This window comes from Streptomyces sp. NPDC045968, from assembly GCF_056430475.1.
The window spans coordinates 82,379-139,687 of the sequence record NZ_JBWKLF010000010.1; the positions used below are offsets into that span (position 1 = coordinate 82,379).

The window sequence follows — 57,309 nt, forward strand, 5'->3', positions numbered from 1 at the left end:
GTGAACAGCCCGTAGCGCTCGGCGATGTGGTGCGGGTGCCAGCTGGTGCGCTGGTGGCGCTCGGCGAAGGCGGGGACCGACAGTTCGGCGGCGGCCATCACGACGAAGCCCCACGTCCAGGCCCCGGCGGGCAGGAACAGCAGCACCACCCAGCCTGCCTGGACGACCACCAGCCCCGCCGCGTAACGGAGTGCGGTGGCCCGGGCCGCGCCCGTCTCCCCCCGGGCCGCCCGCAGCCACTGGAAGGTGAGCGCCACCCGCATGATCAGGTAGCCGACGATGGCGACGCTGAAATCGGCGTGCTCGAAGGCCCGGGGCACTCCGGCGGCCAGGACGAGTACACCGGAGATCTGTACGAGGGTGGCGAGCCGGTACGGCACGTCGTCGCAGTCGTACGCGGAGGCGAACCAGGTGAAGTTGACCCAGGCCCACCAGATGGCGAAGAAGACGAAGGTGTAGTTGATGACGCCGTGGCCGGGATCGCCCTCGGCGACGGCATGCACCAGCCGTACACCCGCCTGGGCGACAGCGACGACGAAGCAGAGGTCGAAGAAGAGCTCCAGCGGTGTCGCCGCACGATGGGCCTCGTCGGGGTCCCGCGACCTCATCCGGAGCAGGGGGGCGGTGTGACGGCCATGCCCGGGACCGTGGGGCGTGTGGTCGCTCATCAAAGCATTGATCCTCAAGGTCGGTCGGAGACTGGGGAAGCGGGTGCGCGGCGGCCGGTCGCTTCGGCCGGTTCGCCGGGAGACGTCCGTGGCGGGGCAAGGGGGGCGGAGCGCTGGAAGCGAGCCGCCCTCAGTGACGTACCAGGCAGAAAGGATGCCCCGCAGGGTCGGCGAAGACGCGCCAGCCACGCCCGTCGGCGGCCTCGTCGAGGACCCTCGCGCCCAGGGCCAGCACCTCTTCCTGCGCCCGGTCCAGGTCCGGGACGGCGAAGTCCAGGTGGAACTGCTGGGGTGCTGCGGGGTCCGGCCACTGCGGGGCGCGGTAGTCCGCCACTCGCTGGAACGCGAACACCGCGCCGTTCGGGGTGTGCACGGTCGCCCAGTTCTCGTCGACCGACCACCTGGAATCGGGCCGGTTGACGGTCCCTCCGAGCAGGGCTCCGTAGAACCCCGCGAGACGCAGGGGGTCCGGGCAGTCCAGCACCACGCATTGCAGGTCAGCGATCATGACAACATCCTAGGAAGGCGCGGGACGGGCCGGAAACGCAGGTGTGGACCACGGTGCCGGCCCCTGGAATTCCCGGAGCGCAGACACCTGCTCGGCGAGCCGCTCGGCGTGGGCGGCGGGCAGTGCGGCGGCCTTGTGGGGGAGATGCACCGCACAGGCCGTCGTGGTGTCGATGAGGCGTTCCAGCGCACCCGCGATGTCCTCGGACCCCGCCGTGTGCCGGGCGACCGCCGGGAGTTCGGCCGCCGACAGGTCGATGGCCGTTCGCGCCGCCGCCAGCGAACGGTAGGCGTCGCGCCGCAGCGCGCCACGCGCGTCGTGGTCCTCGGGGGACGCGAGGACGTGCCCGAGGTAGCGGTGCGCCGCGCTCACCGCCGTGTCCAGGGCGGTGCGGACGGTGTGGCCGCGCTGCCCCGGCAGCGGAAGGTGGCCGACCAGCAGAACCGTCGCGCACGCGAGCAGCGACTCCACCACCCGGTCCCAGGCCGCCTGCGGTTCCCCCGCCAGCAGCACCAGCGAGAGTACGAGGACGGTGACCACCGCCGTCTGTGCGGCGAAGTGCCGGGTGGCGACGGGGATCAGGGCGCCGCAGAGGGCCACCACCCCGACCAGCGCGAGCTGACCGGAGGCCGCCAGCATGAGCGCGGCGAACACGGCGGCGCCCGCCACGGTGCCCACGGCCCGGCACAGCACCCGGGAGGCGAGCGGCCCGAGATCGGGTTTGACGAGGAACACGGTGGTGGCGGGCAGCCAGTACCAGTGGTCGTGGTGCAGGCTCTGTGCCACCGCCGTACTCGTCGCGCAGCACAGAGCGACCCGGATGCCGTACTCGCGGCCCGCCGCGCCGAAAGCCCTGCGCAGCACGGAGACGTACGAGCGCCGGCTCCTGGTGCGCAGCCGCTGGCCGGTGCGGCTGTCGAAGGCCGCGGCGGCCCGCAGGAGAGCGTCGTCCAGGGCGCGCAGTCCGGCGTCACCCCGTGCCGGAGCAGGGAGAGGGCCGGAAGGCCCACCCGTACGGACCGCGGCGGCCAGTCGGCGGGGGCCTTCCGCGATACGAGCGGGCAGCGGGTCGGCAGCCCAGGCCAGCGCGGTCGCCGCCTCGGCCAAGGGCAGCGCCGCAGCGTACTGCGCGTGCAGGCGCCGCTCGGCCGCGGAACTCGCGTACCGCCGCAGCCGGGGACCCGACAGGGAGTCCTGGGCGTGGTCGAGGGCGGCGGTCAGCGCGGCACGGCGGGCGAGGGCCCCCGGCCCACCGGCCGCGACGAGGAGATCCGCCACGGCGGCGTACACGGCTGCCACCGCGTCCCGTTCGCCGTCGAAGCGGTACGGGCCGCCACCGGACGCCCGGGGAGAGGGCAGCGCCAGCCGGAGTGCGGCGAGCCACCCCGCACCGGCCAGGAACAGCACGGCGCGCAGCCACCCCGGCTCCGGCAACGGCATGCCGGCGCCGATCACGGCCGCCACCATCAACTGCGTACCGCAGGCGGAAGCGACCGGCCCGACCGAACTGATCGCTCCCGCGACCAGCCCGAGCAGCCCGAAGACGAGCGGCAACACCAACAGAGATCGTTCCGCACCGGCGGTGACCGCCATCGCGGTGCCCGTCAGCAGGCCGGCGGCGCCCGCCAGCGCAGGGACCCCCAGCCGCATGACCGAGGCCCGCCGGCTTCCCGGCCTGTCGTTGATCCCGGCGAACATCGCGCCCAGCGCCACGGGAACCCCGGCCGTCGGATGCCCGGCGAGCACGACCGTCAGCAGCGGAACCGTGGCGAGCGCACCACGCAGGACGGCGCTCCACCGGACGGGCCCGCGCTGGGCCCGCAGCACATGGCCGAGCCACGGCGGAAGGGGAGACGACGGGGTGGGAAAGGCGGGGGGAGTGAACACCGGACTCCTGTGGTGCGCGGGGAATCGGAATTCGCGCGGACGCCTTCGGCCTAAGCGCTCACGTCAGCCTAGAGTCGCGACATGGAGGGAATGCTTCCGCACGATTTCCGGCAGGTGTCGGCCCCTGAACGGTGTGTACGTCACATCGCGGTGCCGAAGTTCTGCGTCCACACGGGGCCCGCGGAGGTGTCCTGCACCCCCACGCCGATCTCCTTGAACGAGCAGTTCAGGATGTTCGCACGGTGTCCCGGGCTCTTCATCCAGGAATCCATCACATCGGCCGCGGTGCGCTGGCCCTTCGCGATGTTCTCTCCGTACGTGCTCCAGCGGTACCCGGCCGCCGTGATGCGGTCGCCGGGGTCCGAACCGTCGGGAGCGGTGTGCGAGAAGTAGTCGCGGGCAGCCATATCGGCGGAGTGCCGCGAGGCGGCCGTCGTGAGCTGGTCGTTGCTCCGGACGGACCCACATCCCTCCTTCGCGCGCTCGGTGTTGACGAGCGCGGTGACCTGCTCGGACACACCGGCCGGCGCCGGCTTCACGGTCGCGGGCGGTGCCGGACGCGCCGACGGCGGGGAAGGCCTCCGCGTGCTCGGCGTGGCCTTGGGAGTGGGGGAGGCGCTCCGTGTCCGCGACGCCCTCGGCGAGGACGGGGGAGAGGGCGAGGGTGAGGGGGAGGCGGAAGTCGGCGAGGGAGCGGGGATCGAGGCCGTGGGGAGTGCGGCCGGCGCGGCGGCCGACGAAGCCGCCCCGTCCTGGGCCTCCTCGTCCCGGCCCTCCTTGTCCGCGTACAGGTGCACCGCTCCGCCGCCGGTGCCCAGGACCGCGACGGCGACCAGTGCCGCCAGCACCGTGCTGCGCCGGCGCCGCCGCGTCTGCCGGCGTCTGCGCTCCGCGCGTCCCGGCCGCCCGGGGTGCGACGTGGCCGCGGTGAGCAGCAGGTCAGGTGCGCCGCCGCCGGACACCACCAGGGGCACCAGCGCCAGCCCTACGAGCAGCCCCTCCGCCGGGACGAGCCCCACCCTGTGACCCGAACACACCGTGCAGTCGCGGGCGTGCCGGGCCAGGCGCTTGCGCCAGAGGGCGGAGGGAACCCCGTCCCACCCGGCCGCCAGGGATTCCAGAAGGGCACAGCGAGGCACCGCGGCCAGGGCCCGGACCACCAGCCTGGCCGCCTCCAACTGCGCCTTCATCCGCTGGACCCGCACCGCCGTGTGCTCCGGAGACAGTTCGAGCGCGAGCGCCACCTCGGACCGGGACAGCTGCCCGGCGGTCTCCAGCCACCACAGCGACAACAGGGCGCGGTCGTCCTCGTCCAGCCATCGCGTGGCCTCGGCCACCTCCCGGCGCTGGCCGGACAGACCGAGCCGGATGATGGTCAGACCGACGAAGTCCGCACCGGGATCGACCACGTCGTGCGCGTCCTCGAGACCGCCGGCCGGCAGGTGCTCCGACCGGCGCTCGCGCCAGTGGCCCCGTATCTCGTTCATGGTGATCGCCACGAGCCAGGAGCGGAAACTGTCGGGCGTACGCAGCGAGGGCAGAGCGCGCAGCATCCGCAGCACGCTCTCCTGCACCACGTCGTCGACGTCGGCGTGCCCGTTGAGCGCGCGGCCCACGATGTTGTACATCAGCGGCAGATACGCGGTGACGAGCTGGTCCTGTGCCTGCTCGTCGCCGCTCTGCGCGGCTCTGATCAACGCCGTCTCGTGTGCCTCGCCCATGCTGTGCTCACTCTTTCGGAGTCCGGTTTCGTCACGTCCCACACTCGGGAGATGCGGTGAGGCCGGGAAGATAACAAGAAATCCGCTGAGGACCCACAGCGCGCCGGATCCCGGCGGGCACGGAGCCCGCCGGGATCCGGCGCGGGAACAGACGGAGTATGCCCCGTGCGGCCCGTCGGCCGCCCCGGGACAGCGGCATCAGGCCCTGTGCGGCGGCCCGTCCTCGTCGCGGTCGGTGCCGAGCTGCTCCTTGAACCTGTCCTGGGCGGTGTCGACCTTGCCGCGGTACTTGCCCTGCGTACGGTCGTCGATCATGTCGCCGGCTTTGTCGACGCCCTTCGAGGCCTGGTCCTCGTGGCCCTTGAGCATCTTCTTGATCTTGTCCATCGCGGACATGGATGATCCTCCTGTAGTCGGCACCCCCCACCCGTCCAGGGTCACCGCAGCCGGTGATGTTCGCATCCGGACGTGTGAAGCACCCCACGGTGGGCACATACCGGATAACCAGGAGGGGGTGGTGGCCATGGGCCGCATCCAGATCGTTCGTCGTCCCGCGCCGCCCACGGGGCCGCCGCCGCTCGACCTTCGTACGCCGTCGGGCCGCCCGCTCCCGTACTGACCGAGGGCCACGGCCGGTCCGGTCCGCTCAGGGGGCCTCGTCCCCCGGGCCGGTTCCGGTGCCCGGCCGGGGAATCGGGGGGAGGGGCGCGAGCTGCTCCACCAGAGCGGCCAGCTCCTCGCACGCCAGCTCCGTCTCCCGCCGTATGTTCTGGTGCTCGGTGACGATCGCGGCCAGCAGCAGCGCGGTGAGCGCCACGCAGCCGTTGAGGAAGGCGAGGTTCACCATGACCTGGAGCACGGTGTGGTCCTCGAACGGCCCCACGCCCTCCCTCCCGGCGACGACCGCGAGCACCGAGACGAGGAGGGCGCACGGGGCGCTGCCGGGCAGCTCGAAGCGGAGTGCCGCCCAGATGATCACCGGGAACACCAGGTAGATCATGGAGAGCGACCCCCTGGTCGCCACCACCGACGCCGTCACTGCCGTGACCAGCAGCAACGTCGCTTCCGCCCACCGGTCCGTCTGCCGGGGCAGCCGCGCCCTGCGCAGCACCAGCAGGAACGGTGTGACGACGAGGACGCCCATCGCGTCCCCCACCCACCAGGCCGACCACACCAGCCAGAAGCGGCCCAGTGGCAGCTTGTCGCTGAGCATCAGCACCCCGGCGCCCACCGTCGCGCTGATGAGCATCCCCAGCAGCGCGCCCAGGAAGACCAGCGCGACTCCGTCCCTCAGACGGTCCAGTTCGACACGGAAGCCGATCCTGCGCAGCGTGAGAAAGGCGCACAGGGGCGCGAGGGTGTTTCCCGCGGCGATCCCGGCACCGTAGAGGGTTAAGGAGCCGCTGATGTCGATGATGGTGAGCAGCGCACCGAGTGCGACGCCGGGCCAGACACGGGTGCCGAGATACAGCAGCGCCCCGAGGGCGATGCCCGTCGGTGGCCAGAGCGGCGTGACGACGGAGCCGTCCACCACCACCTGCTGGAGGAGGCCGAGCTGCGCGGACACGTAGTAGGCGGCAGCGACGCCGAGCATCTGGAGGACGGCTACGGCCCGGCGTCTCGATTCCTTGCTACGGATCACGGCTCTCATGAGACACCGGCCGTGTCTCCTGATGGCCGTGACACGCTTTGCGCACCCCTACGTCACCTTGGCCGACGGAGCGCGGCCTCGTGGCGCAGGACGAGAACGGCCGCGTCGTCCTCGTGGCCGGTCAGCTCCGCAGCCCGCAGGATCTCGTCGGCCAGTTGCTCGGCCGGGGCCTCCACATGGGCGCTCACGATCCTGCGTACGCGGTCCAGGCCTTCCTCGATCTGCAACGACGGGCCCTCGACCACCCCATCGGTGAGCAGGACGAAGGCTCCGGCCGCGTCGAGCTTGTGGCGGGTCACCGGATACCGCTCGTGCGCCGCGATTCCCAGGGGCATCCCGCCCGCGTCGGCGGTGATGCCCGTACGCCCGTCGACAGTGGCCCATACGCACGCCACATGACCGGCGCGTGCGCTGTGGAGTTCCCAGGTCAACGGGTCGAGGCGGAAGAACGTGCAGGTCGCGAAGAGAGTCGACCCGACGGACACGAGCAGGTCGTTCGTACGGCCCATGACCTCACCCGGGTCGGGTTCGGTGCCGGCGATGGCGCGCATGCCGATGCGGATCTGGCCCATGAAAGCGGCGGCCTCGACATCGTGACCCTGGACGTCCCCGATCGCGAAGCCCAGCGATCCGTCGGGCAGGGCGAATCCGTCGTACCAGTCGCCGCCGATGTCCAGCCCGTGGTGTGCCGGGGTGTAGCGCGCGGCCGTCTGGAGCCCGGGGAGGGTGGGCAACGAGGCAGGCAGCATCCCTCGCTGCAGTGCCTGGGCCAGCTCCACCCGGGCTCGATGCAGTTCCACCTCCTGCCGGGCACGCGCCGTCAGGTGGTGAAGCGTAGTGAGCAGCTCCTCGGCGCTTGCTGAGCGGGGGGTCCGACGCCGGTTCATGGCCGCTCCGCTGTGCGTAAGTGCCTGAATCCTATTTCGGCGGAGGCACTCCTGCGACCTCAACGGCTCTCGGGGCCGCCACGGCCGGGCTCGGCGGTCGGCTCGTGGCAGGTGTGGTGTACGGCCGTCCGCGTGACCCGGCCCCTGAGGTACGCAGGAGCGTGTGCGAGGTGCCGGGTGTCTGGGACGGCCTCACACCCGAGACCACCCGGGCCCCGCTGACCCTGGCCCGGGACGCGGACATCCGGGTGCGGACCACGGCCGCCGTAGTTCTGGCCGCGTCCCGGGACCGCCCCCCCCCGCTGGCCGGGGGGGCCGGACCGCACTGGACCGGCCCGAGCCAGGTCCCCCACGTTCCAGCCCCCGCCTCCCGATCAGCCGGTGGCAGCGCCGAACCACTTCGGCAGTCGGCTGAGCAGATCCTGCTGATCCTCACCGACCCACGCCACGTGACCGTCCGGCCGCAACAGCACCGCGGGCACGTCCAGTTCCTCGGTGACGTCGACGACGTGATCGACCCGGTCCGCCCAGCCCGCCACCGAAAGCCGGCCGGTGCGGTCGAGCAGCAGTCCGCGCCCGCCGTGCATCAGCTCGTACAGGCGACCCTGCTTCAGCTCCATGTCGCGCATCCGCCGGCCGAGCAGTTCATGTCCCTCACCGAAGTCGTAGCGGACCCCGACCGCGGTGATCATCCCGGTGACGTACCGGTTGACCTCCTCGAAGTCCATCAGCTTCGCGAACAGCTCCCGCAGCGCGGTCGCACCGGGATCGGTCCCCAACAGCGTGATCTGCGCACGGGTGTTGTCCAGCACGGCGGCGCCCACCGGGTGCCGTTCGGCGTGGTAGGTGTCGAGGAGACCCTCCGGCGCCCAGCCGTTGACCGCGGCGGCCAGCTTCCAGCCCAGGTTGAACGCGTCCTGCACGCCGAGGTTGAGCCCCTGCCCGCCGGTCGGCGGGTGGATGTGCGCCGCGTCGCCGGCCAGCAGCACCCGGCCGACCCGGTAGCGCTCGGCCTGGCGGGTGGCGTCGCCGAACCGGGACAGCCAGCGCGGCGAGTGCACGCCGAAGTCGGTGCCGGCGAGCGCCCGCAACTGCTGCTTGAACTCGTCGAACGTCGGCGCGGTCGCACGGTCCTCGGCCACCCCGTCGGCGGGCACGACGATGCGGCACAGACCGTTCTCGCCGGGGGCGACGCCGAACCGCAGCTGGGTCCTGCGGACTTCCTCGACCACGGCGGCGATCGTCGCCGGGTCCTCGGTCACCTCCATTTCACCCAGCATCGTCTCGACCTTGGCGGGCTCACCGGGGAAACCGACGCCGAGCAGCTTGCGCACCGCACTGCGGCCGCCGTCGCACCCGACGAGGTAACGCGAGCGCAGGTCCGTGCCGTCCGCCAGCTCGACGGTCACACCGTCCTCGTCCTGGCTCAGTCCGACCACCTCGCAGCCGCGCCGGATTTCGGTACCGAGTTCGAGGGCACGCTCGTTGAGCAGCCGCTCGGTGACCGGCTGCGGAGTGGCGAGGCCGTACGGGTGGGCCGTGTCCAGCTGGTCCGGCCACGGCTTGGCGATGCCGCCGAAGAGTCCGCCGACCTGGAACTTCTCACTGACCGCGAGGAACCTGTCCAGCAGGCCGCGCTGGTCCATCATCTCGACGCTGCGTGCGTGCAGGCCCTGCCCGCGGGACTGCGCGGTCGGCTCGGCCAGCTTCTCCAGCACGACCACGTGCACCCCGGCCAGCCGCAACTCGCCGGCCAGCATCAAGCCGGTCGGCCCGCCCCCGGCAATGATCACGTCAATCATGAGAACCCCCTCGTTCAACGACACGCATGTACTGCGCGAACCGCGTACCCGGTATTTCCGCAGGTCGCGGCTTCGGTCGAGCTTCGATCGGAGATTCTGCATCACGACCGGGGCCTTGCCGCAAGGCCCCCCGTGCGCTATATCTTGAGCATGGCAAGGAGGGCGTAACCTCCTTGCCTTTTTCTTTTGGCGCCCGCGACGCACCTGGCAGCGTCCTCTGATCCTGAACCTGAACCTGACATCGCCCTGTCGTTCACACATGTCCGCGTGCATTCGAACATCAGCGTGGTAGAACTGCCTCATGAGTGTCGCTGATCGCCTCGATCTGACCTTGCGGCTGGTACAGGGCTCCGACCGGGCCTCCGTCGCGGAACTCTCCCAGCGCCTGGGCGTTTCGGAGATGACCGTGCGCCGAGACCTGGACGCGCTGGAACGCAAGGGCCTGGTCCGCAGAGTGCACGGCGGAGCCGTCGCCACCCGTACCCGCGCCGAGGACGCCGGATTCTCGGCACGCGAACCCTGGCAGGCGGCGACGAAGGACCGTCTGGGCGCAGGCGTGGCCGCGATGGTGGAACCGGGCTCCCGTGTGCTGCTCGACGCGGGCACCACCACCGTGCACGTCGCGGAACACCTGGCCGCCCGGGCTCCCCTGACGGTGGCGGTGCTCAGTATTCAGGCGGCGGTACGCCTGGCCGACCGCCCGGGGATCGACCTGATCGTCGTCGGAGGACGCTCCCGTGCGGGGGAGCGGTCCCTGGTCGGTCCACTCGCCCTGCGCACACTGGAATCACTGGCCTTCGACTGCTTCGTCATGTCCATCGGCGGCGTCCATGCCGAACACGGCTGGTCGGAGTTCTCCTTGGACGACGCGGCCGTCAAGCAGGCAGGTCTCGCCCAGGCGGCCCGGACCATCGCGGTGGCCGACGCCACCAAGCTCGGTGTCCGGGCGTTCAGCCAGGTCGCACCCCTCGGCGTGGTGGACGGCTTCGTCACCGACACCGCCGCCGAGGACCCCGTAACCCATCCGAACGGTCCGCACACGCTGAAGGCCCTGCGTGACGCGGGCGTTCCCGTCGTCCTTTCCTGACTCGCCCGAACCGCACCCATCGCCATTGAGGTAACACCATGAACGCTGTTCCCAGCTCGGCCTCCGGCCCGCAGATGATCCGCGTCGCGGGCCCCTGCCTGTCGGGCGCCGCAGACGACCGCGCGGACGGCAAGCACGTCCACCACGGCCTCGACGACGTGCCGGCCGTCCGGTGACCGCCGGCATCGACACCCCCGACCGCCGTGGACGCACCGGCCTGGACCGCCACGGCCGCGACCTGACCGGCAATCCGCGCGTGCGGGTCCGCGAGGTGGAGGTCCTTTCCAGCGACTGGTACGTGCTGCGCCGCACGACCTTCGACTACCAGCACGGCGACGGCCACTGGAGCCGGGAGCAGCGCGAGACGTACGACCGGGGCGACGGCGCCACGATCCTCCTCTACGACCCCGAGCGCCGCACCGTGCTCCTGACACGGCAGTTCCGCCTCCCCGCCTACGTCAACGGCCACCCGGACGGGATGCTCATCGAAACGGCCGCCGGACTGCTGGACGGCGACAGCCCGGAGGAAGCCATCCGCAGGGAGGCCGCTGAGGAGACCGGCTACGCCGTGGGCGCGGCCGAGCGCGTCTTCGACGTCTACATGAGTCCGGGCTCGGTCACCGAACGCGTGCACTTCTTCGCCGCCCCCTACTCCTCGGCGACCAGCACCGGCGGCGGTGGAGGTGTGGCGGCCGAGGGCGAGGACATCACCACCGTGGAACTGCCCTTCCCTCGGGCCCTGGCGATGATCCGGCAAGGGGAGATCGCTGATGCCAAAACCATCATGCTGCTCCAATGGGCTGCCCTGGACGGCCCGTTCGGGCACGTCAACCCCGCTGGGAACGCCCACGCGTGAGTGGAGCCGCACGGCCGGTGGCCGCCGCCCGCAGGGCGACGGCCACCGGAATGTCGTTCCGCTCACTCCTGGCCGGGTAGGTTCCACCGCTGCGCGTCACCTGCCGTGCACGCGCGGACCAACAGCTGCGCACCGCTGTCCTCCGCGTGCAGGCACAGGCCCGACTTGACGTTCTGCACCGTGTGGTCGGACCGGTACGTCCACGACTGGGCCGGGGTCCCGTTGCACTGGTAGAGCTGGACGACCGTGCCCTCGGCCGTGGAGCCGTTGCGGACGTCCATGCACTTTCCGTACGCCGTCACCGTGCCGTCGCCGGGCACGGTCCAGGTCTGCGCGGGCGTGCCGTCGCACGTGGACAGCCCGAGCGCCGTCCCGTCGGCCGAGCCGCCACCGGGGACGCTCACGCACTGGCCCCCGGAACCCGTGAGCGGTCCCGGCACGGCCGGGGCGGGAAGTGAGGCGCGTACGGTACCGGCGAGCGCGACCGGGTCACCGGTGGGCTTCACCGGATAGACCGTGCGCTCCAGGTTCCAGGCGTCGTCCCTCGCGAACCAGTCGATCGCGGCCGGAGCCCGCCCCGTCACCAGCGCCGTGTCGAGGGAGTCCAGATACGCGGTCCAGCGCTTGGCGTAGAAGCCGGAGACCAGACCCGACCATTCACGGTTCGCGTAGTCGCGCAGCCCGCCGGACTCGCTGCCGGAACGATGCCCCCAGGTGGTGAGGATGGAGCGTGCGTCGAACTCCGCCGCCGCCCGTTCGGCCTCGGTGCCGCCCCAGGACGTGGCGTCCCTGAGCCAGGGACCCAGCATGAACCGGCTGTCGGTGGCGAGCAGCCGGTCGAGGAGGGCGAGATCCTGCTTCCACTCCGTGGCGCGCTGCCGGTACAGGGCGAGGTTCTTCGCCTCGTACGCGGCCTTGATCTGCGGAAGCAGGGTGCGGCTGCGGTTGGCGAGCGCCTGACGGGCCACGTCGACCAGGTCGAAGCGGTAGGCGTCGGAGTCCCGCAGGTCCGGAGCGACCTGGAGCAGTTCGTCCAGTGCCATCTGCACGGTCCACGCGTCGTACCGCATGGAGGCGGGACTCCAGCTGGCCGCCGTCGTGGCGGTGAGCCGGGGGCGGGCGGTGAAGAGGCTGTCCTGGGACTCGCTCCAACTGCCCGACCTGGTGCTGTAGGGGCCGGTTCGCAGTAGCTCCCAGGCTCTGGCGGCATGGGGATCGGCGCCCCCGTACCGTCGCCCGGCATAGTCGGCGAACCAGGCCTTGTGGTCCAAGGTGCCCGTACGCCAGGCGAGTTCGGTGAACAGTTCGTACGCCACCGGGTTGCCTCCCGTGCCCTCCGGCAGGTACGCGATGCCCCGGAGGGCACTGCCCGGCTTGGTGCGCCACTCCTCGAACCGCGTTGCCCAGACAGCGGTGTTGGCGCCCATCGTGGTGTGACCGCCGAAGTTGGGAATGGTCCCGAAGGCGTAGGCAGCGCCGTGCCAGGCCGTTTCGCGGTCCAGTCCGTCGTAGCGGTCGGCCAGGCCGTCGACGATGAACAGTCTGCTCTTGTCGACCGCGTCGATGATCTGCGTGGAGGGGTTGTTCTGCCAGCCGAGCAGGACCCAGGTGGCGCCCGGATGGGCGGTCTGCAGTGCGGTCATCACCTTCTTGGCGGCGTCACCGATGGGTACGTCTCCCGGCCTGCCGCCCTCGTGGAGCAGATCCATCTTGTACATGGAGGAGTCGCCGAACCGCTTCGACTGGTGCCGGTAGAACGACGCGGCCACCTTCGGATACATCGCACTGCGCGGGTCCAGCCAGTCCGGCCGTTCGAAGCCGACCCAGCCGCCCTGGGGAACGACCGGGCCCGTGGGGTTCCTGTCGGTGAATCCGGGCGGGACCGTTCCGTAGTAGCCGGGCAGGACCGGTGTCATGCCGAGCCGGCGCAGACGGTCGGTGATCTTGCGGCCCAGTGCCGCGCGCTGTTCGAGCAGCTGGTCCGTGACCGGCCCGCCGAAACCGGACATGTTCTGCATCAGCCACCACGGTTGGTGCGCGGGGCCGGGAATCCAGGACCTGAGCTCCGCTTTCGTGTAGCCGAACTCCTGGAAGGTGTCGTAGTAGACGGCGTCCGCGCCCATCTGTACGAAGACCTCGTTGACGCCGTGCAGGGCGAGGATGTCGATCTGCTTCTCGAACGAGGCCCAGTTCCGGTACGCGCCGGAGTAGCCGTCGTCGGTGTCGTTGAGGGCGAACCGGTGCGGCACCGAGGCGTCCTTGCGGACCGTGCCCGTGGGCGCCGGGAGCCGGGACGGCAGCTTCGACGTGCTGTCGCCCGGCCAGCCGATGTCCACCTTGGCCGTGTGCTTGAGGTACCAGTTGACGCCGCTGAGCAGCACGGCCGGGCTGGTTCCCTGCACGCGTACGCGCCCGGTCGCCCCGGAGACGGTGAAGTAGTCACCGCCTTCCGGCCGGCTCACGGGCACGAGGTCGAACTGCGAGACGTGCCGTGGAAGCAGCCGGCCCAGCGCCGCTTCGGCGGGTCCGACGGCGAATACGGGCCTGTCGGGGGTCGGCGCCGCCGCGGGGGCGGACGGAGCGCTGAGGACCGTGGCGAGCACGGCGAGAGAGGTGGCCGTGCAGGCGGCGGCCCAGGATCTGAGGCTTCTCAAGGGGGACCTCGTCCGGTGAAGTGTGGTGAGACGTACGGGGATCGGGGGAGGCGTACGGGAAGGCCGAGGTGCAGCCGGAGTTACTAACGGAGCATTCGTTAATATGGGTACGGTCCCCTCCGGCCGTCAAGAGGACGTGCAGCCTTCGACCCGGATGCGCTGGGTACAGTGCCGACAGCACGTAGGGGCAAAGGAGTTGACGCGCATGCCAGTCGGGAGAGCAGCGGCCACGGGGCCGCATGTCCTTCGCCGGATGAACGTCGCCGCGGTCCTGGCCGCACTCCGTGAAGGGGACGCCCCCACCGCCCGGGTCACCGACCTCGCCTCGCGCACCGGACTGTCGCGGCCCGCGGTCACGAGGGCGCTGACGGAACTGAGGGACTGCGGACTGGTCGAGTTCACCGCGTCCGCCGGAACCCCACAGCTCGGCAGGCCCGCCCAGTACGCGAGATTCCGCGCGGAGGCGGGACATGTGGCCGGCGTCGACATCGGGCCCCACAAGGTGCTGGTGATGATCGCGGACCTGGCGGGGACCGTACTGGCCTGTCACCGCGCCGCCGTCCACGAAGGCTCGGCGGGGCCCCAGCTCTTCGCCACGGTCCGGACCGCGCTGACGGCCGCGGCGGCCGAGGCCGGGGTGCCGCTGTCCGGCCTGTGGGCCGTCAGCACCGGAACGCCCGGCATCGTCGACCGGGAGCGCGGCGAGGTCCTGCTCGCACCCAGCATCCCCGACTGGGCCGGCCTCCCCGCCGTGTCGATGCTGCGCGCGTGGCTGCACTGTCCGGTATCCATCGACAACGACGTCAATCTCGCGGTGCTCGCCGAGCGCTGGCGCGGCGCGGCGGCCGACACCGGCTCCGGCCCCGGCTCCGTGGACGGCGCGGGCGCTGACAGTGACTGCCTGGTCTTCGTCCAGTGGGGCACGCGTATCGGCACCGGCATCGTCATCAACGGCAGGCCCTACCGGGGGAATGCGGCCGCCGCCGGTGAGCTGGGCTTCATCGACCTCGTACGTGACCCGGACGCCCCGCCCGGTCCCCGCGCCGCCGACGGCATGGGGCCGTTCGAGCAGCTCGTCGGCGCCGAGGCCATCCACCGCCTGGCCGTCGAGGCCGGGGCGCCGGTCGGGGACGACCATGACATCGCCCCGCTCTTCGCGGCGGCCGAGGCCGGCGACCGGGCCGCCGTCGAGGTGGTCGACTGGGTGGCCGCCCGGTTCGCCCGGGGACTGGCGGCCCTCCTGCTCGTACTGGACCCCGGCCGGGTCGTCATCGGCGGCGGGGTCTCACGAGCCGGGGACACGCTGCTGGAGCCCGTACGGAAGCACCTGCGGGCGCACGCCCTGGTGCCGGTCGCGCTGAGCGCCTCGATGCTCGGCGAACGGGCCGTCGCGTTGGGCGCGGTGCGCCATGCGCTGGACGTAGCCGAGGAACGAGTGACGGCCACGCAGGTGTGCCGCTGACCGAGGGGTGGTCATCCGGAGAGCCGCTGGACCGCCGTATCCGAGTCGGCCGCACCCGCCGAGGGCTGGGTGCGGCCGCGCCGGAACGCCTCCCTCAGATCTGAGCGTCCTCGGGAATGCTGACCAGCCATCGGGTTGCCCTGCGGGGGCGCAGGTACAGGGCCCAGTAGAGCGTGGCGACCGCCGTGATCCCACCGGTCCACAGCAGGTACTCGGTCTCCTGCTGGACGAGGATGTAGGCGAGTACCGCGATGAGCAGGGCGGGAATCGCGGGCCACAGCGGCATCCGCCAGGCCGGCGTCTCCCGGTGCGAACCGCGTCGGCAGAGGAGCGCGGCGACGGCGACGAGCAGGTACATGCCGGTGACCGAGACACCGGTGACGCCGTACAGCGTGTCGAGGTTGACGAAGCACAGCGCGGCGCCGGGGACCCCGACGACGAGCGTCGCCACCCACGGCGAACCGTAGCCGCCGAGGCGGGACAGGGCCTTGTTGACCGGCTCCGGCCAAGCCTTGTCCCGGGCCGACGCGAACAGGACCCGCGAGTTCTGGATGACCATGACGATGCCCGCGTTGACGATCGCGAGGGCGACGCAGAGGCTCACGAACGTACCGACGGCCGAATTGGACCAGGCGGCGACCATGCTGTTGAGATCGCCCGAGGTCAGGGCGGCGAGGTCGGGGGCTCCCATCGTGATGGCGATGACCGGGACGAGGATGACGGCCGTCGAGATGGCGAGCGTGGCGAGCACGGTGCGGGCCACATTGCGGCGAGGGTTCTCCAACTCCTCGGAGAGATAGACCGCCGTCGAGAAGCCCTGGGTGATGAAGAGCGCGATCGCGAGTCCGGAGATCACCATCATGGCGGTGACCGTCGAGGTCGTGCCGGCTTCCGGGACGACCGAGCCGTGGACGAGTGCGGCGGGGCCGCGCTCCGCATGGGCGAACCCGAGGACGGCGACCACGCCCGCCGCGATCACTTCGAGCACGAGGAAGATCCCGGTGATCCACGCGTTGGCGCGCAGATCGAGCAGGCCCGCGAGGGTGGCGAGGAGCATGACTCCGGCGCCCGCGAGGGGGGCGGGCACGTCCACGAGAGGGGCGAGGTAGTCGGCCGTTCCCATGGCGATGACCGGAGGCACGATCATGACGACGAGCAACGACAGGACGAAGACGAGCCACCCGGCCAGCCGTCCGGCCATCGTCGACACCATGGCGTACTCACCGCCCGCGCTCGGTATGAGCGTGCCCAACTCCGAGTAGCAGAAGGCGACTCCGATACAGAGGAGGGAGCCGATGGCGATGGTGAGGGCGGTGAAGGTGCCGAGGGTGGAGAACAGGTCCGGCACGACCACGAAGAGAGTCGAGGCGGGCGTGACGCAGGAGAGCGTGAGCAGGGTCCCGCCCACGACGCCGATGGAACGCTTGAGCTTCTGCGGCGTGGGTCCGGTCGCGGGCGCGAGCGCCTGGGGGGCGCTGAGCGTGTCGGTCATTCTGCGGTTCCGATCAACGGGTGCGGAGTCTGAGCGCGGGAGCGGTATCGCCTCCAGACGAGCGGGTGGTGCGTGGTTCCATCGCTCCCGGCGGCGTCATGCAATCCCTATGTCCTGCGCAGGTCAAGAGGAGTACATCTTCGGAATTCGTTGTTCGGTGTCTTCGTTCCTTCGGTTTTCGGTGCGATCGGCCCCACAGTCAACGGAATCGCCGGGTACGGGAACCGCAGCAGCGGTTGAGGAAAGTTTCGGCCAAGTCCGGTATCCGGATGGTGGGGTCGCTCGTCGCGCATGACCGATCCAGCCGGACGCGTGCTCGGCGCGCGTCGGTGCCCCGGCCCTCCCGGCCTTCGGGGCCGCCGCGATCGTGCGGGACGCCTTCGTCCGGGTTCCGCCTCAGGGGGACCGGGAGGCCGCCACCAGCTGAGATGCCCCTGAGCGGCCCGATTCCGATGGATCTCGGGCACTGGTGCGCGTCCCTCGCCGTGGTGGCCTGGCTGTCCCGCCGATCCGGGGGTTACAGTCTCCAGGCGCGACAAGATTCCGATGAGTGGAACTGCCGTCGCACCGGCGCCGGAACCTCGTCGCCGGACCAGCCCCGCAATCTGCCGGGGCTGTGTCCTCTCACCGCTACCGCCATGTACTGGAGACTCGATGTCTTATGCCTCGCCCCGTCAGGCGCAGCGCCGTGTGGACGACACTGCTGCCGAGGGGCAGACGCTCACCGGCCCCGGCCTCGACGGGGGGCAGCCGAAGCCGCAGTACGCGGGGCTGTTCGTGGAACCGAACCTCCCGCCGGTCGCCGACGAACCCGAGTGACCGTACCCGGGGGACGGAAGTACTCCGCCGTACGCGGAGGATGAGCGGCGGCTGCGCTTCGCGCGTGGCCCCCGGGGGGAAGTCGCCCGGAGTTAGGCTCTGGGCGGATCATCCATACGTGTGACAAGGGGGCTCCGCATCATGGGCGGGACAGTGACAGCGGTCAGCAGCAACGGCGAGTACTCGTTCACCAAGCCGAACCGGGACAGTGTCACCCTCCTGGCCGGACTGGGCGTGGAGGGCGACGTCCACGCGGGTGTGACGGTCAAGCACCGCTCACGCGTCGCGCAGGACCCCACCCAGCCGAATCTGCGCCAGGTCCACCTCATCCACGAGGAACTCTTCACCGAGCTCAGCGAGGCCGGCTTCACGGTCGTACCCGGACAGCTGGGCGAGAACGTCACCACCCGCGGCCTCGATCTGCTCGGCCTTCCAGTCGGCACCCGGCTGTGCCTCGGCGACGACGCGGTCCTGGAAGTCACCGGCCTCCGTAACCCGTGCCTGCAGATCGACAACTTCCAGGACGGGCTGCTGAAGCAGGTCGTGGGCCGGGACGCGGCGGGGAGCATCGTCCGGAAGGCCGGGATCATGAGCATCGTGCTGGAGGGCGGCGTGGTGCGCCCCGGCGACACCATCGAGGTGGAGCTTCCCGCCGAGCCGCACCGGCCGCTCGAACGCGTCTGACGGGTCTGACGGGTCTGCTCGACAGGGGTGGCAGGGGTGGCAGGAGTCGAACCTGCGACATCCGGTTTTGGAGACCGGCGCTCTGGCCTCTGAGCTACACCCCTTCGGTGTTGATGATCCTGGCACTCTCGCCCGTAACGGCCAACTGCTTTTCGTGCTTCGACCCCATGAACAAGCACGGGCACCTCGCCGACGTCCTCCAGGCGCGCCGGAGCCAACTGCGCCCCGAGGACGTCGGTTTGCGGGCACCCGGTCCAGCGGGCCCTGACCCGTTCGGGCATCATGCCGTCACATGATCACCATTCACCTGAAGTACGAGATCGACCCCGACCGCATCGAGGACTTCGAGGAGTACGGCCGCCGGTGGGTCACTCTCGTCAACCGGTTCGGCGGGACCCACCACGGATACTTCCTGCCCAGCGAGGGCGACAGCGACATCGCGTACGCGCTCTTCTCGTTCCCGGGTTTCGCGGAGTACGAGCGGTACCGGGCGGACAGCGCCACCGACCCCGAGTGCCAGGCCGCCTTCGAGCTGGCTCGGCGTACGCAGTGCATCCGGCGTTACGAGCGCCGCTTCCTGCGGCCTCTCGATCAGGGGAGCGCGGACACCCCGTCCCAGTGAGCGCCCTGCCTCGTACCGAGGGGGGACGCCAAGCGTCCACCCCCTCGGCGCTGCGGTCAGCGAGTCACGGCGACGGCCTGGGTCGCGCCCGACTCGGTGCCGTCCGCGTAGACGACCGTGACGCGGTAGTACACCGTCGTGGCGGCCGGCAGCGCGCTGTCCACCCAGTGCGTGCTGCTCAGGTTCTCGTTCGGCTCGTTTCCGACCCGCTCGAACGACTTGGCCTGCCGGTTCCAGCGGTAGATGTTGAAGCCGGTGACCGCACTGCCGTTCCCGTGTTCTGCGCTGCTCAGGGCCCAGCTGAGCCAACCGCTCTGATCGACGCCGAGGTAGGCGAGCGGGGCTCCGGTCGCGTCCGGCGCGGCCGGGCGGAGGTCCACCTCGGTGACCGGGGTGACGGTCGAGCCGGTGGTCGGGGTGAGCTGGTTGCCGTACTGGTCGACGGCCACGACGCTGTAGCGCACCTGCCCGCCGTCGGCCGGCACGAAGTCGTGGAACGTCGTTCCGGTGATCTCCCACGGCTGGAAATTCGAGGGGTGCGGCACCGGGGTGTAGGTCCACTGCCCATCGACGAGTGTTCCGCGCAGCAGGCGGTAGTGGTCGAGACCGGGCTCATCGCTCGCGTCCCAGGAGAAGGTGATGCCGTTCTCCTCCGGGACGGCGGTCACACCACTCACCGCCGCCGGTGCCGTGGTGTTGCCGACGACGCCGACGGTGAGTTCCCGGGAGGGAACACCCCCGTTCCCGGCGCGGTCCAGGGCGACCACGGAGTAGTAGTACGTGACGCCCGGCGCCGGCGCCGCGTCGGTGAAGGTGGTGCCCCGCACTCCACGGCCCACCTCTTCGACCGTCCTCCCGGCGGTGCCGCGCGGCTGACGCGACCGGAACACCGAGTACCCCACGAAGTCGTCGCTGCTCCGCTCGGAGGCGTCCCAGGTCAGCGTGACGCCCGCCTCGCTCTCCGCGGCTCGCGCGTTGAGCGAGGAGTTGACCGGACCCGTCAGGTCGCGGCTGTAGTACACCGCCGTACCGGATGCGGGGGACTCGTTGCCGTGCGCGTCCACCGCGGTGACGACGAAGTAGTGGTTGTCCCCGGTCTGCGGCAGGGCCCCGCTGTAGCCCCCGTGCGACAACGTGTCGCCGGTCAGCCGGTTCGCGGCGGTGAGGGCGACCGGTGAGGACGTTGAGCGGTACACCCGGTAGCCGGCGAGGTCGGCCTCCGTGTTGCTGTCCCAGTAGAGGGTGACCGTCGTCGGGTACCCCATGGCCCAGTTGTCCTCTACGCCCTTCGGGGCGGCGGGGGCCATCCGGTCCACGGTGGTGACGCCGAGGTCGGCGGTGCCCGAGGAGACGTTGCCGGCCTTGTCGACGGCACGGACCTCGTAGTAATAGAACCGGCCGTCCTTCGGGACGGTCGTGTCCGTGTACGAGGTCGACGTCGTCGTCGCGATCGGCTTCGCCGGGTAGGAGGTGCCCTTGAGCCGCCGGTACACCTGGTACCCGGCGAGGTCCATCTCCACGTTCTTCGCCCAGCTGGCCTTCGCGGACGTGGTCGCCGAACTGTAGGTGACGGCGGTCCCGGTCGGAACGAGCGGCTTCACCTTGTCGATCGTCGCCGAAGTGCGGGGCGCGTAAGCCAACTTGACGTTGGCGGCGCCGGTCCAGTTGACGAAGTCGATCCGCAGACTGTGCTTGCCCGACGGGATGGTCAGGTTGACCGTCTTGGAGACGGTGGTGGCGACGTTCTTCCACAGGTCGACCTTGCGGACACCGTCGAGGTAGACGCGGATGCCGTCGCGCGAGGACGCGGTGAACGTGAAGGGGCCGCCGGACCCGAAGTCGCGGGTCACCGCCCAGCGCACACCGAAGTGGTTGGTGGGCATGCCCGCGTAACCGGGCGCGCCCGTACCCCAGTTCTGGTCGATCACCGAGTCGCAGTCCGTTGCCCTGGGGGTACCGGAGAACGTGGTGTTCGCGTAGAACGTCCGCTTGAAGACAGGTGACGCGCAGGTCACGGCAGCGGAGGCGGGATGGGCTGCGGTGAGCAGTCCGCCCGCCGTAGCGAGTACGACGGCGCCGGCCGTCGCGGCCGTCGTGCGTCTGGGTCGGTTCATGCGTTCCTTCAGTCCTGATCGTTTACGGCGGGAGTCACCGCCGACGATCAAGACACGCGAGCAGCATCCGTGGTTGTAGGCCTGCCCGAGAAACGTGTGCGACTCCCCGCCGGCCCCCCGAAACGGGCCAAGCAGTGCCACACCTTCTTGACCGCCTGGGGGTCATGGCAGCCGGAACGTGCGGCATCCCCGACGACGCGGGGATCGAGCACGCCGTCGACGGCGATCCGCGAGCCCAGGTCGACGTACTCCTGACCTCGATAGTCCGGGTGCAGGCGCAGTTCCTCGACCGCGAGGCGCAAGCCGGGGTGCCACTCCACGGGGCAGCCGAGCCGCATCGCTGCGGCCTCGACGCCCGTGCCCCGGTAGCAGGGGTCCAGGACCAGCGCCTCCACATGGGTGTCCAGCCGGACCGGCCCGTGCACCTGCGCCTCGATGTAGTCGTCGAGGTCGTCCCGGTCGTCGGCGAGGGCGACGTCGACGAGCCCCATGCGAGACGCGACACCGAAGTCCGAGGGCTGGAGGCAGCTGTCCGGATAGCAGAACGTGGTCCGCGCAAGCGTCTGTGCGGTGAGCCGGAAGTGGGCGGAGCCGAAGCGCGGGGCCGCACCGGTCGGCTTGCGACGGAAGTTCAGGGCTCCGTAGACAGGCCGCTCATGGCCACGGACCCTGTCGTACGCCCCGTTGAACATCCGGCTCTCCCAGAGCCACCGGTCACCGCCGGGGTGGGCGGTCAGCCCGCCGTTGCTGGTGCCTGTGACGAACTGGGAGCGGTAGACACCGTCCTCGGCCAGAGCGTCGAGCAGGGGCCTGCCGTGCAGCAGACGGTCCGGATGGAAGTTGAGTGTCACCCGCATCGCCGGGTCCACGGGAGGCCCCGCGGCCGCCAGCTCGGCGACATGACGCAGCGCACGTATCTGCGGTGCCGGGAAGGCGTCGGAGGTCATCGGCGCAGTCTTCCCCAAGCCAAGCGGCGAGCGCATCCGCATTCTGCTCGAACCTTCGGACGGGCGCGCCGGCTCTCGCCGGCCCGGATCGTCCCAGGGCGGCCCTAGTCCACGGGCAGGGAGAAGCGCCGTTTGTCCTTCGCCTCGGCGCCCAGCCGTTCGTAGAACCTGATCGCGTCCGCGTTCCACGCCGGCGTCTGCCACTGGACCCGGCCAAACCCGAGAAGGCGCGCTTCGGCCCGTACCGCCTCCATGAGCATCGGGCCGACCCCCAGGCCGCGATGGCCCTCCCGCAGGAACAGGCAGTCCATGTGGAGGTACTCCGTTCCGCCCCACGTGGAGATCTCGGGTGCGCAGGAGGCATAGCCGATGATCTCGGTGTCATTCAGTTCCGCCACGAAGCACCGCAGGCGGGGAGTCGCGCTGCCGAAGAGCAGTGACTCCAGGCGCAGCGCCAGGTCGGCGGGCGGCGGCGCGGCCTGCTCGTACCGGGCGTGCTCGGCCGCCATGTGTGCGACGTGGGGGAGGTCGGCGATGCGCGCGTGGCGCACACGTGCCGTAGCGGAACTCATCAGCGGGCCTGGCCTTTCCGTACGTGTCTGGTCAACGCGTCCCTTCCCCGGCCGGGTCAGAGCTGTCGTGCGCGGTACAGGTCGCGTATCAGGGCGATCTCCGCCCCGTGGTGCAGGACTTCCTGGTTGACCCACCACACGAGGTCGACGAACGGCTCCTCCGCGTCGCTGCCGTGGGGATAGGTGCAGTACCCGACGGTGTCGAGCGCGGCGTCGTCGACGCTCAGCAGTGCGGCCCGCCAGGCCGCGGCGCCGGCAGTGAAGGCAGCGACGGCGGATGCCACGTCCCCGCTGATGCGGTAGTCGTTCCGCGTGAGCGTGCGGCCGCCGGCTGTGTGCTCCGCGCGCAGGGTCAGCATCTCGCTCAGATGGCTGAGGCGCCACGCGATGGTGGTGAAGGGCGGCGGCCAGGGGTGCGGGTAGGACGCGGCGTCGCGCCCCCAGTCGCCGGCCCCCGCCAGGAGCGTCGCGCGCGCTCCCGGTCCTTCCGTACGCCTGCGGACGGACCAGCAGTCCCGCACCGGCTCCCAGAGGTACTCCTCGTCGGTCATGGGACCGACCCGCGTCTCCGAACCGTCGCCGCTGTCCATCACGGGTCCGCTCAGGCGGCCTGTCAGGCGCTCGCAGGCAAAGTCGAACTGCTGCAACAACGGGTCCAGGCGAGGGGGTGTCACTGATGCTCCATGGTGAGCCGGTGGGAGTACGTGGAAGAGACGGGCTGCTGACAGTCCGCCAGCCTCGCACAGCGGCCCGCGCCCCTGCCTCCCGTTTTCCGGTGAGGTTCCCTGCCTTCTCTCGCGCCACCGGTCGCGCCGCGGCCACGCCGGCCGTTCAGCGAGAGCGACGGAGAAAAGCGAGGCGCACGGCGTCCTCGGCGCTCAGCCACCCGGTCGTGCATCCTCAGCCGGGCTCACCTCCGAACCGTGGAACCGTTACCGATCGGGGCCGCTGTCGTTCCTTGGATGATCTGATCGCTGACCAACTCGGAGCGTGCGTATGTCTGTTACCGCAGTTACCCGTCTTGCCGCTGTGTCGTCCGCCGCGGTGGCCGCCGTGTCGGTATGCCTCGGCGCGGCCTCTGCGGCTTCGGCGGCCGAGCCCGCGCAGGTACGCGCGGTGGAGCAGAACTCGGTCGTCGCCGAGCCCGGCCCCGGGGCGACGTGGGTCCCGCTCGGCTCGCTGTTGTCCGACCGTGCTGCGAAGACCGACGTGAACCCGGTGCGATGGGATCGCTGACCGGCCGTCTCCGCCGCGCCCGGTCCGCGGCCGTTCGTGCCTACCGGGCCCGCCTCCACCCGGACGTACCCGACCCGGCCGGGATGGCGTCCTCGGCCTCCGGGGAGACGGTGGCCGCGTCGGCGGTGGGTGTGAACGGGTTCGATGTGCTGGCCGCGGTGGTGGAACTGCCCGTGAGCACCTGGCGCTATCGCTGGGAGGCCGACGAAGTACGGCACCTGGGACCGATGGCACAGGACTGGCGGGCGAGCTTCGGCCTGGGCGCCGATGACAGAACGATCTCCTGCACCGATGCCAACGGAGTCGCCCTCGTGGCGATCCAGGCCATGCACCGGCAGCTCGCCGACCTTCAGAGGGAGGTCATGGAACTCCGGACGCAGGCGGCCGAACGGGCGGGACACGTACCCGGTGCGGGTACGGCCTGAGCCGGGGCAGCGGAAGCAGCGGCGGCCATGCCGTGGTGCGGCCCGGGGTACCAGCTCCGGGCCGCACCCGTGTCTCAGCAGCCGGGCTCGATGTCCCGGAAGCAGCCCTTCGGAGGTCGCGACGCATGAGCCCCTCGTCGGGCCGCAGCCGTACCGGATCCCCTGTAAGTCCCGCAGCGATCCCATGCGCCTTCCCCGGAGACAGCACGGAGTGGCGCGGCTCACTGTCGGAGGGAGAGACATTCCGGAACAACCGCGGATGGCGGACCGTTCTTCTCTACGTGGGTACGGAGGGGACAGTGTCCCCGGGCCTCACCTATAGCCCATGGGGAAGATCGTTCGGCTGAAGCCCCATGGAGCCCCTCGCCGCGAGGCGACCGCCCTCCGAACTCACACCCTTTACCGCCCCGGCTGGCCTCCCCCGACCAGTCGGGGCTTTCACGTCCGGCGGCCCACCATCCGTGCCCGGCGCGTCCGAGGGCGACGCGTAGCCCGTAGGCGTACTCCCACGGGCCAATAGTCCGCTGAGGCGTCCGCGTCTACGATCAGGCCATGCCTGTCATGCCACGCCCGACGCTGACGAGGGGTGCACCGCGCGTCGCGGGAATGGCCCTGACCTGGTGCGGTGTCATCGCGTATCCCTGGATTCTGTACGTCACCATGCGGGACAGCCGGGAGGGCTTCTCCGTCTTCCTGCTGCTGTCGGCGGCTGCTCTCACGGCATTGACCGCGAGTCAGCTGCGGCGCAGACCGCTGCCGGCGCTCGCCGTGCTGCTGGCCGGCGGTCTGGCCGGGGCGGCGGGGAGGAGCATGACGGAGCTCGGTCTCCTCCAGTTGCTGATCGGTGACCTCGCCGTCGGCTACATCGCGGCCACACGCCCGCGCAGGACCTCGCTCACCGCCGCCGCCATGGCTCTTGGAGCCCACACGGTGTTCGCGCTCCACCACCGGGCGGGGGCGGGGCCACACGTGGAGACGCTGGCGTTCGTCGTCCTCGCGCTCGCCGCTGCCTGGACGGCCGGTGACTCGGCCCGTGAGCGTCGTGAACACACGGAGGCACTGCACTCCCAGGCCACCGCCCAGGCCGTCACCGCCGAACGGCTCCGGATCGCCCGCGAACTGCACGACATGATCGCGCACAGCGTCGGCGTCATCGCCATCCAGGCGGGAGTCGGCAGGCGCGTCATCGGCACACAGCCGGACGAGGCCCGCAACGCGCTCGCGGCCATCGAGGCCACCAGCAAGGAGACGCTTGCCGGTCTGGGGCGGACGCTGGGCGCACTGCGCCGCGCGGACCCGGGAACCGCGCCGGGCTCCGCACCGCGTGAACCTGCGCCCGGCCTGGACGGACTCGACGGACTGGAACACCTGGTCGCCTCGGCGGGCGGCGCCGGTATCCACGTCGATCTGCGATGGCGCGGGGAACGACGGACGTTGCCGGCCGACATCGAGCTGGCCGCCTACCGCATCATTCAGGAATCGCTCACGAACGTCGTACGCCACGCGGGCACCTCCGACTGCCACGTCACCGTCGACTACCGGGGCGGCGAGCTGGCCGTCGAGGTCGAGGACGGCGGACGTGGCGGCCTCGCCACCGGCACGGGTGGAACCACGGGGTACGGCATTGTCGGCATGCGCGAGCGGGTCGCCCTGCTGCGCGGCCAGTTCACCGCCGGGCCGCGCCCCGAAGGCGGCTTCCGTGTGGCGGTACGGCTGCCCCTGCCCGAACGCCTGTCCCAGCCCGAAGGAGCCTCCCTGTCATGACGATTCGCGTCGTGCTCGCAGACGATCAGCCGCTGGTGCGTTCCGGCCTGCGCGTGCTCATGGCCGACACCGTCGACATCCATGTCGCCGGAGAGGCCGCGACAGGCGCCGAGGCACTCCGGCTGGTCCGGGAACTCACCCCCGACGTGGTGCTGATGGATATCCGTATGCCGGGCATGGACGGCATCGAGGCCACCCGGTTGATCACGGCCGAGGCCACGACGACACGAGTCCTGATCCTCACCACGTTCGACGACGACGACTACGTGTACGCGGCGCTGCGCTCCGGTGCGAGCGGCTTTCTCGTCAAGAACATGGACCTGGACGACATCCTCGCAGCGGTACGCGTGGTCGCCGCCGGAGACGCCCTGATCGCGCCGAGTGTCACCCGCCGTCTGATCGAGGAGTTCGCCGCACGCCCGGAGCCCTCGCCCCGGCCCCGCGGGATCGAGGGCATCACGGAACGCGAGCGTGAGGTGCTGACGCTCGTCGGACGCGGCATGTCCAACCACGAGATCGCCGCACAACTCTGCATCAGCGTGTCCACGGCCAAGGCCCACGTGGCCCGCCTGCTGTCCAAACTGGACGCCCGCGACCGGGTCCATCTCGTCATCCTCGCCTACGAGACGGGAATGGTGGCGCCGTCACGGTGAACGCCGAGTGCTCACGCGCCGGCCACTCCGTCGATCCGTTCCCGGATCAAGTCGGCATGGCCGTTGTGACGTCGTACTCCTCAATCATGTGGATCATGATCCATCGGGGGGACAACCCTTCCTCGCCCAGCGCACCCGCCTCTTGTTCAGGCACGTGACCGGAGTCGTCCAGCGACCCCGAGGCGATGAGCTCACGCGCTCGCGCGTCGAGGAGACCGCCGTACAGCTCGCGTACCTGCCGGAGCGGTCTTTTGCCGTACCGGCAACGGGACTCGGCCCAGCCGGATGATTCCCCGCATGATCGAGGTACGAGTCTCAGGCACACGCCACACGGCACATTGAGAGCATCGGAGAACTCATGTCGCAGCAGCCCACAGACGTCACGCACCGGTTGATCGCCGGTCCCGCCGGCCGCCTCCACGTGGTGGAGCAGGGCGCCGGACCGCTGGTGCTGCTCGTGCACGGCTTCCCCGAATCCTGGTACTCCTGGCGCCGCCAGTTGCCGGTCCTGGCCCAGGCCGGGTACCGCGCGGTGGCCATCGATGTCCGTGGCTACGGCCGTTCCTCCAAGCCCACGGACGCCGCCGCCTACCGCATGCTTGAGCTGGTGGAGGACAACGCGGCAGTCGTGCGTGCCCTGGGTGAACAGTCCGCGGTGATCATCGGCCACGACTGGGGCGCGACCATCGCCGCCAACTCCGCTCTGGTCAGGCCGGACGTCTTCCGGGCGGTCGGCCTGCTCAGCGTTCCCTACGCCCCGCGCGGCGGGCCGCGGCCCAGTGAGGTGTTCGCGGGCATGGGAGGAGAAGAGGAGTTCTACGTCTCCTACTTCCAGGAGCCGGGCCGGGCCGAGGCCGAGATCGAGCCCGACGTACGCGGCTGGCTCGCAGGTTTCTACGCCGCGCTGGACGGCGAGACCATGCCCGCGACCGGTGCACCCGACCCTCACTTCGTCGCCCGCGGCGGCACGTTGCGGGACCGGTTCCCCGCCGGGGCCCGTCCTGCCTGGCTCGACGAGAAGGACCTCGATCTCTACGCCGGCGAGTTCGAACGGACCGGCATGACAGGGGCGTTGAACCGCTACCGGAACATGGACCGGGACTGGGACGACCTCGCCGACCTCGACGGTGTGCCCCTCACTCAGCCGTCCCTGTTCGTCGGCGGCGGCCTGGATGCCTCCACCACGTGGATGGCCCACGCGATCGACGCGTACCCGACGACACTCCCCGGCCTGATGTCCTCTCACATCCTCGACGGATGCGGTCACTGGATTCAGCAGGAGCGCCCCGCCGAGATCAACCGCCTCCTGACGGACTGGCTCGCGTCCTTGCCCGTTGTGCCGGTTCGATGATCTCGGCGTCCGGGCCCGGGCGAAATGAGCGTCAGCGTCTGCCCGTAGCCGGAGATAAGAAACTGGGAAATTCGAATGCATGGTGCGGGGGTGCCAGGGCACACGATGTTCTGGAGGTTGATAACTATGGTTCCCCTGCTTCTAGTTCTTCTGCTCGCTGTGGTTCTCTTCGGTGCCGGGTTCGCGCTGAAGGCCCTGTGGATCGTGGCTTTGATCGTGCTGGCTGTATGGCTGCTCGGCTTCGTCATGCGTTCCGCCGGGACGGGTGGCCGTCGAGGCCGCTGGTACCGCTGGTAGGCAGCGGAAGCTGCACTCGCTGTTCCGGGGTGGCCCCCAGCCTTTGGGCTGGGGGCCACCCGGCGTTGATAATGACGACGAGCCGAGTGGGCCTATCGACGCGTAGGGACCACTTGGTTCGGTAATTGATGACATATTTGTCGACTGGGGGGACGAACAATGCGTATCGGGGTGTACCTCGCGCATCCGCGGCCGGGAAGCTTTAACCACGCGGTATTCGACGCTGTCGTGGAGGAGTTGCGGGGGCGAGGCTGCCACGTACTGGCACACGATCTCTGCGCCGAGGGATTCCCGCCGGTGCTTTCCGGCGATGAGACGGAGACGGTCGAGTCGGCGCCGCGCGCCCAGGACTCGCAGGTGGAGCTGCACCGGACAGAAGTGGCCACGCTGGATGCCATGGTGTTCGTCCACCCGAACTGGTGGGGCATGCCGCCCGCTGTCCTCACCGGCTGGGTCCAGCGCGTACTCGCACCGGGTGTCGCCTACAAGCTCGGGACCGCGGAGGGCGAGCCCGCCGGGCTCCTCAAGGCCGGCAGGGCTCTCGTCCTGAACACGTCCGACACTCCCGCCGACCGGGAGGAGAACGAGTTCGGTGACCCGCTGGACAGGATCTGGTCGGCATGCGTCCTTCCGTACGTGGGAGTCGGCGATGTGCGGCGGACCGTCTTCCGTACGGTCACGGGCTCGACCGGCGAAGCGCGGGCGGCGTGGCTGGAGGAGGCCCGCCGACAGGCGGTCGCACTGCTGGGCTGAGCGCCTGCGCGGAGGGTGGTGAGTTGTGGTGCGGACGGGTGCGCCTTCTGCGGCGGCCGCACCGCAGAACCTCCAGGACTGCTCCGCTCACGCTGTGTACGCCCTGGGTCAGAAATCCGGCCGGGTTTCGGCTCAGTCGGCCCGGCCGTGGCTGCCTGGCCCGCCGCTGGGCTGATCGGCGGGATGGTCGGCGGCCGGTGAGGTGCCTGCCTGGTCGCGATCCCAGAGCAGGCCGGCGATCGTGGCCGGGACGGCGATGAGTGCCGAGATGGCCACTGTCATCACCACTGCCGTCCATGTGTCCCAGAGGTGACCGGCCAGGAACGCCGTGACGAGCGGGGCGACCACCACGCAGACGCACTTGCCCGGGCTGCACGAAACCCGGGGGGTGAAGGGCCGGCCGCTGGCCCTGCGCCGGGCCCGCCGGGCGCTGCCGAAGGCCGCGACGAACGCCAGGATCGCCAGCCAGAGAGTCGCGAAGGCGAGCCCGACAAGCAAGGTGGGCTCCTCGCCCGGCAGTTGGGGAAGTGTCTCGCTGCTTCCGTCATGACTCACGGACACCGGGACGTCTCGCCATGTGGTGACGTACACGTCGTCCCCCGGTTTGATGAGTTCCGACAGGTCGCCGTGGGAGTCGAGGTGCATCGGCCGGTCGGCGGGGGCCGGAACTGGAGCTTGTAGCTCCACGCGGAAGACCACCGTCTTATGGCTCTTGACGCGCTCGGCGGACAGGACCGTTCCCCGGATCGTGCGCAGGCAGTCCGGCGTGATCCCTGACTCCTCCCCGGTCCGACACGGCCGCGCGTCGTGAAACGCCTTCTCGACGGCGACCAGCTCGGCGACCGGAAGGACCGGTGCCGCGGAGACTCCCAGCAACACCAGTCCGAGCAACGCCCAGCCCACCGCACGCAGCCACCCCTTCCTGGACCTGTTCCGCTCCATCTCCATCGTCTGCCCAGACAACTTCAGCCCCCCTCTTCTCTCTGGAGCATTGAGCCACCCTCCGCTGACCTGGCGACAGGTAGGGACGCGGCAGCGTCGTATACGCACCCGGCTGCCGGAATCCGGCAATTTTGGCGGTCGGTGTACCAGCTGGGGCACCCCCGGGAGTACAAGCAACCTGGTTATAAACGTGTCTCGGTTGCTCTATTGTGGGGGCATGCCTCGCTCCGACTCCGTACTCACTGACGCCCTCGACCAGGAACGGTCCTTCCACGACGCCTGCCGCACCGCGCTCCACGCGATGGTCAACGGTGCCCAGGAACAGGTGGTCGTCGGCGCGGACGTCTCCGCGTCCGGCGCCGACGCCGAAGTGCTCGGCTACCAGCTGCGGACGCAGGCCAAAGAGCTCCGGGAACTGCCCGAAGGGCCGTTGTTCTTCGGCCGCCTCGACTTCACGCCGGGCTCGGAGTCGGCGGGCGAGCACGCCGGGCAGCAGTACCACATCGGGCGTCTGCGCATCACCTCGCATCCCTCCTCCCCGCCGCTCGTCGTCGACTGGCGTGCTCCCGTCGCCCGGGCCTTCTACCAGGCCGGTCCCCGCGATCCGCAAGGCGTCGCGGTCCGGCGCCGGTTCGGCTGGTCGTACGCGAGCCGAGGCGACTCCACCGACCTGACCAGCATCGAGGACGAGTACCTCGGCGCGGGCGAGACCCGGGAGAGCGGCATCGTCGCGGGCGAGGTCGAGCGTCCGCGCATCGGACCCATGCGGGACATCGCCGCCACCATCCAGCCCGAGCAGGACCATCTCGTCAGGGAGGAACTCGCCACCACCTTCTGCGTCCAGGGCGCGCCCGGTACCGGCAAGACCGCGGTCGGACTGCACCGGGCCGCGTACCTCCTCTACACCTATCCGCAGCGCATCCAGCGCGGCGGAATGCTGATCCTCGGCCCCAACCGCACCTTCCTCTCCTACATCTCCGAGGTGCTGCCCGCCCTCGGCGAGACCAGCGTGAGGCAGTCCACGCTCGACGACGAGATCGCCCGTCACCCGGTCACGGGGCGGGACAGCGAACACGCGGCAGCCATCAAGCACGACATCCGCATGGCAGAGGTCGTGCGCCGCGCGCTGTACGCACGCGTGCGCCCGGAGCTGGCGCAGTCCCTCACACTGGCGGACGGCTCGTACCGTTGGCGCGTCTCCGCGGAGGAACTGGAGCAGACCGTCCGGGACGTACGCGCCGAGGAACCTCCGTACGCGGTGGGGCGCGACCGGGTCCGTACGCGCGTCGTCCGCCGCATCCAGCGACAGGCCGAGCATCGCGCCGGCCCGTGCACCAACCTCTGGGTCCAGAAGGTGTCCCGGGCCCGGCCGCTCACCGCCCTGCTCAACGCCGTCTGGCCCGCCGTGCACGCCGAGGAGATCCTCGCGGACCTGCTCGCCCGCCCGGACCATCTGGCCGTCGCGGCCGAAGGCGTCCTCGGCGCGGACGAGCAGCGCGCTCTGATGTGGGCCGAGCCACCGCGTTCCCACAGATCGGCCCGCTGGTCAGCGGCCGATCTCGTACTCCTGGACGAACTCGCCGGCTTGATCGAGCGCCCTGCGGGCTACGGACACATCGTGATCGACGAGGCGCAGGATCTGTCCCCCATGCAGTGCCGCGTCATTGCCCGCCGTTCCCCCTTCGGCTCTCTCACGGTCCTCGGTGACCTCGCGCAGGGCACCACCCCCTGGGCCACGCGCGACTGGACCCGGCTCCTCGCCCACATGGGCAAACCCGACGCCGTCATCACCCCTCTGACCACCGGCTTCCGGCTCCCTGGCGCCGTCGCCGAGCTCGCCAACCGTCTGCTCGGCCATCTCGACGTGGACGTACCGCCGTCCCGCTCCCTGCGCCGCGACGGCGAAGCGAGTATCGCGGCGACCGACGACACGGCCGCCGCGACCGTCGCCGCCGTGAACGCCGCGCTGGAGTACGCCGGTTCCATCGGCGTCGTCGCCGCCGATGCCGAGTCCCAGGGGCTGTACGACGCGCTCACCGCCGCCGGGATCCCGGCCTCAGGGCCGGACACCCTGGGCGCGCGCGTGACCGTGGTGCCGGCCTCCGCGGCCAAGGGCCTGGAGTACGACCACGTGGTCGTGGTCGAGCCCGCCGCGATCGTCCAAGCCGAGCCCCGCGGTATGAACCGCTTGTACGTGGCGCTCACGCGGGCCGTCTCCCGGCTGCACATCGTGCATTCCAGGGCCCTGCCGGACGCACTTCGGGCCGACGCTCCGATTCCTTGACCTGACTGACCCGCCAGGGGCTCCGGAGATTCCGGCACTGCCCTGTTAAAGTCCCGGTCCGACGAAGGGAGCCCGCTCATGGCCAAGGTCAACATCAGCCTCGACGCCGAACTGGTGGTGGAAGTCATGGTCCTCGCCGGAGTCGGCTCGCCCCAGGACGCCGTCGAGGCGGTCGTGCGTGACTACATCGCCCGGGGGCACCGCACCGAGGCGCGCACCGAGCTCAAGGACCGGAGTCTGCGCGAGGTCGACGCCAGACCCCAGGAACCTCAAGGCTGACCGCCGGGCAGGGTGAGCGTGGGGCGACGCCGGGACCGGTTCACCCAGGAGTCCCAGGCACCGCCGCCCCCGTGGGCCTTCGGGTCGCCCGCGGGGGCTTTCCCGTGCCCGGTCGCGGGCGCCCGCTGTCGTTCCTACGGTGTGCGATGCCTTTCGGCACCACGCGTCCGACGGGTGAACCACGGACGTCAGCGGGACGTTAGTGGTACGTCAGCAGGACGGCAGGCCAGGGCCGCAAGCTGAGAGCAGACCAGATGTTCGCACCGGACATCGACCACGTACCGACCGCATCAAACGGGGAGCCCCACATGCGTACCTTCATCCGCCGTCCCGCCGTTCTCGCCGCGACCGCCGTAGCCGCCCTGAGCATGGCGCTCACCGCCTGCGGCGGCGACGACAGTGCGAAGGGCGACGCCGGCGCCGCGCCCGTCGCGGCTTCGAATGCCGCCAAGAGCGAGGCGGGCACGGGCACGACCGGCTCGACCACCTCCGGTGCGGGAACGACGGGTTCCAGCACGGCCGGAACGAGTGGTTCTGGCACGACCGGCTCCAGCACCGCCGGCTCGGGCACGTCCGGTTCGGGCACGTCCGGCTCGGGCACGGAGGGCTCCACCGGTGCGGCCACGCAGGCAGGTGCCAAGAAGAGCACCGCCAAGGCCCCCGCCTGCACCGTCAACGATGTGAAGGTCACCGCGGCCAAGCAGGGCGGCGTGCCCACCACGCACATCACGCTGACGGCGAAGAACACCTCGGGCCACGCCTGCACCCTGCTGCAGTACCCGGTGATCGGGTTCGGTGACCTTCCCCAGACCTCGAAGGACGTGCCGGCGGTCGCCAAGAGCAAGCCGGGCACGCCCATCGTGCTGGAGGCAGGGGCCCCGGCGTACGCGGCCGTGCGGATCAACAACGGCGGTGTCGACGAGGCGAACCACGCCGTCTCCTCCTTCTACGTGAACCTCTTCGCCTCCGACGGCCCCGCAGAGGGCAGCAAGGTCGTCACCGCACCCAAGGGCGGCATCGCGGTCGACGACGCGGCCGCCAAGACCGGCTACTGGACGTACGAGCTGCGCAACGGCGCCGACGACTTCTAGAGTCCGGCGCCCACTCCGCGATTCGTAGTCCGCGATTCGTAGTCCGCGGTGCCGCGTCCATCCGCTCCCCCGAGCGGATGGACGCGTTCCGCGGCCTGGACCGCATGCAGTTGGGCACGTGGCCCGGGATCAGTCGATGCGGACGGACGCGTGAGCGACGGCGCCCCTGCCGTCGGCGTTCCGGACGACGTGGCCGCCCTGGAACAGGTTGTTGCGTGCCTCCGGCGGTCCCATCTCGTCGGAGACCGGATAGCGCAGGAAACTGTTCTCCCAGCCCATGTCCGCCCAGGTCTGACGGATCGGGCCGTGGACTTCGTGCGCGCCGGTCTGAGGGGTCCAGTAGATGGACCCACCTTCGAAGTGGTTGAAACGGCCCACGCCGTCCGGGCACCCCAACTCGTCCGTAACGGGGTAGCCGAGGAAGTTGCCCGAGCCTCCGAGCTGCGCGTAATGGAGGCGGATATCTCCGTGGACCTCGTGCGCGCCGACCTCGGGCGACCAGTAGATCGACCCGTGCTGGAAGTCGCGTGACCGGCCGCGCCCGTCGGGGTTCGGGCCCTCCTCGCTGCCCGCCCCCGCGTCGGCCGGGGGTCCGATCCACTGGATCTGTGTCCACTTCTCGTCGATGGCTGACATCGGAACTCCAGTCCCGGGTTACGGACGCGAGAGGTGCCGCGTGATGTCCCGCGTCCTCGCCCGTGTGAGGGCAGGATGATGAAGGGGAATGGGACTTATGGCCTTTCTGGACATGGTGGATTTCATCTCGGGTCGGGTGAGCCGGTGGTCGTGTTGCCCGGCCCCCGGACGGCATCGAGCAGGGCCTGTCCCTGGCTGTCCACATACCTGGTGAACAGCTGCTGCGAGTATCCGAAGACGATGGCCCACGCGATGATCTGCGCCGTGGAATCGAGAGCGCTGAGGCCCGGTACGAATCCGCCGCGCATGAGCAACAGGCCGAGCACCGCCGTCAGAGCGCCCAGGGGCAGCTTCAACAGGGCGAGGACCACGGGGACGTTGTACGGCAGAGCGGTGCCCCGGATCCGGCGCAGTGCCGCCGCCGCCGCGATGGCGGCCGACAGGACGCCGATGATCTCGATGACGAGATAGTCGCCGGCCCGCGCGACCCTGGCGACCTCTCCGCTGGGGACGGGATCGGACGTGGACATCGGGACGACGTGGCTCGTCGTCGGGCACACGATGTTGAAGCCGTCCTTGACCTCGGGCGTGAAGCACAGAGGTACCAGCGCTTCCCAGAAGAGGGTGACCACGGCAACGGCCAGTGCGGCGAGGGTCAGTCCGCCGGTGACGGCGCCGACGATGCGCACGAAACTGCGTACACGCAACCGCTCGTTCCACAACAGCTTGCGGGCGAGACTGACCGTTTCGGCCAGGAAGGCCCGCTCGCTGGGGCGGACTTTGCGCTCCGCGTTGTGCTGGAGTCCGCGGGCGATGTCGGTGACCCGCACCCTCCTCGGATCGCTGGCCGCGAGATGTTCCTCCACCAGTGCCGTGATCTGGGGAAGCATCGCCTTGATGTCCTCGGCGGACGCCATCCAGACGGTGAGGTTCAGCGCCGCGTCCATATGCGCCTGTGCCACACCCAGAAGCGCTGCCCGCCTTCTGCCGGGGTGCCTGACGACGAGGGCCTGTTCCGCTTCGTCGAGCTCCGCGCGGGCTTTGGACGCGTAGCTCCCCACCACTCGGCGCCGGTCGGGATCGGCGTACGCCCGTGTGCTCAAGGCGTCGACGATGGCCTCCAGCTCTCTGATCCTGGCCCTCAGCCCCTCCTTCTGTTCCCATGGGCCCATGTCGTCCGACGGGGCGAGCCACTGCGACCAGCGCTGCGGCTCTTCCTCCCCGTCGGAGGAGCCGGCCGAGGGCACCGGCTGCGCCCAGAGGCCCTGCCCGGCGCTCTCCTCCCGGCCGGGCACTGAGGTGCGCGCCGCTCGTCTCTTCGCCGCACTGAGGGTCCATATGGCCATGAGGATGTCCTCCTCGGGGGCTCACCGGGTCGGCAGTCAGACTCCGTCCACCCGGTGCCCCCGCGCACCGAGCTGGGACGCGAGAGCGGTCAGCGAATCGCTGGTGCACTGCCCGGTCTGCCGGAGCCCCTGATCGCTCTGGAAGGCGCGCACCGCGGCCTGAGTGTTCGGCCCGTCGATGCCGTCGGCTGCCCCGGGGTGGTAGCCGAGCTGAGTCAGACCATGCTGTATTCCCCGCAGGGTCCCGAGGTGAATGACCAGCGCGCCGCCGTCTCCGATGACCGGTGGCGAGCCGTCCTGGAGGAACCGGACGGGGGTGACGGTGTCGGACCCCGCCGTGTCCAGGAAGAAGTCGTACAGGGTGTCCACGCCCTGGTACCGGCCATCGGGCGCACCGCCGATGATCTCGACCAGTGCCATGTGGAGGTGTGGGGCGGTGCCGCCGAACCGGAGCACGGAGCCGAGCACCTCGCCTCTCCTGACCTCGGTCCCTGTCGTCAGGTGGCTCGGCACGTTCTTGAGGTGCGTACAGAAGCCGCCCATCATGTCGTTGGGCGACCGCATGAACAGCTGGGCACCGTAGACCTTGGAGTCGTCCGCCGCGGGGGAGTGCGGGGTGAAGACGGTGATGTGGGAGTCGAAGGGCGCCCGGACTTCCGAGCCGTCCTCCGCGCCCAGGTCCATCCCGTATTCGATGTACCACTTCGCCGGAGGCTGGTGCGTTCCGATGTGAGGTCCGCCGAGGCCCGCTGTAAAGCCTGCGGGGAGAGGGCTGGACACGTCGGTGTCGAACGCTGTCATGTCACGCCTCCATGCATCTGCCCATGTCGCCGTGCAGTGAATGTGCTTCTTCGGGGTGAATGCGCTGCTTCGGTCAGGGCTGTGAACCTGCCTCGCTCATGCGCGAGGGAACGTGAGGGAAGATGTACTGCAATTTTATGTCGCCGAAGGGACCGTCGCGACCGGCGGACGGGGCATACGGAATTGGTCTCGCCATCTGGGGTCGACCCCCATCCAGCCGTGAGCAATTCGAGCCGGTGCCATGGATGTTGGGTATTCACCGATGGTTGATGGAACAGAGTTGTTGTCCGTTCCACAGTAGGGGGAGAGGGGCGGCCGGGTGCGTTCATATCGTGCGCAGACTGTTGTTGATGGCTATAGTGGCCGGTCGCCGTGGGCGGGTTTATAGTCGAAATGAGGCCGACTCCGTTGGCTGCGTTCGCTCGTGAAGTCCTTTCCACAAGTGGACGGCATGAGAGTTGAGGCAACGTCACCGGATTCTCCGCGGCCCCCCTGACGGACCGATACGGCCGACATCCCTGCGGTTACCAGGAGGCCATCATGCCCACGGTTGAGCTGTCCAACATCCGGTTCGGCAAGACCAACGAACAGATTCGGATCGTCCAGCGTGCTCTGATCGCTCGCGGCCACAAGATTCCGGGCGGTGCGACCGGTCATTTCGGTGAACAAACCAAGGCTGCCTACCGCAAGGAGCAGCTCAAGCAGGGCTTCAAGGGAGCCGACGCCGACGGTGTGCCGGGCAGCACGTCGCTCACGGAACTCGGCCGGCAGGAGGGCTTCGCAGTGGCTCGCGAGAAAGTCGGCGCCGCGAAGGCCAAGCAGCCGTCCGCGTCGGGTGGCCGGGTGCCCTCACCCGTACCCGGGCACAGGGTGACGTTCGATTTCCGCAAGCCGGGCCCGTACGCCTGGAAGCCGGACGGTATCGGCCGGCACACGGGCCAGGACTTCGCGGCGGCTTCCGGAACCCCGGTGGTGGCTGTACGCAGTGGGACCATCGAGTGGTCGAACGGCGACGGTGGCGCGTACGGCCAGTGGATCGGGCTGCACGGGGACAACAACCACGTGTACACGTACTGCCACCTCTCGACACGGCAGGTGAAGAAGGGGCAGCCCGTCAAGGCCGGACAGCAGCTGGGCAAGGTCGGGAACACGGGCAACTCCACGGGGCCACACCTGCATTTCGAGATGTCCAACGGCTCCCGCTGGTCCTACGGCAAGGTCGCTAAGCCGAGCTGGTGACGGCGGGAGCCATGAGTCACCGGGGCGGCATGTGCCGCAGGCGGCGGAGGACATGGCATGGACACAGACGTGGGCACGGGCGTGGAGTCGGGCGTGGAGTCCGACGCCTCTGAGCAGTCCGCGGTACGTCTCGGACTGCTCGGAGGTTTCGGCCTGTGGGTGGGGGAGGAGCCCGTCACCGTCCCCCGGGGATCGGAACGGGTACTGGCGTTCGTCGCCCTGCGATGCCGGAGTGCGGCCCCCCGGCCCTTGATCGCCGGCACCCTGTGGCCCGAGGTGTCCCAGCGCCGCGCGCACGCCGATCTGCGCGCGGCCCTGGCACGCCTGCCCGGCCGGGGCCGACAGGCCCTGGAGATACGTCCGGCCGAGGTGCGCCTGGCCTGCGGAACCACCGTTGACGTGCACCATGCACGTCGGACGGCACAGCGCCTGCTCGATCCGGCCGCGGCCGACCCCCTTCCCGATGCCCCGCTGGAAGCGGTACGCATCCTCTCCGCCGACCTGCTCCCCGGCTGGTACGAGGACTGGGCCCTGGCGGAGGCGGAGGACTGGCGGCAGTTGCGGCTGCATGCGCTGGAGACCCTGGCCGGGCGTCTGAGCACGGCGCGGCGGTACGCCGAGGCCGTCACCGCCGCACAGGCGGCGGTGCACGCAGAGCCGCTGCGCGAGAGCGGCCAGACCTGCCTGGTCCGGGCCCACCTGTCGGACGGGAACCCGTCCGAGGCGCTGCACGCACTCGCCCGCTACGCCCAGCGACTGCGCGAGGAGCTGGGCCTGGAGCCGGCCGAGGGGCTGTACCGGCTGGCCGCGGGCCAGGCCTCCTCACCATCCGCCGCGGCGTCACACCGGCGTCACGCGCCGGTCACGCCTGGCCGGGAAGAATGGTGAGGGCGAAGGCCGGCCGACGGACTCGGGACGGGCCGGCTCGACATCTTCCGAGGAGAGCCATGGCCACCCCACTTTCAGCAGACCGCTTCATTGCCGCACTGCGCTCCGGAGGGCTCACCGTGGTCGAGCACCGGTCGTGGCGCACACACAACCGTAACCACAAGGGGCTCTGGGGCCCTGTGCACGGAGTGATGATCCACCACACGGTGACCTCCGGCACGATGAGCAGCGTGGAGTTGTGCTGCAAGGGACACTCCTCGCTGCCCGGCCCGCTGTGCCACGGAGTCATCGCCAAGGACGGCAGGGTCTTCCTGGTCGGTTACGGCCGTACCAACCACGCGGGGAAGGGCGACGGCGACGTCCTGCGTGCGGTGATCGACGAGACCGCCCTCCCGCCGGACAACTCGGCCGACACGGACGGCAACGCACGTTTCTACGGCTTCGAATGCGTCAACCTCGGCGACGGGAGGGACCCTTGGCCGAAGGAGCAGGTGCAGGCCATCGAGAAGGTGGCCGCCGCCGTGTGCCGGGCACACGGCTGGAGCGAGCGCAGCGTGATAGGCCACTTGGAATGGCAGCCCGGCAAGGTCGATCCCCGCGGCCTCGAGATGGCGGCCGTGCGCCGGGGAGTGCGCGACCGGCTGGTCGTCGCGGTGCCCGGTACGCCGGTGAACTAGTCGCGATGCCACGGTCCCTGCGAGCGCGGCGCCCCGGTGAGTGTCTACGGCACCGGGGCGCCGCTGTGCGTGCATCAGCCGCGGTGCGTGTGTCAGGCGGGGACGAAGTCCTTCAGCCTGCTGCTCGCGACCGCCCCGCCCTGGTCGCGCACGATGACGAGCCCGCCCCCCGGCAGCGCCGGCACCACGGGCCGCTGCTCGTGGTGGAAGGCTCCCTGGCTGTCCGTCACGAGGTCGGCCTTCATGGTCACGCCGCCGACGATGAGCGACACCTCGACCGGCGTCTCGCTGCCGAATCCAACTCCGTCGATCACGACGGCGTCGGCGGACTCGGTCACGGTGAGGGACGGCCCGGCCGGGGGCGGCGGCTCGGGCGGAGCCTGCACCGCGACCGTGAACTCCGGGCTGCCCGCGAAGTCGTGCGGCGACGCCCCGCCGGCGCACAGCCCGTCCGGGACGCCACTGCCGTTGAAGGCCAGCTCGTTGCAGACCATGCAGCGTCGCCACCCGGCCTGACCGCCTTCGGGCGGCGACTCGATCTGCACGCCGTAGGACTCGCTCTCGGTGAAGTCGTGAGGGGCGCCGTCGTGACATATTCCGGCGAAGCTGGGACCGCCATGGGCGAGGCACTGGCAGCGATGACACCAGTTCCAGCTGGATTCAGCGCCCTCCATGACCCCGTTGCCGGAGATGCAGTACGCGCTGCTGCCCGTGAAATCGTGGGCGGTTCCGTCGCGGCACACACCGTCCGAGACCGAACCGAGAGCCAGGGCCAGGCACTTGCGGCACTGCCTCCACCCCGGCTGCCCCTGATCGAGCGAATTGGGGAAGACGCTGTACTTGCCGCTGGCACTGTGATCATGGAGGCCGCCCGCAGGACAGGGGCCCACCTCGAATCCCGTATAGCTCAGGGTCCGGCACGTGCCGCAGACCCGCCAGCCCGGTTGCGCGTCGGCCGGTTCGACGTCGAACGGGACGCTGTACGCGGGACTCTCGCTGAACTCGTGCACGCCCCCGGCGAAACACGTGCCCTCCGCGCCGCCGGAGACCAGCGCGAGGCATTTGCCGCACAGCAGCCATCCGGCCTGTGAACCGGTGGCGGTGCCCCCGAACGCGACGCTGTACCACGTGCCACTGCTCGACGTGTGGTGGGCGCCGTTCACGCAGACACCGGCCTGCATGGCGGAGACCAGGCCCTGGCAGGTGTTGCACCACTGCCAGTCCCGCTGCAGCGCCGCTTCCACCAGGGGGACGCTGTAGTCGAGACTGCCGGTCGCGTCGTGGACCCCACCGGCGTAGCACTGTCCGGCCGGGTGGCTGCCGTCCCACAGGCACTGACACTTGTTGCACCAACGCCAGCCCGGCCGGGTCGCGGGGTGCGGCCCGACGAGTACGGAGTAGTGGGCGCCGATCTCCGCGAACTCGTGGGGTGCCAGGTCATTGCACATACCGGGGGAGCCCTTGAACGCGAGGCACGCGCACTTCAGGCACGCCCCCCAGCCTTCCTGGGCGCCCGGTTCGGGGGTTCCCCACGGGGCCTTGTACTCCGCGCTCGTGAAGAAGTCGTGCATCCCGCCACCGATGCAGGCCCCGCCGACGCCGAAAGCGTTGAACAAGCCCTGACACCGGTTGCACTTGCGCCAGCCCTTCTGCGCGTCCATGAGCCTTTCTCCGTTCTGATGGGTGGCCGGAGACTCCGATGCGGGGCCGAGTCGGCCTAAGGCCCCTGGACCGCGTCGAAGCGCAGCCCGCTGTCGCCCTCGCCGTGGCCGGTCTGCTTGTGCCGTGCCCGCCACAGATGGCGGGACCCGTCGTGCCAGCGGGCGTGCTGCCAGGTGCGCACCACCTGAACGCCGGAGCGTGGCACCTCTTCCTCGTGCAGCCACGTGTCACCTGTCGGCAGCAACGTGCCCGCGGGCGTCACATGGGTCACCGCACCGTCCACCAGCCGGGTCAGGGGCACCAGCCGGAGCTGGATCGATTCCTGGTCCTCGAGCTGTTCCGGCATCAGCGGGAACCAGTGGTCGGGAATCTCCGACGCCACCTGGTACGCGGGCACCTCGGTCTCGGGGGGAGCGGGGACCTCGCGCGCCGCCCATTCCTCGAACCTGTCGCGGGGCCGCCCCTGGTCGTCGCAGACGACGGCTTCGACGGCCCACGCCACGTTGGCCATCTCGTCGCGGAGCAGCATCACGACGTCCGTCGGCGCGCTCTCCAGCCAGCCGGGCAGCGACGGGGACAGGAAGAACCATGGGCTGGTAGGCCGCTCCTGACCGGCAGTGAGCGGCTGATCGGCCTGGGTCAGCCCGAAGAGGTTCCAGCCGTCCTGATCGGCGGCCACCGCGGTCAGCTGTGTGGTCCGCCCGAAGACGTCGTGGACCATGAATCGCTCGACCTGGCTCAGTGTCCCCACGGGCAGCCGAACGGGCGCCACGAACCAGTCGTTGCCGTACACGGTCGCGTAACCGGCCAGCATCAGCCGGCCGAGGTCGATCGGCGCCGCGTCGATCGATCCCGGGTCGAAACGGGCGTCCTCCATCTCCCAGAACCGGGCCGCCGGCATTCCCCCGAAACGTGCCGGGGCCGGTACGCACACCTGGTCCACCTGCAAGGGCCCGCCCGGCGCACCCTCCACGGCCCCGGCGTCCACGGCGACCGCGTCCACGGAGGACCAGTCCAGCCGGCCGCCGACGTATTCGCCCGCCCGCAGCTCCAGCTCCGGCAGCCCCGAAGCCCGCAGCGCGAAGCGATGCTCAAGGCGGTGCTCGTCCCAGCAGTCCTCCGTCTCGGGGATGGCCTCCGGCACCCGCGGCTGCCACCAGGCCAGCCAGGCCTGGGCCAGCTCGCCCAGCTCGGCGTCGGTGGAGGCGACGGGCCCCTGGCCCCGCAGCGCCTCCAGCTCGGCGGCCCGGGTGCCGGCGTCCGCCAGCTTTTCGAGGCAGGGAGCCAGCCGCGCACCGTCGGGCAGCGCCGATCGGAGCGTCCCGTCCCCGACGTCGACCATCGGTGCCGCGGGGAAGGGACAGTGCGCGACGAAGGCGGCGAGGTCACCGGCCCTGCCGGCCGCCGCCAGCGTCCTCCGCAGCCGTAGGCCGCCCTCCATCCGGAGCCGGGGAGAAGGACCTCCGCCGTGCTCCTCGACGATCCGTTCCAGAGGCGCCCGCGCCACGTCGAAGGGCTGCCACGACGGAGCGTCGGGCGTGCGGCACTCGTCGACCACGTGCGCCTGTGCCGAGATCTCGGCCCAGGCGGGGGACGCGGCGTTCTCGTGACGGTACTCGCCGAACTGCCACTGCCGGCCGAGCATCCAGAGCGGATCGTGGAGCAGGGCCGAGAGCCCTTCCCCGATCCCGTGTCCGCGTGACGGTGTCTCGTAACGGCCCATCACGACACCCCCTGGGGGATCGGCAGCACCGGCGCCAGTTCGGGCAGGTCGGCCAGGTCGAGGGTACGGACGCGGGCCAGGAGCAGCGTCTCCTCGACGCAGGCGTGGATGTCCTCCAGGCACCAGCCACGGCTCAGGTCCGGCGGTACGGCGATGAGCAGGGCCTGCGGTGCGCGAGCACCAGGACGGTCGAAGTCAAACGCCACTCCGACGACTTCTTCGGGACCCTGCGCGCCGGGCGCCCGTGGGAGGACTTCGGACCACGAATCCGCCACCAGACCGCTGTGGCACTCGCGGGCGCCGTCGTGTTCCAGCACCAGTGCGCACCGCGTCTTGGGGCCCTCCGGCGGTGCGGAGGTCGCCAGCCACTGGCCCGCGCCCCCCGCGGGCAACGGCTGCTGGGCGACGAGCAGCCCGCCGGGAGCGGACGCCGCCAGAACCTCGCCCGCGACCAGCGCCCCGTCGAGCGCGTCGACCTTCGGCCGTACCAGCGCCATGTCCCGTAGCCAGTCACCCACCTCGTCGACCGACGGATCGGGCGACGGCGCGGGCGGAAGGCCCACGGTCAGTCTCGGCACCACCCGGACCGCCGGGTGCAGGAGGTCGGACGTGACCTTCAGCAGGTTCAGCAGCCACAGGTCGGCGGCGGCAGGGTCCGCAGCGGCGTCGGGAGGCGACGGCGCGTCGTCCAGGGGGACGGACTCGAGCAGGACGCGCAGCCCGTCGACGTCACCGGCCGGTCCACCGGTCCCCGCCGGAATTCCGAGCGCGGTGAGTTCGGCGACGACCGGCGCGGTGTCCCCGGCGGCGGCGAGAGCCGCCGCGGCGGCCCGGACTCGGGTCAGCCACGGGCGGACCCTGCGGTCCAGGTCGCCCAGGTCGTATCCGGCCGACGGCGAGACGGCCCCTGGATCGAAGTGACTGGCGGAGAGCGGCACCGCGCCGGCCAGCACCGCCCGCAGGCGCTCGCACAGCAGCATCAGCCGCTCGAAGACCGGCCCGTCCACCGGTCCCCGGGCCGCGAGCAGCGCGCGCAGCGACTCCGCAGGGGCGACGAGGACGTCGAGTGCGCACCAGCCGAGATCACCGAGGGCGGGTCCGACCTGCCACTGTTCGGCCGGACCGAGCCGGCGGCGCACCCACCCTTCGACCCCGGGCTCCAGCACGGCCAGCGGCCGGTCGTTCGCCCAGCCCTCGCCGGGGGAGCCGGGCAGGACCATCCCCACGTGGTGCGTGACCGCGATGCCGCTGCGAGGGGTACGGAGTACGTCGAAGTCCTGCGGCAGATCCTGCCCCCGGCCGGCCGCGTCGGCGGCGAGACCCGCGCGCAGAGCACTGCCGCCGACGAGTTGATGCACGCTCTCGGCCAGCAACAGGTCGCCCACCGCGTCGAACGTCTCGTCCAGTTCCGCCACCATGCGGCGCAGCACCGGAGCGTTCACGCCGGGGTCCTGACCGACAGCGGCCGCGAGGGCGGCGTCGTCGTCGAGCCTCGCACGGTCGCGTCGCAGCGCCTGTCCGTCGACGACGTTACGCGCCCCGATCGAGTCCCGCGCCTGCGTGACGTCCGCCCCCTCCGGCTCCACGAGCGGGGCCAGCGGGTACGCGTGCCGCAGACCCGCGATGAACACGTCCAGCCGGGCGTCGTGCAGCGCCCGTTCGATCTGGTAGCCGAGCAGTGCGGCGACGGTCTGCCCGCCGCGTATCCCTTCGGTCATGGCCTGCGCCCGGCGGACGCGGGCGGACTGGATGTCGACGGCGAACGAGGTCTTGGCGGAGTGCGCCTGCCACCCGGACCGGAGAACAGCGGCGGTGGTGGCGTGGTGCAGGGAAGGAGTGACGACGTAACCCTCGCGCGGCGGATTGGGATCGGTGGGCTCGACGTCGGTGAGCCAGCCGTACGCCCCGGTGCGGATTCCCGTGGGGAGCCGCTCGCGCAGGTGGTGCAGGCGGCGAGTGGAGAGCGAGGACACCCAGGCGTCGACCCGGTGCGACAGCGGTTCCAGGGTCTCGCGGAAGAGCCGTTCGACGCGCGACAGATCCTCCACGGCCTCGTCCTCGAGAGCGACGTATCCGGCGAACAGCGTGCGCAGTGCCTGCGCGTCGGTGATGGCCCGGTTGATCGCGTCGGGCAGAACGGGCCCGGACCTCAGCGTGTTGGAGATCGCGTTGTACGCCCACTCCGCGTGGCTGTAGAAGAGGCTGTGGGTCGGCTCGGTCCGCAGCTGCCACAGGGTCGAGGCGATGGGACCGTACTGCGCCTCGAACTCCTCCGGAACCGGCGCGGCCCGAGTCTGGCGCATCCGGGCAAGGGTCTCGTCGAACAGCACGAGCAGCTGGGCCAGCGGCCGTGCGTCCAGGAAGGCGCGCAGGTCCGCGGGGATCTCGTCCGGGAACGGGGTGACCGTCTCAGGCTCCAGGGGCGGTATCGCCTCGTCCGCCGGGAACCGTGACTGCTGCTGCCAGGCGAGACCCAGGGTGGGCGGCACCGAGCCGGCCGCGGCCGGCGGGGGCGCCTGGTCCATCCCGTCGAGAAAGTGCGGCCAGTCGGCGATCTCCCGTGGTGAGGCCTCCCGGCTGAGGACGTCGAGCAGCGTGGCGTCCTGATCGGTTCCCTCGCCCACCTGGACCGCCCGGTCGACATGCTCGGCGAACGCCGCGGCGAAGGACCCCACGTGCTGGGCGAGGGGGTCGTCCCCGTCCTCGCCCCGCCACAGGTCCAGCGAACTCACCGGCAGAACACCGTAGGGCTGGCGCCCGATCCGCAGCAACGGCAACGGACCCCGTCCGCGGACATGCGCCGTGAAGTGCTTCGAGGCGGCGTCGTACCACGGGGCGTCGGCGGGGCCATGGGCCTTGTTGCTGTCCACGGCGGGCTGCCAGACCCCCGACCAGGCGGTGGTCTCCGCCCGCAGCCGGTGCAGCTTCTCCAACAGGACCTCGTCGCCGCTCTCGGGGTCGCAGATCCGCGCCAGCACCGGTTGCCCGTCGATACCGAGCGCCCGTGCCAGGCGTGCCGCCTCCTGGGGACCGGACGGGTCGTACGCCGCACGCCAGGCAGCCACCACGTCCGGCTCCGTGGGAGCGCCACGGGTCCGCCAACCGCTTCTGCTCTCCGGGGTGTTGTTGGTCGGGGTGCCGACAGGAATCGTCGACAGACCGTCCGTGAACACACGCGCCGCGAGTGCGTCCTGGACGCGCTGGGCCCCGGTGGCGGCGTCCTGACTGCCGACGCCGACCACGGTGAGCAGATCGAACCGGTCGGTCTCGGAGTCCAGCGGAGCGGCGAGTCCCATGCCCACGGCGACCGCCGCGTCGAAGTCCACCAGCCAGCGGCTGTTCGCGTCGAACGGCAGCGCGTCGGCCTCCTCCCCGCCGTCGTCGCCGCCCGGCTGCGGCGCGACTCCCAGGGGAAGGGTGTCGGGTATGTCGGCGCCCGTCGTCCGCCAGACCAGCGCGCCGTCACGGTAGGCCGAGAACTCCAGGCGGTCCGGGAGCAGCAGGGTCCGCGCGGCCCTGTTCCACGCCTCCGGGCGGCTTTCCACCGGGGGAAAGACCGGCTCGCCCGGCGGCTCACCCGTCGGTGTGAGTGCTTCCCGGATCCAGGTCGCCCGCTCACCGCCGACCGCTGTCACCAGCGTGGCCCAGGCGGCTCGGCGTCGCTGCGCGTCATCGCCCGCGGCGAACACCTCACGCCAGTAGGCCGTACCGGCCGTCCGTTCACCGTCGGTCAGGGCGGCCTCGTGGCTGTCCACGTGCACGTCGTCCGGGTAGACCCGGATACGCAGCTCGGCGGTCCCGTCCTCACGCATCGCGTAAATCGCTTCGAGCCGCAGGGGCAGCAGCAGGACGGGACCCAGATTGTCGGTCGGGAACAGCGGCGAGAGGCCCGCGAGCACCTCGTACGCCGCAGTCGCCTCGGCGAGGACCATCTCGGCCTGGTCGAGGGCGGTCGCCGTCACGGCGAGCGACCCCCGGAGCGCCTCCACCCGGTCCGCGAACTCCTGGTTGCCCTCGACGACGGGCAGGCTGCCGTCCGGTTCGCGCAGACGGTTCGCTGCGGCCTCGGTGGTGTGCAGGTCCCGCAGAGCGACCTCGCGTGCGGCACGCGCGGAACCCACGGCGAGCCTCGCCTCGGTGATCTCGGACATCACACACCACTCCCGGGCTGTAGCAGAATGTCGGCCTGCACGGCGACGCGGAACGGTCTCTGCAGGCAGATCCGTGCGATGTCGGCGGCGTCGCGGTTCCACAGGGGCTGATCGGCGGCCGCGGCGCTCGGCGGTCCGAACGGCTGCCCGGCGATCGCGTGGGAGCGCAGCACCGGCACGAACGCGGGGTGCGACCCCTCGGATGCGGGCCATGTGGCGTCGTTCCAGTCGGCGAGGTCAGCGGCAGGCGGGGGCGGCATGTCGAAACCGAAGCGGATGCGGTAGCCGTTCTCGGAGAACACGAAGAACCATCCCGGGGCCAGTGGACTCGCGGGAGTCATGAGCTCCGCCTCCGGGATCACGAAGGCGTACGCGTTGGTCTGGGCGTCGACCGGGATCACGAAGGACGGTGCCAGCGGGGGGCTTCCGGCGTCCGGGCGGTGATGGCCCTGCTCATCCGGCGGCCCGGAGCGGACCGCCGTCACCACCGTGCCCGGGTAGCGGCGCAGCACTTCGCCGCGTACCAGGAGCACGGCCAGCGTCTCGTCCTGCAGCAGCCGGTCTCCCAGGGCCGCCGGGTCGGTCCAGGTATGGATCGGCGCGATGTCCGGAGACCCGTCGGGGCGCGGCCAGAACGTGGCGAAGGGGGTGCCGCGGCGGTCCGTCGGGTATTCACGCCAGAGCAGCTCCCGCATCATCTCGTGGTTGATCCCGACGAGGTAGGACTCGATGAACGCCGAGTTCTGCCGCAGCAGGGCGACCCGGTTCGTCGGCACCCCGCCCAGCCCCGGCATGAGCCACTCGGGATCGGAATCCCGCAGGGCGAGCGCGGTCGGCACCGGGAACTGGGGACAGGCCATGACCGTATCGGTGGAACCGGCCGGTGCCAGCAGCTCGGGAACCGACGTCTGCGAGGCCAGCCGCGACCAGTGACTCGCTCCGGGGAACAGGCCCTCGCGTACCCGGCCGGCGATCTGCTCCGCGACGATGGGGACACCGCTCTCCGACACGTCACCAAAGGCATGGTTGGCGGTCATGTCGGTCAGCACCTGCTCGGTCGCCGCCGTGACCGTGTCGACCTGCCCGACGATCTCGGCGGCGAGTGAGGGGAGGTCCCCGGCGGCCATGAGAGTGCTCATACGGGGGACGAGGGAGAGGGCGCTCATACGCTCCTGGAGCTCGCCGCCGCCGGCGATCCCGTTGAGGCTCGCCACGTTGGCCAGCGCGCTCATCACCATCAACTGGTCGGCCGCCGCGAGGGAGATCACCGTCTGCGCGCCCACGGGATCGACGGCCGGTGTGGCCGGGACGATCCGTGTGCCGGCCGGGACGCCGATCTCGCCCACCAGGCCGCGGGGCACGATTCCGGACACCGACACACCCGAGCGCCGTGCCAGCTTCCCGGTGGGCCTCAGCCGCCGAGCGAAGGCCGAACTCGCGATCCCGTCCGCCAGGCAGCTCATGCGCAGTTCCATCGACAGAGTGGTCGAGTCGCTGGTACGCACGCGGGCCTGGGCGGGGGCCGCCAGAGCCAGCACCTCTCCGTGCTGGAGAGGGCTGACATGCCGCTGGTGCATGTGCTCGGAGACCTCGGTGGTCAACTCGACCGTGGCACGCCGGCGGTTCGCTTCGCGGATGGCGCCGACCTGCTCCCACGCCTTGGCCATCAGATCCTCCTGATGGGTGCGGACGTACTGCGTGCCGAGCCCGGCGGCGATGCGGTTCGCGACGGAGGCGTTCAGCTGGCCGATCCACGCGGGATCGGCGGCCACGAGGTCCTGCGACACGTGCCGTGCGCCGTACAGAGGAGGGGCGAGCGCACCGGCACGGTCCTCGGGTGTCGCACCCTCGGGGACATCGATCGCACCGTCACCGTCGCCTGCCGCCGCGCCCATCAGCCGCCGTGCGGGAGCGTCCAACGCGGATCGCAGACGTTCGTCGAGTGCGCTCATGACCTCGGGAGTCGCGGCGTTCTCCGGCTCCGGAGGATCGGCGAACGGGATCAGCGCCCCTTGGACCCCGACCGTCTGGGCGGTGTCACTGAGCGGGACGTCGCCCGGCCAGGGCGCTCGTACGTCGACCGGGCGCACCGCGGAGACCCGCAGCGACTCGGGGTCCGCCGGCCGCAGCCGGGTGACCAGCTGCTCGAAGTCCCCCTCGGGGCCTGTGGTGAACGACCACTCGTAGTACACGGGCAACCGGACGGAACCCGCGCCGTCCACCCTCCAGGCGGGCCCGTGCGGTGTTTCCGGAGGGAGGGGAGTGCCGAGGCCGGTGGCTACGCCGGTGTCGAAGGCCGGTACGAGACACGCCCGGTAGGTGACCCCTGCGGCGAGCCGCCGCGGGCACATCAGCCGGGCTGTCGCGGGGGCGGTCGGCGTCCCCTCGCCGATGACCGGGCCGTCTCCGGCGGCACGCTGGACGTGTGCCCAGCCCCAGGAGTCGCGCAGGTCCGGAAGGCGGGCGGTGTCGGCCTCGACGATGGGCAGCACAGGACCGTCGCTCAGCGGGGCTTCGGCCTTCTCCAGCACCACGAGCACCAGCCACGGGCGCAGCCTGCCCCCGTTCGCCTTCGCCGGTGTGAGGACCCAGGGCAGCTCGACCGGGCTCACCTCGACCGAGGCGAGGTAGTTGGGCTCGATGTCCACGGCACCGCTGGCCGGTTCGGGCCGCAGTACGCAACCGGGCTTGAGGCCGGTGACGTCGCCGGGCCCGAGCAGCCTGGTGGGCGGGCCGGGAACGGGGTCCTTCGAGGGCTCCGCTCCCGCGCCCGGCCCCAGAAGCGTGACCGCCGGCGTGAACGTGGGCGGAGGCAGCGTGTCCATGGTGTCGGGGGTCCTGATCGCCTCGCCCAGAGGGCCCTGCGCGTATGAGCTGAACACCAGGTCGGCCATCGGGTCACATCTCCCACGCTTCGACAGTCATGAGTGCCCCGCCGGAACGCGCGACGGCCTGCGCCATCTCCAGGCCGGTGACGGCGCTGAGTTCGCTGCCGGCCATCGACCACGCCGACGCGGCCGCCACCGGGGGAGCCGCCGCGACCGTGACGGCCATGTCCGGCGCCACCCACCAGCGGGGGTGGCCGAACACGGCGGCCGTGATCAACGATTCCAGGGAGCCGAAAGCCAACAACGCTCCCACCGGCGACCGCACCGGCATCGGGATGTCGCGAGCCAGCACCCGTTCCTCCCAGACCAGGCCGACAGGGCGGGATTCCGCGCCTGTCGCCGCTGCGGGATGCAGCTCCATCCCGGCCCGCAGGCTCACGAACGCGTCCTTGGTCATGGCCTCGTCGTCCGACCCGCTCGCCACGAACAGGCCCGGTGCGAAATCGGCCCGGACCTCGGTGGTGTGGTCGGCGGGTTCCCCGGCCGCGAACTCCCCCTCGGCGATGTCCCACAACTGGGCGGGCACCGGCACTCCGCCGTACCGCTGGATCTCCACCCCGAACGGGACGACCTCCTGGCGCACCGAGACGGTCCCGTACGGGTCCACGGCGGTGGCGTCCACCAGGGACTTCTCCGCGCGCGTGGTGAGCCGGAAGTCCTGCCTGCCGGACCCGCGCGACCGCCAGGCGGCAGGCTCGGCGAGGGCCCGTTTCAGGTCCCCGCCCACATCGCGCCCGCCCAGTGCGGGAGCCGGGGACCCCCAGCCGATCTCGAAGTCGAAGGAGACCTCGAACAGGAACAGGTCGATGGAGCCCCGCCCACGGGCGAGGTACGGCGCGGGGCCCTCCAGATGGAGGGCGAGACTGACACCCATGAGGGTGCGGCCGAAAGCCCGCAGCGCGATCCCTCCGCCGACGTCGGCGACGAAGTGGAACGGGTCGTACTGCACCAGCGCGTCGAAACCGAGGAAGCCACGCAGGCCGCAGCCGGAAACCTCGGCGACCAGTTCGAGGTGGGCTCCCAGTTGCAGGGTGTTCGACGTGATCGCGAAGTAGGTCTCGCACCGCATCTCCATCCACGCCGCCGGGCACAGATCCATCGAAAGGCGCCGCAGTGGCGGAATGCCGGTCGGCACGGGGAAGCCCGGGTGGAATCCGCCCGCGCTGATCACCAGGGCCGGGTCCGCGCCGCCACGGGTCAGCAGCAGGAGGTCACCCGTCAGCGCCGCCCCCACGATGTGGGACCCGGCGAGGCCGGCGACGAACATGACGCTGGGCTCGGCCGGGTCGATGAAGCCGGCGAACGTGACCTGGAGAAAGACCAGGGGCGCGGCCGGGTCCGGCAGGGCGATCACGAGTTTGCCCAGGATGGTCAGCCGGATCTGCCTGCCCGCCTCGGCCACCACGGCGACACTCCCCGTCACGATCCGGGCGCCCCAGCTGACCTGGAACATCGGGCCGGTGACGACGGAGCCCCGAGCAGCCGGGAACATCGCGGGAAGGGCCTCGACCGTCTTCCGCCCGGCACCCACCGGGTCCGAGGGGAACAGGATCTGCGCCGCGGTGCCGTCGGAGACCGCGCGCAGCAGGGCGTCACGGTCGATCCGCCGGTTCACACCGACGATCCCGCCCACTCCGGAGATGCCGAACCCGAACCCGATCTGGATGCCGGGCGGCGGGAACGTCGCCCCCATGATGACGAGGAAGGACAGCGGGTTCTCGCCGTTCGCCGGGGAGAGCACGCCGAAGGCGGCGGCCGACATCGGGGGGATGCGCACGGAGAGGGCGCCGGCCAGATCATCGCCGATCCGCGCCATGATGCCGGTTCCGGCGACGACCGGCAGATCGAGGGAGACCCCCACCCCGTCGGGGATCGCGGGAAGCAGCCCCGACGGTTCCGGCAGGAGCGGCGTACCCGGGTCCACCGAGACCGGGAGGCTGAATCCGAGGCCGCCGACCTCGATCTCGACCGGTGCGGCCGGCAGGGCGATGGTGAGCGACGTGCGGAAGGAGATACGGATCGTTGTCGCGTCGGCGGTGTCGGGGAGCTCGGCCGCCAGGTCCAGCCAGCGCCCGGTGGAGCCCGTCAGCCGGGCGCGCAGCGAGGGACTGCCGGCCATGACGACGCCGCTGCCCGGTGCCACCTCCAGGCCGACGTCGAGCGGGAAGGCCAGGTCGACCGGGAGCATGCTGCGAAGAAAGCCCGGTGTGAGCACCACTTCCCCGCCCGTCAGACGCAGATGTCCGCCGCGTTCGAGTTCCCCGGCAGGGCCGGCGCCGACCCACGCCCCGGCGCTCACCGCACCGAACTGGATCGACGGGCCGCCCTCGATGCCCAGGGGCTCTCCCGCAACGGACCGGGTCAGAGCCAGCTCGACGCGGGAGCCGGCGACGAGCTGAAGTGGGGCGGGGGGCTGGTCGGACGAGAGGCCGACGGCCAGTTCACCGGGTGTGGTGCCGCCGACGGTCAGGGTGAAACCGCCCGGCAGAGGGAGCTCCGGAAGCGAACCGCCGCTGAGACCTGCCGCGCGGACGGTGACCGCCGGGCTCCCTCCGGGAACGACGGCCAGGAGCGCGACCGCGCCGGTCCCGGAGGTGGCGACGTACGCCAGCCCGTGCGGTGCGTCGTCGCCCGCCGCGTCCCGCCAGCCGTGCAGCCCCACGTGCGCGGCGCCGGAGGCCGCACTCAGCCGGTCGAGAACCGCCAGGACCGGCTGGTCCGGATGCACCGCCTGCAGGATCCTTCCGGCGTACGGCGTCGCGGCGAACGACTCGTCCACCGGGAGGCTCGACAGACTCGGCATGGCCTCTGTGACAGCTCGCTCCAGCGCGCTGATGAACGCGCGCTGCAGGAGTTGGAGCAGCCGTCGGCCCTCGTCCTCAGCCACTGACGATCACCGTCCTTCCGGAACGGGCGGGTGCGGTCAGGGGGCCACCCGGTAGGTCACGTAGTAGAACGAACCCTCGATGTTCGACGAGGCCACCTGTGCGACGTTCCCCCTGTCTACGTCGTCGTCTCCCTCGATCCGGATGGTCCCCAGCGGGTCATCGCTGTTCAGGAACCCGGAGTCCTTCTCGTTGAGGGTCAGGGACATCGAGAAGTCGAAGGGAATCGTTATGGAGGGGTGCGCGACCTGGCCGGTGTTCATGTCGACCGTCTCGCCGTTGCCCGGCCACACCGAGTTGTCCAGGCCGCTGGCGGAGTTGACCGTGAGATAGACGCTGTCGGGGTCCGCCCGGACTTCGTCCAGTGCCTGTACGAGTCCCGGAATCGCCCGCACGGTGGCTGTGAGGGCCTGGCCGGTCTCGTCGATGAAGATTTTCTCGAAGCCCGAGAGCAGGCCTTGAATGTGTGGAGTCAGATGGCCGAAGTCCGTGCCGGTGGCCGGCTTCACGCACCAGAGTTCGACGATCGTGGCGGTGGGCATGATGTGTCTCCTTGGTCCGTGGGTACTCGGAATCGCGTGCACGCGCCGGAGCTGCGGCCTGGCCGGTGGTCAGACCCCCAGCACGGTGAACCCCGCCTCGGACAGCCGTGTGGCAAGAGCGCCGAGGGTGGCCGCGTCGTTGAAGGCCCCGTTCTGGTCGAGCCCGTTGTCGCTCTGGAACTCCCGGACCGCGCCTTGGGTCATGGGCCCGTCCCCACCGTCCTGTGTTCCCGGCTTGTATCGCAGAGCGAGCAGGGCTCCCTGAACCCCGAACACGTCGGACAGGTCGAGCGCCACCCGGTCGGCGGGCAGCCCCTGGTCCTCGACGGCCCGGGCCAGCAGGAAGTGCGCCCGGTCGAGCTTGTTCCGGACCCTGATGGTTCCCTCGTCCGGGGTGAAGTGGCATTCGTCGGCGGCACCGGCCCAGTCGCGCCCGCGCACATGCCCCTGGAGTGTGGGGAACCTGAACGAAGGCCCCAGGGCCCAGCACATGCTCAGGGTCGCGAGCTGCGCGTTGGCCGGCCAGGTGGCGAAGGCTTCGAACTCGGGGCGGCGGGTGAGGACCGTCTCCATCTGGTCCAGCTTCGCGAACACATGACGATCGATCTCGTCGTTCTCCACGTGCAGTGACGTGAAGGGGGGTGCGAAGGCGCCATGTCCCCGCGGCGCGAGATCGAGCCGTCCTTTGACCTTGTCCCAGTCGGAGGCGACGAGGTCCGCGGTCGCGGGGGAGCCGCTGCCGTCCACCCATCGCAGTTCACCGGCCAGGGCCAGCGACTCGGACCGTTCCGCCGGACTCGGGCTGGAGTTGGCCGCGGCCGTCTGGTCGATCTTGTTGCCGATCCCGGTGCTCACCCATCCCTTCTGATCGAGGTACATGAAGTTGACGCGGCCTTCGAGCGGGTCATTGAACGCGATCCATTGGTCGCGCACGGACTGGTGCATGGTGTCGGCCTCACTGTTCCGCGTAGACGGGAGAAGCGGTGGGAGGGGAAGGCGGAAGGAACGGAAGGACAAGGGGAGTCAGTTCCATGGGGAAACGACCAGCCGGACCTGCGCGTTCTCGCCGAGAATCGGCCAGGCGCTCGGCGGGAGGGAGATGTGGGCGACCCACATATGGCTGTCGGGGTCCTCGTCGCTCAGCGGCTCGCCGCTGAGGTCGAGATCCCGGATGGCGCCCGGGATGGTGGAGTTCCACGCGGCCCAGATCCCCGACCCGGATTCGCTCGTGCCGATGTCCACGATCAGTATGTCGTCGAAGTCGGCGGCCTGTTCCAGGTGATCCTTGAACAGGAGGACGCCGCGGCGCTCACGAATGGTGAGGATGCGCAGATGCAGGGCGTAGCGCATGGCAGGACTGCCGGGCGGCCGGGTGAGGGAACTGCCGAGGAAGACCGTCGCCAGGGCGACGGCTCCGTCGGACGGTTCGTCGGCCGGCTCGTCATCCGTCTGCTGCGGTGGTTGACCCGACAACTGGATGGGGCACCAGTGGGAGGCCAGCCGTTCGTGCATCACGATGGGCAGGCCACGGACGGACAGCTGTGCCTCCGCCTGCCAGGCGACGCAGTCCTCCGACGGGGGCAGGCCGTGGCCGACGAGCGCGGCCTCCACCTTCCGGTCGCCGAAGAGGAACCGACGCAGGTTCTGGTATCCCTCCTCCGAGTTGACCAGGCCGTAACGACCACTGTGGCTGCGGTGCACATAGGCCGTGTGCGCCCCCGGCACACGGGCGTTCTCGATCTGTACCAGCCCGTCGCTCCTGGCTCCCACGGCAGCCGCGGAGAGTCCCTGCGCGACCTCGTAGTCATGAGGGTTCGTGCCCACCAGGCAGAAGACACGCTCCCTGGGGAACGAGCCGTTGCCCTCCGGCATCTCGCGGGCGCTCCAGGACTCGGGAGGACCGTCCGGATCCGTGTCCCTCTCGGGTGTCAGGTATTCGTACATCCGGCGGGGGCCGAAGATGTCCGCACCATTGATGCCGATGGCGTCGCGGACCTTCTCCAGCAGTCCGAACCCGACGTCGAAGGCGATTCCCCCGTGCGGAGTGCCGTAGGTGAACAACTTGTCGACGCAGTCGGCCGGATCACGTCCGAGGTCGGGCAGCACCTTCTGCACAAGGCAGCGGCAGATGAGCCCTCCCATGGAGTGAGCCACGAGGTGGACACGCGGAGCGCCGCTCTTCTCCTTGAGCCTGTCGATCAGTTGAAGGAGGTCCGATGCCGCGTCTTCGAGCCGGAACTGCGAAGGCTCGCCGCTCCATGTGGTCGCGGAGGGATCGTAAAAGCGGTGAATCCAGACGCTGTCCGGCGGAATACGGTCGTGGCTCTGGAGGTAGGAGTCCTGGCCGCCTTCTACGAGGATCTCGTATCCCTCGTCGAGGTGGAGCCGCAGCAGCGGGCTTTCGAACTGGTGGAAGCTGGGCTGGTTGTCGACCCCGACCCGCACATGCGTGGACCCTTCGTTGAAACCATAAAAGGGGTCCTCGACCGCGCTGTTGATGCCTGAAGTATCCCCGGCGAATCCACGGACGTATACGAGGGGGAGCTTCGTCGGCTCAGGTGTGAGGTTCATGAGCATCTCCGCGGCGTATAGCCAAGCGGTCACCGAAGAGCATCCGGTGTCGTGCGCCTGTTCCGACCGTCGACCGAACCGTCGACCGATAGGGGACCGGCTCGTGCCGCTACCTGATTCGTCCGCAGAAGGGACTGCGAGACCAGCAGGGGCGGGAGTTGACTCAAGTCTATGTCTCCCGTCCGGCCCCGACCACCGGGAACGGCGGTCCGGCCGACGCCGGTCGGCGGAGCGCGAGGGGAGGCATCCACGTCCCATCTGCTCCCGCATTTCCCCGCGTTGCCCTGGTGCCCGTGTCTCGCGGCAGAGCGATGCGTCGGCCGCCGCCAAGGACCGCCGGGAACCGGCCCGTCCGCCAAGTCGTCGCGGCCACCGATCATTTCCTGCCGGCTCGTGCGGGCCGCCGGGAACGCGCCCCGGGCCCTCCGTACGGTCCGGGACGGGCCCGCTGCCTGGACGGGTGCTCCGTCCGAGTGCCGGGTCGCCTGCCAGTCGCGGCCGCCGAAGAGGCGCCGAGGGGGCCCCGGGTTCCGGGTCCGCTCGACGCGGCCCCGGCTCGGACACCGCGGCGTCGCCCCGGGCCGGTACGGGCGGGGCGCCGCTTCCGCCGAAACCCCGTGACGGAGCGCTGCGCGTACGACTGAAGCGGGGGAGTATGGGAGAGGTCACGGCGCCTTTAGAGGGAGTGCGATCACCGGCTGCCCGCGGCGGAAGGAGCGGCAGACGATGACTACAGACGGGTCCCAGGCCGATCTGGGCCCGCCCGGCCGGGCTGAGCTGCGCGGCTCGCCCCCGGGCGGGCTGCTGGACGTGCTCGGCGTGGCGGCCATCGTCCTGGACTCGGACGGCCGGATCGTGTTCTGGAGCCCCCAGGCGCAGGAGCTGATCGGCTACAGCGCCGAGGAGGCACTCGGCCGGCTCGCGATCCAGCTGCTGGTGGCGGACGAGCACGTCGATCTCGTGCTCCGGCTGTTCGGCGAGGTGATGTCCGGCGAAGGGAGCTGGGCGGGCACCTTCCCCGTACGGCACAAGGACGGCGGAACACGGCTGCTGGAGTTTCGCAACATGAGGCTCCTGGACGACCTCGGGGACGTGTACGCCCTCGGGCTGGCCACCGACCAGGCCACCCTGCGCAGGGTGGAACGCGACCTGGCCCTGTCGGTCCGGTTGGTCGACCAGTCACCGATCGGGCTGGCCGTCGTGGATACGGACCTGCGGTACGTGATGGTGAACCCCGCGTTGGAGCGGATCAACGGTAAGTCCGCCAAGGACCACCTCGGCCGGAGCGTACGAGAAGCGCTGCCGTTCCTGGACGCCGACACCGTCGAATCCGCGATGCGACAGGTCCTGTCCACCGGCGTCCCCCTGGTGGACCAGTACACCGTGGGCCGCACACAGGACGACCCGGACACCGAGCACGCCTGGTCGGTCTCCTTCTACCGCCTGGAGGACTCCAGCGGGAAGGTACTGGGCGTGGGCGTCTCGGCGGTCGACGTGACCGACCGGCACCGCGCGGCTCTGGACGCCGAACGCGCCCGGCACCGCCTGAGCGTGGTCGCCGACGCCTCCGTGCGCATCGGCACGACGCTGGACCTGGATCAGACCGCCCGCGAGCTGGCCGATGTCGCCGTACCCGAGCTCGCCGACATGGGCGCGGTGGACGTTCTCGAGGCCGTTCTGAACGGGCACAGGAACCCCGATCCCTCGCACGGGCCGGCGGTGTTCCGCGCCCTGGCCGTCGCCACCGCCTATCCCTCCGACGCCGTCGCGGCAGCCGACCCTCCGGGTGAAG

At 70.6% G+C, this 57,309-nt stretch carries 46 protein-coding genes, 1 tRNA gene and 2 pseudogenes (2 of these 49 only partly in view); 21 read left to right on the forward strand and 28 right to left on the reverse strand.

Annotated features, from left to right (window positions below):
* The 8 genes from AC07FA_RS27045 to rox form a co-directional block, all read right to left on the reverse strand.
* A protein-coding gene (locus tag AC07FA_RS27045) for a low temperature requirement protein A (protein WP_479078922.1) crosses the window boundary here: on the reverse strand, positions 1 to 668 show its 5' portion. The gene continues 532 nt to the left of window position 1, outside the view; the window shows 668 of its 1,200 coding nt (coding positions 1–668); the start codon lies at positions 666 to 668; its stop codon lies off the left edge, out of view.
* Between the two features lie 130 nt (positions 669 to 798).
* Positions 799 to 1,176 carry a VOC family protein gene (locus AC07FA_RS27050; RefSeq protein ID WP_479078923.1) on the reverse strand — a complete coding sequence of 126 codons (378 nt, stop codon included), beginning with the start codon at positions 1,174 to 1,176 and terminating at the stop codon, positions 799 to 801.
* Positions 1,177 to 1,185: 9 nt separating this feature from the next.
* Positions 1,186 to 3,063: an FUSC family protein gene (locus AC07FA_RS27055; protein WP_479078924.1), complete on the reverse strand. Its 1,878-nt coding sequence runs from the start codon at positions 3,061 to 3,063 to the stop codon at positions 1,186 to 1,188.
* A gap of 140 nt (positions 3,064 to 3,203) precedes the next feature.
* Complete coding sequence (locus AC07FA_RS27060) at positions 3,204 to 4,784, reverse strand: sigma-70 family RNA polymerase sigma factor (protein ID WP_479078925.1); 1,581 nt, start codon at positions 4,782 to 4,784, stop codon at positions 3,204 to 3,206.
* Between the two features lie 198 nt (positions 4,785 to 4,982).
* Positions 4,983 to 5,180: an antitoxin gene (locus AC07FA_RS27065; RefSeq protein ID WP_479078926.1), complete on the reverse strand. Its 198-nt coding sequence runs from the start codon at positions 5,178 to 5,180 to the stop codon at positions 4,983 to 4,985.
* Between the two features lie 250 nt (positions 5,181 to 5,430).
* Complete coding sequence (locus tag AC07FA_RS27070; protein ID WP_479078927.1) at positions 5,431 to 6,426, reverse strand: MASE1 domain-containing protein; 996 nt, start codon at positions 6,424 to 6,426, stop codon at positions 5,431 to 5,433.
* A 62-nt stretch (positions 6,427 to 6,488) separates the two neighbouring features.
* On the reverse strand, positions 6,489 to 7,322 hold the full coding sequence (locus tag AC07FA_RS27075; RefSeq protein WP_479078928.1) for a PP2C family protein-serine/threonine phosphatase: 834 nt from the start codon (positions 7,320 to 7,322) through the stop codon (positions 6,489 to 6,491).
* Positions 7,323 to 7,696: 374 nt separating this feature from the next.
* A complete protein-coding gene (gene rox, locus AC07FA_RS27080) occupies positions 7,697 to 9,124 on the reverse strand; it encodes a rifampin monooxygenase (protein WP_479078929.1) in 1,428 nt (475 codons plus the stop codon).
* A 301-nt stretch (positions 9,125 to 9,425) separates the two neighbouring features.
* Between rox and AC07FA_RS27085 the strand changes: the two genes are divergently transcribed.
* Genes AC07FA_RS27085 through AC07FA_RS27095 form a run of 3 tightly spaced genes read left to right on the forward strand, consistent with a single transcriptional unit; the run spans position 9,426 to position 11,067 of the window.
* Positions 9,426 to 10,211, forward strand: a complete 786-nt coding sequence (locus tag AC07FA_RS27085; protein WP_479078930.1) for a DeoR/GlpR family DNA-binding transcription regulator — start codon at positions 9,426 to 9,428, stop codon at positions 10,209 to 10,211.
* A 38-nt stretch (positions 10,212 to 10,249) separates the two neighbouring features.
* A complete protein-coding gene (locus tag AC07FA_RS27090; protein ID WP_479078931.1) occupies positions 10,250 to 10,387 on the forward strand; it encodes a hypothetical protein in 138 nt (45 codons plus the stop codon).
* On the forward strand, positions 10,384 to 11,067 hold the full coding sequence (locus tag AC07FA_RS27095) for an NUDIX domain-containing protein (RefSeq protein ID WP_479078932.1): 684 nt from the start codon (positions 10,384 to 10,386) through the stop codon (positions 11,065 to 11,067). Before AC07FA_RS27090 ends, AC07FA_RS27095 begins: the two co-directional genes overlap by 4 nt.
* Before the next feature lie 62 nt (positions 11,068 to 11,129).
* Here the strand turns inward: AC07FA_RS27095 and AC07FA_RS27100 are convergent, their stop codons facing one another.
* On the reverse strand, positions 11,130 to 13,721 hold the full coding sequence (locus AC07FA_RS27100) for an alpha-N-acetylglucosaminidase (protein ID WP_479078933.1): 2,592 nt from the start codon (positions 13,719 to 13,721) through the stop codon (positions 11,130 to 11,132).
* 205 nt (positions 13,722 to 13,926) lie between these two features.
* On the opposite strand from AC07FA_RS27100, the gene AC07FA_RS27105 reads away from it, so the two are divergent.
* A complete protein-coding gene (locus tag AC07FA_RS27105) occupies positions 13,927 to 15,183 on the forward strand; it encodes an ROK family transcriptional regulator (protein WP_479078934.1) in 1,257 nt (418 codons plus the stop codon).
* 94 nt (positions 15,184 to 15,277) lie between these two features.
* Here the strand turns inward: AC07FA_RS27105 and AC07FA_RS27110 are convergent, their stop codons facing one another.
* Positions 15,278 to 16,675, reverse strand: a complete 1,398-nt coding sequence (locus AC07FA_RS27110; protein WP_479078935.1) for an APC family permease — start codon at positions 16,673 to 16,675, stop codon at positions 15,278 to 15,280.
* Positions 16,676 to 17,365: 690 nt separating this feature from the next.
* On the opposite strand from AC07FA_RS27110, the gene AC07FA_RS27115 reads away from it, so the two are divergent.
* Together AC07FA_RS27115 and AC07FA_RS27120 are read left to right on the forward strand one after the other, a co-directional pair.
* Positions 17,366 to 17,494: a hypothetical protein gene (locus tag AC07FA_RS27115; protein ID WP_479078936.1), complete on the forward strand. Its 129-nt coding sequence runs from the start codon at positions 17,366 to 17,368 to the stop codon at positions 17,492 to 17,494.
* A gap of 141 nt (positions 17,495 to 17,635) precedes the next feature.
* A complete protein-coding gene (locus AC07FA_RS27120; RefSeq protein ID WP_479078937.1) occupies positions 17,636 to 18,178 on the forward strand; it encodes an MOSC domain-containing protein in 543 nt (180 codons plus the stop codon).
* A gap of 28 nt (positions 18,179 to 18,206) precedes the next feature.
* On the opposite strand, the gene AC07FA_RS27125 is transcribed toward AC07FA_RS27120, so the two are convergent.
* Positions 18,207 to 18,282, reverse strand: a tRNA-Trp gene (locus AC07FA_RS27125).
* Positions 18,283 to 18,470: 188 nt separating this feature from the next.
* Here AC07FA_RS27125 and AC07FA_RS27130 point away from each other — a divergent pair.
* On the forward strand, positions 18,471 to 18,800 hold the full coding sequence (locus AC07FA_RS27130; protein WP_479078938.1) for an NIPSNAP family protein: 330 nt from the start codon (positions 18,471 to 18,473) through the stop codon (positions 18,798 to 18,800).
* 56 nt (positions 18,801 to 18,856) lie between these two features.
* Here AC07FA_RS27130 and AC07FA_RS27135 read toward each other — a convergent pair whose 3' ends face one another.
* The 4 genes from AC07FA_RS27135 to AC07FA_RS27150 all read right to left on the reverse strand — a co-directional run bounded on the left by AC07FA_RS27135 (position 18,857) and on the right by AC07FA_RS27150 (position 23,107).
* Entirely contained in the window at positions 18,857 to 20,914 is a 2,058-nt protein-coding gene (locus AC07FA_RS27135) for a PA14 domain-containing protein (RefSeq protein ID WP_479078939.1), read from the reverse strand.
* A 47-nt stretch (positions 20,915 to 20,961) separates the two neighbouring features.
* Complete coding sequence (locus tag AC07FA_RS27140) at positions 20,962 to 21,861, reverse strand: DUF3626 domain-containing protein (protein WP_479078940.1); 900 nt, start codon at positions 21,859 to 21,861, stop codon at positions 20,962 to 20,964.
* A 104-nt stretch (positions 21,862 to 21,965) separates the two neighbouring features.
* The gene (locus AC07FA_RS27145; RefSeq protein ID WP_479078941.1) at positions 21,966 to 22,433 is read right to left on the reverse strand and encodes an N-acetyltransferase family protein; all 468 of its coding nucleotides are present in this window, start codon (positions 22,431 to 22,433) and stop codon (positions 21,966 to 21,968) included.
* A gap of 56 nt (positions 22,434 to 22,489) precedes the next feature.
* Positions 22,490 to 23,107: a DinB family protein gene (locus AC07FA_RS27150; protein WP_479078942.1), complete on the reverse strand. Its 618-nt coding sequence runs from the start codon at positions 23,105 to 23,107 to the stop codon at positions 22,490 to 22,492.
* A gap of 322 nt (positions 23,108 to 23,429) precedes the next feature.
* On the opposite strand from AC07FA_RS27150, the gene AC07FA_RS27155 reads away from it, so the two are divergent.
* The 4 genes from AC07FA_RS27155 to AC07FA_RS27170 all read left to right on the forward strand — a co-directional run bounded on the left by AC07FA_RS27155 (position 23,430) and on the right by AC07FA_RS27170 (position 26,511).
* Positions 23,430 to 23,669, forward strand: coding sequence for a hypothetical protein (locus AC07FA_RS27155; RefSeq protein ID WP_479078943.1), 240 nt, complete (start codon positions 23,430 to 23,432; stop codon positions 23,667 to 23,669).
* Complete coding sequence (locus AC07FA_RS27160) at positions 23,657 to 24,094, forward strand: tail fiber domain-containing protein (RefSeq protein ID WP_479078944.1); 438 nt, start codon at positions 23,657 to 23,659, stop codon at positions 24,092 to 24,094. The genes AC07FA_RS27155 and AC07FA_RS27160 overlap by 13 nt, the downstream gene beginning before the upstream one ends.
* Before the next feature lie 552 nt (positions 24,095 to 24,646).
* On the forward strand, positions 24,647 to 25,858 hold the full coding sequence (locus AC07FA_RS27165; protein ID WP_479078945.1) for a sensor histidine kinase: 1,212 nt from the start codon (positions 24,647 to 24,649) through the stop codon (positions 25,856 to 25,858).
* Positions 25,855 to 26,511, forward strand: a complete 657-nt coding sequence (locus tag AC07FA_RS27170) for a response regulator (protein ID WP_479078946.1) — start codon at positions 25,855 to 25,857, stop codon at positions 26,509 to 26,511. Before AC07FA_RS27165 ends, AC07FA_RS27170 begins: the two co-directional genes overlap by 4 nt.
* 11 nt (positions 26,512 to 26,522) lie before the next feature.
* Here the strand turns inward: AC07FA_RS27170 and AC07FA_RS27175 are convergent.
* Positions 26,523 to 26,716: pseudogene (locus AC07FA_RS27175) on the reverse strand (mycothiol transferase); the annotation flags it as partial.
* Positions 26,717 to 26,869: 153 nt separating this feature from the next.
* Here AC07FA_RS27175 and AC07FA_RS27180 point away from each other — a divergent pair.
* The 3 genes from AC07FA_RS27180 (at position 26,870) to AC07FA_RS27190 (ending at position 28,912) form a co-directional block, all read left to right on the forward strand.
* Complete coding sequence (locus tag AC07FA_RS27180) at positions 26,870 to 27,862, forward strand: alpha/beta fold hydrolase (RefSeq protein ID WP_479078947.1); 993 nt, start codon at positions 26,870 to 26,872, stop codon at positions 27,860 to 27,862.
* A gap of 126 nt (positions 27,863 to 27,988) precedes the next feature.
* Positions 27,989 to 28,159: a hydrophobic protein gene (locus AC07FA_RS27185; protein WP_479078948.1), complete on the forward strand. Its 171-nt coding sequence runs from the start codon at positions 27,989 to 27,991 to the stop codon at positions 28,157 to 28,159.
* Between the two features lie 159 nt (positions 28,160 to 28,318).
* Positions 28,319 to 28,912, forward strand: coding sequence for an NAD(P)H-dependent oxidoreductase (locus tag AC07FA_RS27190; RefSeq protein ID WP_479078949.1), 594 nt, complete (start codon positions 28,319 to 28,321; stop codon positions 28,910 to 28,912).
* 132 nt (positions 28,913 to 29,044) lie between these two features.
* Here the strand turns inward: AC07FA_RS27190 and AC07FA_RS27195 are convergent, their stop codons facing one another.
* Positions 29,045 to 29,875, reverse strand: coding sequence for a hypothetical protein (locus AC07FA_RS27195; RefSeq protein ID WP_479078950.1), 831 nt, complete (start codon positions 29,873 to 29,875; stop codon positions 29,045 to 29,047).
* 196 nt (positions 29,876 to 30,071) lie between these two features.
* On the opposite strand from AC07FA_RS27195, the gene AC07FA_RS27200 reads away from it, so the two are divergent.
* The 3 genes from AC07FA_RS27200 (at position 30,072) to AC07FA_RS27210 (ending at position 33,508) form a co-directional block, all read left to right on the forward strand.
* The gene (locus tag AC07FA_RS27200) at positions 30,072 to 32,138 is read left to right on the forward strand and encodes a HelD family protein (RefSeq protein WP_479078951.1); all 2,067 of its coding nucleotides are present in this window, start codon (positions 30,072 to 30,074) and stop codon (positions 32,136 to 32,138) included.
* A gap of 78 nt (positions 32,139 to 32,216) precedes the next feature.
* Positions 32,217 to 32,417, forward strand: coding sequence for a type II toxin-antitoxin system VapB family antitoxin (locus AC07FA_RS27205; protein WP_479078952.1), 201 nt, complete (start codon positions 32,217 to 32,219; stop codon positions 32,415 to 32,417).
* A gap of 308 nt (positions 32,418 to 32,725) precedes the next feature.
* Positions 32,726 to 33,508 carry a DUF4232 domain-containing protein gene (locus AC07FA_RS27210; protein WP_479078953.1) on the forward strand — a complete coding sequence of 261 codons (783 nt, stop codon included), beginning with the start codon at positions 32,726 to 32,728 and terminating at the stop codon, positions 33,506 to 33,508.
* A 129-nt stretch (positions 33,509 to 33,637) separates the two neighbouring features.
* Here the strand turns inward: AC07FA_RS27210 and AC07FA_RS27215 are convergent, their stop codons facing one another.
* The 3 genes from AC07FA_RS27215 to AC07FA_RS27225 form a co-directional block, all read right to left on the reverse strand.
* A complete protein-coding gene (locus AC07FA_RS27215; protein ID WP_479078954.1) occupies positions 33,638 to 34,144 on the reverse strand; it encodes an LGFP repeat-containing protein in 507 nt (168 codons plus the stop codon).
* A 122-nt stretch (positions 34,145 to 34,266) separates the two neighbouring features.
* Positions 34,267 to 35,490 carry a hypothetical protein gene (locus AC07FA_RS27220; RefSeq protein ID WP_479078955.1) on the reverse strand — a complete coding sequence of 408 codons (1,224 nt, stop codon included), beginning with the start codon at positions 35,488 to 35,490 and terminating at the stop codon, positions 34,267 to 34,269.
* A gap of 36 nt (positions 35,491 to 35,526) precedes the next feature.
* Positions 35,527 to 36,291, reverse strand: a complete 765-nt coding sequence (locus AC07FA_RS27225) for a peptidoglycan-binding protein (protein WP_479078956.1) — start codon at positions 36,289 to 36,291, stop codon at positions 35,527 to 35,529.
* A gap of 540 nt (positions 36,292 to 36,831) precedes the next feature.
* Here AC07FA_RS27225 and AC07FA_RS27230 point away from each other — a divergent pair.
* The 3 genes and pseudogenes from AC07FA_RS27230 to AC07FA_RS27240 all read left to right on the forward strand — a co-directional run.
* Positions 36,832 to 37,530: a peptidoglycan DD-metalloendopeptidase family protein gene (locus AC07FA_RS27230; protein ID WP_479078957.1), complete on the forward strand. Its 699-nt coding sequence runs from the start codon at positions 36,832 to 36,834 to the stop codon at positions 37,528 to 37,530.
* A 57-nt stretch (positions 37,531 to 37,587) separates the two neighbouring features.
* Positions 37,588 to 38,418, forward strand: coding sequence for an AfsR/SARP family transcriptional regulator (locus AC07FA_RS27235; protein ID WP_479078958.1), 831 nt, complete (start codon positions 37,588 to 37,590; stop codon positions 38,416 to 38,418).
* Positions 38,419 to 38,477: 59 nt separating this feature from the next.
* Positions 38,478 to 39,062, forward strand: a pseudogene (locus AC07FA_RS27240) (N-acetylmuramoyl-L-alanine amidase); the annotation flags it as partial.
* Positions 39,063 to 39,187: 125 nt separating this feature from the next.
* Here the strand turns inward: AC07FA_RS27240 and AC07FA_RS27245 are convergent.
* From AC07FA_RS27245 to AC07FA_RS27280, 8 genes are all read right to left on the reverse strand, one after another.
* The gene (locus AC07FA_RS27245; RefSeq protein WP_479078959.1) at positions 39,188 to 40,756 is read right to left on the reverse strand and encodes a hypothetical protein; all 1,569 of its coding nucleotides are present in this window, start codon (positions 40,754 to 40,756) and stop codon (positions 39,188 to 39,190) included.
* Positions 40,757 to 40,812: 56 nt separating this feature from the next.
* Complete coding sequence (locus AC07FA_RS27250; RefSeq protein WP_479078960.1) at positions 40,813 to 42,480, reverse strand: hypothetical protein; 1,668 nt, start codon at positions 42,478 to 42,480, stop codon at positions 40,813 to 40,815.
* A complete protein-coding gene (locus AC07FA_RS27255) occupies positions 42,480 to 46,631 on the reverse strand; it encodes a hypothetical protein (RefSeq protein ID WP_479078961.1) in 4,152 nt (1,383 codons plus the stop codon). The genes AC07FA_RS27250 and AC07FA_RS27255 overlap by 1 nt, the downstream gene beginning before the upstream one ends.
* Positions 46,631 to 49,525, reverse strand: a complete 2,895-nt coding sequence (locus tag AC07FA_RS27260; protein ID WP_479078962.1) for a hypothetical protein — start codon at positions 49,523 to 49,525, stop codon at positions 46,631 to 46,633. Before AC07FA_RS27260 ends, AC07FA_RS27255 begins: the two co-directional genes overlap by 1 nt.
* 4 nt (positions 49,526 to 49,529) lie before the next feature.
* Entirely contained in the window at positions 49,530 to 52,406 is a 2,877-nt protein-coding gene (locus AC07FA_RS27265) for a DUF6603 domain-containing protein (protein WP_479078963.1), read from the reverse strand.
* A 36-nt stretch (positions 52,407 to 52,442) separates the two neighbouring features.
* Entirely contained in the window at positions 52,443 to 52,946 is a 504-nt protein-coding gene (locus AC07FA_RS27270) for a hypothetical protein (RefSeq protein WP_479078964.1), read from the reverse strand.
* A gap of 69 nt (positions 52,947 to 53,015) precedes the next feature.
* Entirely contained in the window at positions 53,016 to 53,891 is an 876-nt protein-coding gene (locus tag AC07FA_RS27275; protein ID WP_479078965.1) for a peptidoglycan-binding domain-containing protein, read from the reverse strand.
* Between the two features lie 78 nt (positions 53,892 to 53,969).
* Entirely contained in the window at positions 53,970 to 55,517 is a 1,548-nt protein-coding gene (locus AC07FA_RS27280) for an esterase/lipase family protein (protein ID WP_479078966.1), read from the reverse strand.
* Between the two features lie 726 nt (positions 55,518 to 56,243).
* On the opposite strand from AC07FA_RS27280, the gene AC07FA_RS27285 reads away from it, so the two are divergent.
* Positions 56,244 to 57,309, forward strand: partial view of a SpoIIE family protein phosphatase gene (locus tag AC07FA_RS27285; RefSeq protein ID WP_479078967.1) — the 5' portion only. 1,013 nt of this gene lie beyond the right edge of the window; only the first 1,066 of its 2,079 coding nucleotides appear in the window; its start codon is at positions 56,244 to 56,246; the stop codon falls past the right edge of the window.

Coding starts and splice junctions, on each gene's coding strand:
- AC07FA_RS27160 (WP_479078944.1), top strand. CDS start 23,657: ATGGGATCGCTGACCGGCCGTCTCCGCCGCGCCCGGTCCGCGGCCGTT.
- AC07FA_RS27155 (WP_479078943.1), top strand. CDS start 23,430: ATGTCTGTTACCGCAGTTACCCGTCTTGCCGCTGTGTCGTCCGCCGCG.
- AC07FA_RS27210 (WP_479078953.1), top strand. CDS start 32,726: ATGCGTACCTTCATCCGCCGTCCCGCCGTTCTCGCCGCGACCGCCGTA.
- AC07FA_RS27205 (WP_479078952.1), top strand. CDS start 32,217: ATGGCCAAGGTCAACATCAGCCTCGACGCCGAACTGGTGGTGGAAGTC.
- AC07FA_RS27105 (WP_479078934.1), top strand. CDS start 13,927: ATGCCAGTCGGGAGAGCAGCGGCCACGGGGCCGCATGTCCTTCGCCGG.
- AC07FA_RS27245 (WP_479078959.1), bottom strand. CDS start 40,756: ATGGACGCGCAGAAGGGCTGGCGCAAGTGCAACCGGTGTCAGGGCTTG.
- AC07FA_RS27065 (WP_479078926.1), bottom strand. CDS start 5,180: ATGTCCGCGATGGACAAGATCAAGAAGATGCTCAAGGGCCACGAGGAC.
- AC07FA_RS27165 (WP_479078945.1), top strand. CDS start 24,647: ATGCCTGTCATGCCACGCCCGACGCTGACGAGGGGTGCACCGCGCGTC.
- AC07FA_RS27170 (WP_479078946.1), top strand. CDS start 25,855: ATGACGATTCGCGTCGTGCTCGCAGACGATCAGCCGCTGGTGCGTTCC.
- AC07FA_RS27090 (WP_479078931.1), top strand. CDS start 10,250: ATGAACGCTGTTCCCAGCTCGGCCTCCGGCCCGCAGATGATCCGCGTC.
- AC07FA_RS27130 (WP_479078938.1), top strand. CDS start 18,471: ATGATCACCATTCACCTGAAGTACGAGATCGACCCCGACCGCATCGAG.
- AC07FA_RS27255 (WP_479078961.1), bottom strand. CDS start 46,631: ATGTCCGAGATCACCGAGGCGAGGCTCGCCGTGGGTTCCGCGCGTGCC.
- AC07FA_RS27280 (WP_479078966.1), bottom strand. CDS start 55,517: ATGAACCTCACACCTGAGCCGACGAAGCTCCCCCTCGTATACGTCCGT.
- AC07FA_RS27250 (WP_479078960.1), bottom strand. CDS start 42,480: ATGGGCCGTTACGAGACACCGTCACGCGGACACGGGATCGGGGAAGGG.
- AC07FA_RS27085 (WP_479078930.1), top strand. CDS start 9,426: ATGAGTGTCGCTGATCGCCTCGATCTGACCTTGCGGCTGGTACAGGGC.
- AC07FA_RS27145 (WP_479078941.1), bottom strand. CDS start 22,433: ATGAGTTCCGCTACGGCACGTGTGCGCCACGCGCGCATCGCCGACCTC.
- AC07FA_RS27225 (WP_479078956.1), bottom strand. CDS start 36,291: ATGACAGCGTTCGACACCGACGTGTCCAGCCCTCTCCCCGCAGGCTTT.
- AC07FA_RS27120 (WP_479078937.1), top strand. CDS start 17,636: ATGGGCGGGACAGTGACAGCGGTCAGCAGCAACGGCGAGTACTCGTTC.
- AC07FA_RS27220 (WP_479078955.1), bottom strand. CDS start 35,490: ATGGCCATATGGACCCTCAGTGCGGCGAAGAGACGAGCGGCGCGCACC.
- rox (WP_479078929.1), bottom strand. CDS start 9,124: ATGATTGACGTGATCATTGCCGGGGGCGGGCCGACCGGCTTGATGCTG.
- AC07FA_RS27060 (WP_479078925.1), bottom strand. CDS start 4,784: ATGGGCGAGGCACACGAGACGGCGTTGATCAGAGCCGCGCAGAGCGGC.
- AC07FA_RS27185 (WP_479078948.1), top strand. CDS start 27,989: ATGGTTCCCCTGCTTCTAGTTCTTCTGCTCGCTGTGGTTCTCTTCGGT.
- AC07FA_RS27260 (WP_479078962.1), bottom strand. CDS start 49,525: ATGGCCGACCTGGTGTTCAGCTCATACGCGCAGGGCCCTCTGGGCGAG.
- AC07FA_RS27275 (WP_479078965.1), bottom strand. CDS start 53,891: ATGCACCAGTCCGTGCGCGACCAATGGATCGCGTTCAATGACCCGCTC.
- AC07FA_RS27230 (WP_479078957.1), top strand. CDS start 36,832: ATGCCCACGGTTGAGCTGTCCAACATCCGGTTCGGCAAGACCAACGAA.
- AC07FA_RS27050 (WP_479078923.1), bottom strand. CDS start 1,176: ATGATCGCTGACCTGCAATGCGTGGTGCTGGACTGCCCGGACCCCCTG.
- AC07FA_RS27190 (WP_479078949.1), top strand. CDS start 28,319: ATGCGTATCGGGGTGTACCTCGCGCATCCGCGGCCGGGAAGCTTTAAC.
- AC07FA_RS27200 (WP_479078951.1), top strand. CDS start 30,072: ATGCCTCGCTCCGACTCCGTACTCACTGACGCCCTCGACCAGGAACGG.
- AC07FA_RS27180 (WP_479078947.1), top strand. CDS start 26,870: ATGTCGCAGCAGCCCACAGACGTCACGCACCGGTTGATCGCCGGTCCC.
- AC07FA_RS27270 (WP_479078964.1), bottom strand. CDS start 52,946: ATGCCCACCGCCACGATCGTCGAACTCTGGTGCGTGAAGCCGGCCACC.
- AC07FA_RS27075 (WP_479078928.1), bottom strand. CDS start 7,322: ATGAACCGGCGTCGGACCCCCCGCTCAGCAAGCGCCGAGGAGCTGCTC.
- AC07FA_RS27235 (WP_479078958.1), top strand. CDS start 37,588: ATGGACACAGACGTGGGCACGGGCGTGGAGTCGGGCGTGGAGTCCGAC.
- AC07FA_RS27135 (WP_479078939.1), bottom strand. CDS start 20,914: ATGAACCGACCCAGACGCACGACGGCCGCGACGGCCGGCGCCGTCGTA.
- AC07FA_RS27215 (WP_479078954.1), bottom strand. CDS start 34,144: ATGTCAGCCATCGACGAGAAGTGGACACAGATCCAGTGGATCGGACCC.
- AC07FA_RS27140 (WP_479078940.1), bottom strand. CDS start 21,861: ATGACCTCCGACGCCTTCCCGGCACCGCAGATACGTGCGCTGCGTCAT.
- AC07FA_RS27110 (WP_479078935.1), bottom strand. CDS start 16,675: ATGACCGACACGCTCAGCGCCCCCCAGGCGCTCGCGCCCGCGACCGGA.